The organism is Paraburkholderia sp. BL25I1N1 (genome assembly GCF_003002025.1).
GTDB lineage: Bacteria > Pseudomonadota > Gammaproteobacteria > Burkholderiales > Burkholderiaceae > Paraburkholderia.
Window position 1 is genome coordinate 1 of sequence record NZ_PVZB01000027.1, and the last position, 57,671, is coordinate 57,671.

Here is a 57,671-nt window from a genome sequence, read left to right on the forward strand (position 1 = left end):
TCGAGCGCGACGAGCGACGCGTTGCCCCGCGCGAGCGCATCCTGATACGGACGCGGGTCGATACGGAACAACAGATCGCCCTGCTTCACCGCCTGATTGTCCCGTACGGCCAGTTCGACGATGCGCCCGTTGACCTCAGGCACGACGTCGATCGTATCTGCGTAGACGTAGGCGTCGTCGGTGCGCGGCGCGCGGTCGAGCAGCCTGATGACAAACAGTAACAACAACAGCGTCGCCACAACCAGGATGACGGCCGGCCATTTTCTCTTCGATGTCCTGCTGTCAGTAGTCGCCACCGCATCCACCTAAGGAGATTCAATGTTGGAACAGCAACAACCACGCAGCGAGCGAAAAAAAAGTGACTAACGCGGGATATACCACTGCTGAAGGTCCCGGCAGACGGTCGGCCTGCAAACGCTTGAGAATCAGATAGAGGGCGACCGTGAGCACAACGCCCGCGGCGATACAGAACAGCCAGTCAGGGAAGTACGCACCGAGCACCCCGATAGACGGCGCCTTGGCACACCCGCCCACCAGGGGAACCGCCGCCACGGCAACGACGACGGAACGCGGCACACGTTTTGTTGTGAAGACCGGCATGTGATCGCTCCAAGGTCGCTCGCGTCATCAGGATTTGTATCACCAACCTGAGCCTTTCGCGATCGCTTCTACCCAATCGCAAAGAATTGTGGAGAGTTGGGCATTGCGGTATGCCTGATGGACGGTGAGCATGTCGGAGATCTTCGTGTGCCCCATCACTTCGGGTGTGCCCAAGGCCGCCAGCGTGATCCCGGCAATGATGTCGTGCGGCAGTTGCGCGAGATTGGCGTGCAGAAGTCGCTGCAGGAAGGGCATGCGATGCAGACGGGAACGCGGAATCCGCTGGTTTCATGGCGCCTCTTCCACCCGCGCTGTGAGCTTGCCGACCAGCGCATTCGCCACGATCTCATCGACGATAACCACGCCGGATGCCCCCGCGCTCTCCAACAGCCCCTTTCTCAAGGGATTTTCGCCAGGGACGACAATCGTAAGCGAGGCGTTCAGCGTATGCGCCAACAGGGTGATCGCCAGATTGTTATTGCTGTCGGGCGTCGTCACGACCAACGCTTTGGCGCTGTCCAGTCGCGCGCCCTTGAGCACGTCGTCGAACGCGCCCGGCGAACCGAGCACGACCATATGGCCGCGATCCGCAGCCCGATTGGCCTGATCCTGATCGCCCACGAGGATGAGCACCGTCTGTCCCGCTTGGCGCAAGCTGTTTGCCACCAATTCCCCGAGCGAATGAAATCCAACCACCACGACATGATTGGCGAGATGTGCGAGCTTGCCTTCCATGACCCTGTTCTCCCGATAAGCCATTACATCGTCGCCCGATAGCATGCCGGTGAGCCTCGACACCGCGAATCCGCCGATCAGCAGCGTCGCGAACATGGCCAGCAGCATGAAGATCTTTTGAGGCTGATTGAACTCGGTAAAGTCACCGAGTGTCGAGACGAGGTTGACCCCATCCCAAAGGGCCGCGAACACTTTGGTGGGAAAAGAGGCATTGGTCTGATCGAGCAAGACCAGTCCGGTGGCGGCGCCGCCCAGCAGCAGAAAGAGCAGGCCGACCGTGTGACGCGCACGGCGGTGCCATTCACGAATGCGGATGCCCCCGAGACGAGGCTCATCGACACGGAATATCCACATCGTTACCCCGGGTACATATTCTGAAGGAAACCAGAGCCAACCCAATGCCAGACAATCACGCTCGTCTTCTGGATCAGTGGCCAATAGTCAAGCGTCCCTGGACACGCCGCACCTGTGGCAGAAAGCGTCATTCCTTTCCTCGCAGACGCAGCAGGCCCATCAGAACCTCGTCGCGATACGTCGCAAGATCCTGCTGTAAGGAGCGTGACTGGATCTCATCATGTACCCCCTTGATAATGGTCGCGCGAACGTCAGGCGTCAGTTCCGGCGTACCTAGCACATGCCACCATGCCGTCAACGGGCCGGTGAACTGTTCAAAGAAATGTTCGATGCCACCCTGACCGCCGCCGAGGTGATACAGAAGACTCGGCCCCATGATCCCCCAGCGCAAGCCCGGACCCCACGAAACGGCGGCATCGGCGTCGGCCACGCTGACAACGCCCTCCGCGATCAGGTGGACCACCTCGCGAAAAAGCGCTGCCTGCAGACGATTCGCAACGTGGCCCGGCACCTCCTTGTGCAGGCGTATCGTCCGCTTGCCCAGACCGCGATAGAACGCGCTGACGCGCTCTATCGTCTCTTCCGACGTCTTTGCGCCGCCGACAATTTCGACAAGCGGAATGAGATGGGGTGGATTGAATGGATGGCCGATCACGCACCGCTCAGGGTGGTTCGGGCAAGCCGATTGAATCTCGCTCACCGTCAAGCCGGACGAACTCGATGCAATGATCACGTCCGGCGCCAACGCCTCGTCGAGACGACGGTAGAGATCCTTCTTGAAGTCGATTCGCTCAGGGCCGTTTTCCTGAACCAGATCGACGCCGGCTATGGCCGCATCCAGGTTGTCAGTGAATTCGAGCTTCGACGGCGCAGCTCCCGGCGCGAGACCCAGATGCTCCAGTGCAGGCCAGGCGGCCGCGACGAAATCGTCGAGCTTTTTCTTTGCGTCGGGGGCGATGTCGGTGGCGACCACCTCCAGGCCTTTCGCAAGGAACAGCGCAGCCCAGCTCGCGCCGATAACACCCGTCCCAATGATCGCGATGCGTTTGATTGGCTTGGCCATGAAAAATGAGCTCCGTTAATTTTAAACAAAGGCACTGAAGCCGGTGACCGCCTTGCCGACGATCAGCGAATTCATCTCGCGCGAGCCTTCGTAGGAGTACAGCGCTTCGGAATCGGCAAAGAAGCGGGCAACGTTGTAGTCAAGCACAATACCGTTGCCGCCCAGAATCTCGCGAGCCGACGCCACCGTTTCGCGCATGCGCACCGTGCAGAAGGCCTTGGCAAGCGATGCATGCTGGTCCTTAAGCTTGCCCTGGTCCTGCAACTGCGCCAGCCGCACGACCAGGCACTGCGACGCGGTGATGTTTCCCAGCATCTTCGCGAGGTGATCCTGGATCATCTGGAAAGACGCAATCGGTCTGCCGAACTGCTCGCGCGTCTGCGCATACTTCAGCGCATGTTCGTACGCACCCATGCTGCATCCGACGGCTTCCCACGCAACGTACTGCCGGGTCAAGCGGAGCACGCGCGCGGTGTCGCGGAACGACAGATCGCCCTGCAGGCGGTTTTCTTCGGGCACGCGGCAGTTATCCATTGTGATGACGCCGTTCTGCACCACACGCAGTGCGACCTTGCGCTCGATCTTCTCGACGGAAAATCCCGGCGTGGTCTTATTCTCGACAATAAAACCCTTCACCTGATTGTCCGCGACGTCGCGCGCCCAGATGATCGAGACGTCGCACCACGGCGCGTTGCCGATCCAGCGCTTCTGGCCGTTGAGGGTCCATGTATCGCCTTCGCGTTTGGCCGTCGTCAGCAGGCCCCCGCCGGCACCGGAACCGACGAGCGGCTCGGTCAACCCAAAGCAGCCGATCTTCTCCATCCGCGCCATCGGTGGCAGCCACTTCTGTTTCTGCTCTTCCGATCCGCCCAGATAGATCGAGCCCATCGCGAGGCCGCTATGCACGCCATAGAACGTCGCGATCGATGCATCGACCCGCGCGATCTCCATTGCAATGAAGCCGTCGAGCAAGGTGCTGCCTCCGGGGCAGTCGTAGCCCTCGAAGCCGATACCGGCGATGTTCAGCTCGCGGATACCGGGAATCAGATCGAACGGAAACCGGTCCTCGGCCCAGTACTGGTTGATGACCGGGGCGACGCTCGTTTCCATGAAATGGCGCACCTTCTTGAGGATGGCCTGCTCCTTCTCGCTCAGAATGTCGTGGATCTGATAGAAGTCGCTGTCGGGTACGGGCAGCGACGGTGGGGAGGTCTTCGTCTCGGGCATGGCGATCTCGCACAGTGAGTCAGATAACGTTACGCAAGGTAGTTGTAGACAACCTCGGCGTTCCCGAGAGACAGATCCGTCAGGATATGGACGGCTGACAGCACCTCGAGAACAGGAAGCTTCGCGACGGGCGCAAAGCAGTGTGGGTGCAGCTCCAGGGACGCGGGCCCCGACCAGGCGCCCTTCACTGTCAGATCGTCGACGTGGTATTTGACGATCTCGCAGACCCGTGCGGTGCCGTTCACATTCGGCAGGATTTTCAGCAAAAAGCCTGGCGCTTCGAGCGACTTCCTGACGCCGGCGAGATCGAGCTCGGCGTATTTGTAGGCCATTGTCGCGGTGGCGACGCGTACGCCGTTATAGTCGAGCGTGCCGACCAGGGCGTCCTTGCGCACCTCGAGCTTCGGTTGCGCCAACACCTTCGGAAAACCCAGCAATTCGCGGCCGGAGGCAATGCCCGCTTCGCTGTCGAGATACATCGCATGCGTGAACCCGCCCGCCACGCCGTTGAACGTCACGGGAATGACCTGGCCGGATTCGGTATACGAGCCGAGTCCGCTCGAGTCGGGCATGTTGATGAACTCGTATTTGACAATCGGCTCGGTCGGCTTCAGCGGCGCCGGCACCACGCGGGCAAGCGCCTCCGGATCGGTGCGATACGTGATGATTACGAATTCGCGGTTGACGAACCGGAACGGCCCCTTAGGATAGGCGGGACTCGTCAACGGCATGGTGTAGGCGGTCGAGCGTACTTCGTCTTCAGTCATGTGCATCTCCGTGTGTGCTGCTGCGCGACGTATGCGAAGCCGGGGCGGCCGTTTGCCTGGTCCGGCGCCTGGATGCGCTACCTCATGATTTGTCTTCGAACCGGGCGACTGCGCCGCCATCATTCAGCCTCGCAATATCGGCATCGTCGAATCCCAGTTCCTTCAGGATGACCGCACCATGCTCGCCGAGCCGGGGCGCGACCGAGGGCTTGACCTTCGGTGCGCCGTGGATCTGAATGGGGCTGCTGACGGTACGGGCGCCTGCTCTGCCGGGAACTTCCAGCGGCACGACGATGCCGTTGGCCGACAGTTGAGGATCGTTGATGATTTCTTGCGCGATCTGCACGACGCCGAAAATCACGCGGCCCGCCGTCAGCACTTCCTTCCAGTGGGAAAGCGGCTGGCTCGCAAACAGCGGATCAAGAATCTCAACAAGCTGGGCAGCATTGGCCGTGCGCTTGTCGTCGGCGAAACGCGGATCTTCGAGTAGCTCGGGCCTGCCGATCGTCGTCACGAAGCCGGGCCAGTCCTTGCGCTGCGCGGCAACAAGCAGAATCCAGCGATTGTCCGACGTCTGGTACGGATTGAGCAGCGCATTGGGTGGAGACTTACGGTTATGTTGCGCGAAGAAATGGCCGCCATTGAGGCCGCCTTCGACCCACGCTGCCGCGGCCCAGATACCGTTTGCGATCAGCGAAGTCGAGACATGGCTGCCCTTGCCCGTCGTCGCGCGCACATAAAGCGCTGTGACGATCGCCGCATAGAGCGTTGTCGCAGTCGCGTGATCGCCGATGCCGGGTATCGGAAGCGTCGGCGGGCTTCCGGCATCGTGCGTCACTTCCATCAGGCCCGAGCGTGCCCAATAGGCGGTCACGTCGAACCCCGGTGTATCGGCCTCCGGCCCCTCGGAACCGTACCCTGTGATATCCGCATAGATCATCTTCTCGTTCAGTGGCGAGAGATCTTCATAAGTGACGCCCAAAGAAGCCTTCACGCGAGGCGGAAAATTGACGACGACAACATCGGCCCAGCGTGCGAGGCGCTGCACCACTTCTTTCGCATGGGGAGACTTCAGATCGATGGCAATGCTGCGCTTGTTGCGGTTCGTCAGTTGCCACGCATAGTTGACATCGCTGGTCGGATTCGGTGGCATGGCCGAGAAGAATCGATAGGCGTCACCCATACCGGGTGGTTCCACCTTGATGACATCGGCGCCGAAATCGGCAAGGATCGTCGTCGCGGCTGGGCCTGCAATATAGCTTGCCAGATCGAGTACCTTCAGACCCGAGAAGACGTGATTGCCGGTAGTCATCTAATCATCTCCATGAGGTGGGACTAACGTCGTCGCGTTCGTTATGCGCCGTATTTCGGGCAGCGACGACGGTCGTATCGACAGTCGCTATTCATCGGCCGGTGAACTTTGGTGGCCGTTTCTCGAGGAATGCTTTCGTGCCTTCCGTCTTGTCCTCAGTGGATGCGCACAGCGCAAACAGGGCTCCTTCGAGGGCGAGCCCCTCGGACAGCGAACCGTCGAGTCCGCGGTTGACGGCAGCAATGGCGTAACGCACCGCGAGGGGTGCATTCACGGCGATCTGCGCGAGAAGCTCCTCTGCACGCGCGAGAAGCTTCGACGGCTCGACGATTTCATTAACTAGGCCAATGCGGAGTGCTTCTTCGGCGGAGATCATCTCGCCGGTGAGAATAAGCTGCAGCGCGATTCCTTTGCCGACAAGGCGTGCAAGGCGCTGTGTTCCGCCAAAGCCCGGAATGAGGCCGAGTTTGATTTCGGGTTGCCCGAATTTCGCGGTTGATGCTGCGAGCCGAATCGTGCACGCCAATGCAGTCTCGCATCCGCCGCCAAGCGCGAGACCGTTGACCGCTGCAATGACAGGCTTGCCGAGGCTTTCGACCAGATTAAGCAAAGCCTGCCCGTCACGAGTGTGCTGCTCGGCCTCGACGGGTGTCGCGCTCGCAAGTTCGCCAATATCCGCTCCCGCAATAAATGCGCGATCACCCGCGCCCGTGACGATGACGCCGCTGACCTGAGAATCATCCCGAGCGGCTTCGAACGCCGTTTTCAATTCGCTGATGGCTCTCTGGTTCAATGCATTGAGAACCTTGGGGCGATTCAGCGTGATGTATGCGACAGCACCTGTCCTTTCATAGACAATCGTTTCAAACGATTTCGGGGTAAGTGACGGCACCATGAATCTCAACACTCCACATGAACGTTACTAATCATCTGCGACCAGCATCCCAAGCCCGTATTTGCGCAAAATCCCTCTTCGCTCTTGCTGGGTTTCAGTCCTGGTTATCTCACGCGCATGCCGTTGAGCCTGCCGCAGACCATTGAGGACTTTTCGGGGATGCGCGGGCGGGTCCGTGAGACTAGGTTAGAAAATCCTGGTACATAAAGCCATGCTACGAACGGCTAGCTTTACTAGCGAATTGGCATTGGCTTCTCATACACTTGTATACGTACCCCACCAGGAATAACGGTCCAACTGCGGCTTCGAACGGTCGAAGTTCGCCGATGCGGCATGGGATCGCGTAGAAGCGGTGCTCACCCTATACTCGTTGAACCCAGGAAATCCTGACGGAATGGTGTCGTTGACCCGGCGCGGCTTGCGATAGTCTCCACCTTTAGCAATCACGGAAAGTTCCGGCGGGACGGCCGCCTGGCCGCATATCCGATTACGGCGGCGACTGCTCACCGGCCGCGCGCAGAGGCGCATTCTCGGTGTGGCCGCCTGGAACGGCGAATTGAAAGATGGCCCCATGAGGCAGGTTCGCGGATGCCCATAATCGTCCGCCAAGTGCTTCCACGATCGATCGGCAGATCGACAGTCCCATCCCCATGCCCCCTGGTTTGGTCGTGTAAAAGGCCTCGAAGAGTTGGTCGAGGTTCGCAAGTGCGAGTCCCGGGCCCGAATCCCGAACTGCCACAACCACGCCGGCGGAGGTCGCCGGCTCGGTGCTAATCACCAATTCCCGCGCTCTCTCACCGGTGCCGCTCATCGCTTCGATAGCGTTGATGATCAGGTTGAGGATCACCTGCTGCAACTGGATCCGGTCTCCCGAAATGAGCGGCAAGCCCTCCGCGAAATGGGTCAGCACGGAGACGCAGTTTTTCGCGGCTTCGCCGCGAGTCAGCTCAATGACCTCGCGAACCGTGTCGTTGATCTCCAACCGGTCCTTGCGCGACGGAGCCTTCTTGATGAGGGCGCGGATGCGGCCGATCACGTCGCTGGCTCGCCTCGCGTCCCTGACAATGCGATCGAGCGCCTGCCGGACCTCCTCCGGATCGGGTGGCCGGGCACGCAACCAAAGCAGGGCGGCCTCCGCATTGGTGACTGCCGCCGCGATCGGCTGTCTGATCTCGTGGGCAATCGACGCGGTGAGCTGACCCATGGTGGCGACGCGATTCGCGTGCGCCAATTCCATCTGCATCTCGCGGTACCGGCGCTCGTTTTCCGCCGCTGCCGTCTCCGCGCGCTTGCGCTCGGTCAAGTCGAGCACAAAGGCGAGGCCGTTTTGCCGCGAACCTTCCATCAACGCTGAGCCCACCAGTACCGGGACGCGCCGGCCATCCTTGCGGATATATTCTTTCTCGTAGGGTTGGCAACTGCCGGTCCGCCTCAGCGTTTCGACGTGCCGTAAGTCTGCTTCGCGATATTGCGGCGGCGTCATGTCCACCCAACTGATGTTGCCGGAAAGCAGATCTTGCCGGGTGTAGCCGACGATCTGCAGAAATGCGTCGTTGGCCTCGGTGGCATTGCCGGAAAGGTCTCCAAAGAAGATTCCAATGATATTGGCATCAAAAAGGCGGCGGATGCGTGACTCCCGCTCTCGCAGTGCGGCGTAAAGCATTGCGTTCTCCAACGAGATCGCAGCCTGGGCGGCAAGCAGTTCCAGGACCGCCAGACGTTCGGGCGTAAAGGCATGCGTGGCGAGGTTGTTCTCCACGTAGAGCAGCCCGATCATGACGGATTGGCGCATGATCGGCAGGCAAAACACTGATTTCGGTTGCCGGCGGGCGAAATAGTCGTCCGTCGAAAACGGATTCGATTGCATCGCATCGGTCAGCAGCACCGGTTCCTGGCAGCGCCGGACGTAGTTGACGATCGATACCGGCAACACCGACTCGGATTCGGCCTGATCCATCCGCCATTGCACGCGAATCGCCTGCTGCTCGACGCTTGCCTCAACCGCGATGACCAGCCTTTCGTCTCGCACGAGCAGCAGGTAGCCTCGCTGGGCGCCGGCATTTTCGAGCATGAGGCGCATCAGCGTGCTGCCCAGGTCCTCCAGCACAATCTGGCCAGAGATGGCCTGCGAGGCTTTGGTGACCGCCAGCAGATCCAGTTGCGCAACGTTGCCCGGCGAAATGGTGGACGCAGAGGTTGCCTGCACGCGCAGTTGCGGCGGAGCCTGTTCGTCGAGTTGCCGAACCTTGCCAGCGGCACTCCAGCGGACATAGCAACGGCGCGCCTGTTCCAGATAGGCGCAGCCCGCAACGGTCAAACCGCGGGCAAGACAGAACCGCCCGGCAAGTTCATGCGCCATACCTTCGTTCTGGACAAATCCGTTCTCGCGCGCCGATTGAATGGCCACTTCGTAGAGGCGCATAGCCTCGGGGGCGCGCCCTTCAATGCGGGCAATTTCGCCCGAGACCAGCGCATGCTTGTCGCGGAACGTGGGTGGATTGGTATCGGCCCATTCGCGGAGTTGGGCCTCATGCTCTGTGAGAAGGTCGCGCCACGCGCGCTGCTTTTCGGCAGACGCGTTTTCATAAAGCGCGGTGACCGTCAGCGCCGCGTAGAGGAAATAGTCGATCGTCTCGATACGGCCAGCCTGCGCCCAAAGCAACGCCCTTGCCTTGCTGCTTGCCACCAGCGCCTCAGCGTAGTCTCCGGATAGGAACCGGGCCTTCAGCTTGAGGATCCAGTACCAGCAGATCATCATAGGCATGCGGTCTTCCGTCAGTTGCGCCTCGAACGCAGCTTCGCTGAACTGCGCGTCGTTGAAGGTGGACAAGCTCGCGGTGCGGCCCTGCATGGTCGCGATGAAGCGTTGCTGGCTTACGATGATGTCGACGACGTCGCCGAACCCGGCCTTCCGGACGAAATCCAGGGCGATTTCCGACTCGCGCCATACGACGTCGAGCGGATCGTTCCGTAGGAGAAGGTCCGTGCTAGCCTGGATCATGCTGTAGCAAGCTGTCGAGAGGTTTCCCATCTCAGTCGCGGTGCGAAATGCCGCCCGATGAAAATCGATCCCCTTTCCGATCGGCTGGGTCCAGAAGGCGACATTTCCCATCGCGTACCAGACGTTTGCCTTGAAGGTCAGATACCCATGCTTCTCGACCAGATCGCATGCGAGCCTGCTGAAGCAATATCCATCCCTGTAGCGGTGAAAGATCGATCCGAGGATCTGTCCGACCCAGCCATAGGCCTGCGCCGACGCGTCGCTTATCCCATGGTTCATACTGATGTTCACCATGCGGAACATGTGCAGGCAAAATAGATTGAGGTCGGTGAAGTAGGCCGCATCGAAGATTGCCGAAAGTACGCGAACTGAAGCCTGTCGTTCCGGATCGGACATCAGCGGCAGTTCGATCAGACTCTCAATCGTGCGTCCCTCCAGATTGCGCCAGAGGGTCTCGTACTCGTCCTGAACCTGTTCCCAGCTGGGATGCGCTGGGATGTCGATGCCGAACAGGCGCAGGCATCTTAGTCCGCAGTCGATCGCCAGTGGATTCTCCGACTTTACGACGTGCAACTGAATCTTGAGGATGAAGGCCGCCGCCAGGTTGACTTTCGACCTTCCATGCTGCAACAGCTGCCCGATCAGCTGCTCGGCCATGTCGAAGTGACCACTCAGAAATTCGCACTCCGCCCGCTCGAGCCATAGGCCGAACATGAGCTCATACCGGTCGCCCCAGTTCTTCTCTTCGAGCAAGGCCATGCCCGCCGACAAGTAAGTGCATGCCGACGTGTAGGCCGCCGACGCTTTGGCCTTTCGCCCTGCTCGCAGGTTAACCGTGGCCACCTGCGCTTTCTCCTCGTCGACCAGCAACGCGGAACCACGATTGAACTGGCTCGCGACTTCAAACAGATGCTCAGCAAGCTGGTCCGTTGTCATGCTCGCCAGCAACAACCGGCCAATGCGCAAATGAACTTCTGCGCGGGATGCTTCAGCGATCAACGAGTAAGCCGCCTGCTGGATCCGGTCGTGCAGGAACTTGCCGTCAAAGCGGCTGCACGATATCAGATGTTCACGCGTCGCAGCCGCAAGGCGCTCTCCAGCCTGGCTCTCCGATTCCTGACTAACGAGCGCGAGATGATGCAAATCGAACCTGTTGCCGAGACAGGCGGCCACTTGCAGGGCTTCCTGGGTCGAGACCGGCAATTGCCTCAGCTTTTCCACCATCAGGTCGACCACGTTATCTGCGAGATCCTTCGCCTTGATCTGGTCAAGGTCTCCGTGCCATCTGTTGTGCTTCGCATCGTGCACGAGTAAGCCTTCCTTGTTGAGCGCGTTCAGGAATTGGCTAAAAAAGAGAGGGTTTCCCTTGGTGCGTTCATGGAGGAGGCGCGTCAGCGGCTCGCACACCACCGGCTCGGCACGAAGTGTATCGGCCATCAATTGGTTCAGATGCACGATCTGCAATGGCGCGAGCCGGATCTCCGTCACAGTTGCGTCAGCATGCCGGATCGCTTCGAGCGTGCGGATCAGCGGATGTCCCGTGCTGACTTCATTGTCGCGGTACGCTCCGATCAGCAGCAGGTTGCGCACCTCAGGCTGAGTCATCAAGTGTTCGATGAACGCCAGACTGGCGGCGTCGATCCACTGCAGGTCGTCCAGGAACAGGACGAGCGGATGCTGCGCTTTCGCAAACACGCAAATGAATTGCCGCAGTACCGTCCGAAACCGGATCTTCGCCTCGGTGGGCGGCAAGTTCGGTACTGGCGCCTGATTGCCGATGAGGACCTTGACGAGAGGCAGCACGTCGACGATAAGCTGCCCGTTCGCACCGACGGCCGCCTTCACCTGCTCTCGCCAGTCGGCGATCCGCGTCTCGCTTTCGGCAAGAAGTTGCTGCACCAGTTCGCGGAACGCCTGCACGATGGTGGCGTAGGGGACGTCGCGTTGGTACTGATCGAACTTGCCGGAAACGAAGTAGCCGCGTCTCCCGACGATCGGCTTGCGCAATGCGTCGACCAGCGACGATTTGCCGATGCCCGAATATCCGGAAACAGTCGCCAGCGCCGACCGGCCGGTCGCAGCCACGTCCTCGAACGTGGTGAGAAGCATGGTTTCTTCCTCGTCGCGCCCATATAGCTTGTGCGGAATCTGGAAGCGTTCCGACAGGTCCTCCGAGCCGAGCGCAAACGCCTCGACGCAAGCCTCTGCCTGCCATTGCGCCAGGCAGTGGTCCAGGTCGAATCGCAGACCATGCATGCTCTGATACCGGTCCTCCGGCAGCTTGGCCAGCAGTTTCATGACAATGTCCGATACTGTCCGCGGAACCGCAGGAGCGATGTCGCACGGTGCAGGCGGGACACGGGCAATATGGCAATGCGACCATTCCAGAGCGTCCTGTGCCTGAAACGGCAACTGGCCGGTAAGCATGCGATAGAGCATTACGCCGAGCGAATAAAAGTCGCTTCGGTAGTCAATCGGGCGGTTCAGACGGCCGGTTTGCTCGGGGGAGACGTAAGCCCAATCCGCCGCGGAAACGACGCCATCCTCCGGCGAGACGCTAAACGCTTCATGAGCCGCCGCGTTGCTCAAGTCCACCAGCAGAATCTGCCCGGTGTCCGGCGAGACCAGGATATTGGCGGGGTGGACGTTACGATGAACGAATTGAGCCGCGTCGATGCCTGCCAGCACGCCGGCTAACTGACGGGCGATCAGAAGGCAGGCCGCGAAGTCGAGACGCATTCGAGCCAGAACGGATTCAAGCGAATCACCCTGGAAGTCCTCCAGTATCAGCACCAGCGATCCACCATCGTCGACCAGAGCGAGCGGCTTCGCAATTCCTGCTGCATCTAACGACTGAAGCAGATGATATTCTCGCCTGAGGCGAGCGAATTGGGCTGCGTCCGCCGTTTCCGAACGAAGCAGTTTAAGCAGCACCGGCATCCCGTCATTCGTGCGGCGGCCACGGTAGAGGTCTGAGCCCGCCGTGCTACAGATGCGCTCGAGGATCTGGAGATTTGCGATGGTCATTTCCTTTGTCCTGCAACGGTCCATGCCTCATGTGTCTACAAATCTATAGCCGCGTGACCAGGAAGAGGAGCAACTGCGTTGCTACCGCTCGGTCGTGGAAACAATCCCGGCTGACTTACATGGTGTTTTGTTCAAACGGGTAAATGGCGGCACGAAACTGTGACGATTGTTTGCTTTCTAATCCTACTCAATCAGACTTGAATAAGTGTCAGCGACCTCACCGCATCCAATACGTATGTATAGATCAGCCAGACCATTGACGAGGAAACTGCACGCGTTCGTAGAATGGCGTCTCGCGTTTTTCCAGGTTAAGTTGGCTTCATGGCGCACGGACGGAATCGGGCGCCGCTGAACCGAACTGCGAACGCGATGACCGCGACGGCACCTATCTGGCATCGGGGGCTCGGGCACTGGAAATGAAATACCTCATACGGTTTTCTGTCGCGCTGGTTGCACTCGCGGCGTGCTGCGTTATCGGTCTTTCGGTACGGAATCACGGGTCTTTTGAGCGCCTTGTCAGCGCACAGTGGGACGCGCGCGACTATGTCGTAGAAACGTGCTATTCCAGCAGTGATCTCAATGGCTTACCTGAACGGCGGAATGCGGAACAGCCCACGCCAGCACGCATATATCATGCAGATGACACACGAAACATTGCAACTGCCGCGCCCCACGCTGTCAAACCGATCCTGCCGAATGCGGCTTAACCCCGAGCACTTCTGCCTTTCTGACGAGATCCGCTACCGAGCGGGCGGCCATTTTTTTCATCGCTTGTCCACGATGAACCTTTACCGTAATTTCGCTGAGATTCATTTCCGCAGCAATCTGCTTATTCAGCAGGCCGGCCACGACGAATTCCATGACCTGCTTTTCTCGCGGCGTCAATGAATCGTGGGAAATGCGGAGGGTAGCAATTGATTGTTCGGCCAGGAGGCGCTCACGGTCACGGGTCAACGCATGAGTGACTGCATCCAGCATGTCCTGGTCGCGAAAAGGTTTGGCAAAAAAATCGAGAGCGCCGGCTTTCATGGCCTTGACCGACATGGCAATGTCACCGTGCCCGGTCATGAAAACGATCGGCATGCGAAGCGCGCTCTTTGCAACCTCCTCCTGAAATGCAAGACCGCTCTCGCCTCGCAGCCTGACATCGAGAACCAGGCAACTCGGTGCGTCATACTTCGGAAACGCCAGAAATTCGCGAGAAGAAGCGAACGTTTCAACGCGCAGCCCAACGGAACGCAGCAGCGCGCCTAGCGCGAGCCTTATCGCTTCGTCGTCGTCGACAATGTAAACTACCGGTGGCACGCCTTCGTCAGTACCTTTGATCGAAGTCGAATCTTGTCCCGAACTCATCAGAATCTCCCTGGCGGCAGAATGCGCGGCGAGGCTCGGCATACCGACACCGGTTCCATACCTCATGCCGCAGCGAACGCTTCTTGCTCAATCTGTTTTCCTTCTGGACACGGCAAAATCGGCTGGCGCACCTCACTCGTGAGCAGGACGAAGATTTCTTGAGGTCGAGTCGTTCTGCTGGTCTGTGCTTGACGTCTGCCGTTGAGCGCACGCAATCGATGAAGATAATTCTAGGCTCCGGAATCAAAAGCTGACAGTGCCGTGCGAATGTGGTCAAGATGCTGTGGCGCACCTATTGCACTGCAACTTTGCGCAACTCCCTGGAATTCGCTTTGTGCCCGTGCGTCATCCGAGCGCTCGATGATCGCAGGCAGGCCGAACTGGAATGTCGCGCCGTGGCCCGGCCTGCTGGCTGCCGACATCCGTCCTCCGTGAGCTTCGACAATCGATTGACAGATCGACAATCCCATACCGAGTCCATTGGGTTTCGTCGTGAAGAAGGCATCGAATAGTCGGTCGGCGTTTTCTGGATCAATTCCCGGTCCTGAGTCCTGAACCGCGACGACCAGATTTCCACCCTGGTCCATGTACGACTCGATGAGCAGATCACGGGGCCGGCCATGAATGCCGTCCATGGACTGGATTCCGTTCATCATAAGATTGATGATCACTTGCTGAAGCTGAACCCGATCGCCCAGCAACGGGGGCAGCTCAGACGCCAGTCGAAGGCAGAGCGATACCTTGTGGCTCAAAACTTCGCGCTGCGTCAGGCCGACAACGTCATGGATCACGTCGTTGAGGTCCAGTCGCGTTTTCTGCAGAAAGTCCTTTTTGGCCAGCGTGCGGATATGGTGAACAATATCGCTCGCGCGCCGGCCTTCGCCAATCATGCGCGTCACGCAGTTCTGCACCTCCGCCAGTTCCGGGCTCGGGTGCCCCAGCCATCGCAGACAAGCTTCGCCGTTTGTGACAATTGCAGCGAGCGGCTGGCTGACCTCGTGAGCGATCGAAGCGCTTAGCTCTCCCAGCGTTGTCACTCGCGTAACACGCGCGAGTTCGGTCTGCGCCTCGTGCAACTTTTGCGCCGCCAGTTTCGCCGCGGTCACGTCCATTATCGCGCCCACAAATCGCCGCTTGCCAGGCTCATCGGTCACGACATGGGCAACGACGTGAAGATGCTTGATCGACTTGTCCGGCATCAGCAGACGATATTCACAATCAAATTCCTGTTCGCCGCTCGTCGCCTTGTCGATCACCTGCCTGAAAAGAGCAACGTCGTCGGAATACACGCGTTGGAGCGTTAGCTCGACCGTGGGCGTGACGTCGAGGTCGTAGCCAAAGATCCTGAAACTTTGCTCGGACCAGAAAATTTCCCCGCTCGCCGGGTCCCAGCCGAAACTGCCGGTGAGACTCAGCTTCTGGGCTTCAGCCAGGTAGGCCGCCTGATTTCGGCGCAGCGCGTCTTCGGCGCGCTTGCGCAGCGTGATGTCATTGTTGGTTTCGAGCGCCGAGATTGGGCGTCCGTTCGCGCTGCGTTGTAATGACCAGCGGCTGAGTACCACGACTTGCGAACCGTCCCGCGTGGTATGAATGAGTTCGCCTTCCCAGCGCCCGGTCGTGAGCAACGTGTTCATGGTGTCGTCAAGAGAAACAGGAAAGCGCGTTTGCAAGAGTTGATGGGAAGTCTTGCCGAGTGCCTCCGCCTTTTTCCATCCATAGAGCTCCTCCGCACCGTGATTCCAGTACGTGATTACGGCGTTCATGTCGCGAACAAAGACGGTGTCGTGAGACAGATCGAGGAGCCTGGCCTGCTCGCGCGCTGCTTTGCCGAGCCAACGTACGCGTCTCACCAGTGTCGTGATGATGAGTGACGTAGTTAGAAAAGCAATCAGCGCTGCAAGATCGCGTAACTCGCCTACCCGAAAGGTGAAGATCGGCTGCGTAAAGAAAAAAGCAAGGCAGCCAACGGCGGTTATCGAAAAAACCGCAGAAGTAACGAAGCTGTCCATTAATGACAGCAGCGCAATGATAATCAGATAGACAAATCCCGCTGTGCCAAGGCGAGCCCCGAGGTGAAAGCAGACCTTGGTGGCAATCGCCATGGCAACGCCACCCGCTAACCAAAGCCAAGCCAGATAACGTAGTCGGGCAATCTGCTCGACCCGGGTCTCTGATCGAAACAGCCGACGAGTTGGAAGGTAACGGAGCCGCTCCGACTGCTCGACCAATTCCGCGAAGAAATTCATGGGGTATCGTGATATCAACCGGGCTAACTGATCTTTGTTGATGGCTTGAGCCGTTGTGCCCGTGAGTTGTGAGTCATCCGCAGACGGAGGGCCGCCACTCCCAGGTATTTGGCACGCCACACGACGCGCGTAGATGCGCGTTGCTGCAGCCCCTTCCGAGAGGCAACGAGACGTCTCCTTCGCCAATAACCTCGACGATCAAGGCAGCGGCGGGTTGTTCCGCTTTTGTCTTCTGGTAGATCGAGGCGAGGCCCGGCTTTCAAGCGGCGCACAACCTTTCTGATTTCGCTTCCCTGCCGGGCTTCGCTCCGGCATTGCGACTGGACAAGCGCTCGCCGCGCCACAACGATCGGTACTATGTGAAGAAAGCCTTCTTCACTTACCCAATTCCCCGGCTATGCTCCTTACGGTCAGCAGTTTAGATGCGGCCTCGCGCTCCGGATTGACTGATCGTGCCATTCATACGAGAAATATGGTCTGTAAGTGCCACGGCCGGCCGTGGCCAGCGTGACAGCCGAAACGCGGTGCGTGCCTTCACTGATGTGCGTCCTGCCTCGGATAAGATCGTCTCCGCGCTAAAACGCCCGGCGAAGGGCATCCATCACGGGCCCAATGACTCACAAAGGTTCGCACCTCAAGTTCGGATCCCTACACTTCCACGAGCCCTGATTGACCTGGCAATCTCAGCGTCCTATCCTTTGTTTCCTGACCATAAGGAGGGCGAGAATATGTCCAGTGTCGAGCCACCTTCGATTGCGCGGTTGTCGACGCAAGATGTGCCACGAGTGCAGCGGCTCGACTATTGGGCCGACGTTCTGGCCTCTGCCCTCGTGCCGATGGCGATCCGTTGCCAGTTGCCACGCCAGTTCGAGGCGAACCTGTTGAGCGCCCCACTCGGCAGGATTACGGTAACCGCTATTTGTGGATCGGCACACGATGCCCTGACCACGCAACGCCAGATTGCGCGGAGTCGAGGCCGTTCGTTTCACCTGGTTATGAGCCGTAACCTCGCGTGGACAATGACGCACCGCGGTCAGGCGCGGATTCTGCCTGGCGAGTTGGTACTTGTTGATTCGCAACTTGAGTTCGAGATGAATTGCCCGGACACCTATGACTTCCTGAATTTGACGCTCCCGCCAGAATGGCTGGCCAGTTGGGGCTCGAACGTGGAAGGACTGACGGGCCGGGTAATTTCAGCAGACTCTGGATGGGGCCGGGTGCTGTCAAGCTATGTAAGCCAACTCTCGCCGGAGTTTGCCCTGCGCGCGCCGCTGGCTGAATCCGTTCTCGCCGATCAGCTCGGTGCATTGCTTGCGCTTACGGCCCACGAGCGTTCGGGCGAATCGCTCAAGGCATCGCCTGCGGAGCGGTCACTGCTTGAACGGATTCACGAGTGCATCATGCAGCGTCGTACTGAGTCGCAGTTGACTGCAAGCGACATTGCTGCAGCGTTGAATGTGTCGCGTCGCACTTTGCACAGGGTTCTGGCAGCCGGCAGCGAGACGTTCGGTCAACAGTTGCTGAAAGCCAGGACGGAAGCGGCCGTGCGTATGCTCCAGTCACGGGCATTTGACCACGTAACGACCGCGGAGATCGGCCGGCGCGCCGGATTCTCGGATGCGTCGCATTTCGTCCGCGTGATTCGCCAGAGGACCGGCCGGACTCCCCGCCAGCTTCGCCAAGGCCGAAAGGTCGCCGAAGGCGCAGGCTAGCGCACGCGGCTTCATCACCGCGTCAGGTTTGCGTAGTACGAAGCGGCAGCGGCGATCTCATCCGGCGTCATATTGCGTGCAATGTTGCGCATCTGCTCCGAGATATCGTTATGCCGTTCACCCGAAGCGAACGCCTGAAGTTGCACCCGCGTATAGGCCGCCGGCAAGCCGTCGAGCCAGGGGCTGCCCGCCTTGTTGTCGATCCCGCCGTGGCACGTCGCGCACGCCGGAATATTGCGCAGCGGCGCACCGTGCATGACGATCCCCGGGGCGCCCGCCGCATTGAGGCCCTGTGCCAGCCTCGGCCGCGGCAGCGAGCCGTAGTAGGCGGCCAGATCGCGCATGTCCGGATCGCTCAGGTTCGCCGCCATCGGCGACATCACCGCGTTCGTGCGCGCGCCGCTCTGGAAGTCCTGCAACTGCTTGTAGATCGCGATCGCGTACTGACCTGCCAGATTCGGAGAATTCGCCCCGCTCATGCCACGCTCGCCGTGGCACATCGTGCAGCGCAGCGCGAGGGTGGCGCCGCGTCCGATCGATAGCTGCGTCGCCCCCGCGAGCAATTGGGGGGTCACTTCCACCTTGCTCACCTGCACTTGCGGCGCCACCGGCGCCTCGTTGCCGAGCCACCGCTGCGGCACCCCCGCCGCGCTGCAGATCGCATTCCAGAGGCCTTGGAACTGCGCATCGCGCTGCACCGACGGCAGCCACACGAAACCCACCGCCACACCGAACACGAACACCGCGGCCGTGACGCCGACGCTCGCCCTGAACCAGCGATTGCTCCACGAGAACAGGCGCTCTTCGCTCATCGCCGGGCTCCAATCGGAATGACCGGGACGGTGTCGCCTCTTGCCATCAACTGGGCGATCGGATAGCCGTAGTTGAGCACCGTCAGCGCAACCATCAGCGTAAGCCACAGCGCGAAGCCGTTGAGCGCCACCGGCACCGTACGCGGCTCGTGCACCGCGGTACTGAAGCGGTATTCCTCGGGCGCGGCGGCTTCGCTGCGATGCCCTTGAATCAGAACGACGAAGAACACGATCGCCGAGAGCACGAGTATGAAGCCGCCGATCGCCGACATCACCACCCAGATCGCCTGCGCCGCAATCTCCGGATCGGTGTAGTCGTAGTACGCCATGCGGCGCGGCATGCCCAGAATGCCGACCCAGTGCCACGGGAGCGTCAGCACGATCATGCCGATGAACCACAGCCACAGCTGCAGGCGCATGAGCCGCCAGTTCGTCATGACGCGGCCCGTGATCTGCGGCCACAAGTCGTAGGCGATCGCGAAGTACATGATGACGATCGCGCCCGCGTAGATCAGGTGGAAGTGTCCCGTGATCCACTGCGTGTTGTGGATCGTCAAGTCGAGCTGGTAGCTCATGTTGATGAGGCCGCCCGCGCCGCCGAAGCCCAGCATCACGAACGAGAGCGCGAGCGCCAGCATCTGCGGGTTGTCCCACGGCAACGCGCGAAGCCAGCCGAACGCGCCCTTGCCGCCTCGCAAGCGCGCGGCGATCTCCACCGACGCGCAGATCGTGAACACCGTCAGAAGCGTGGGCACTGCCACCAGCGCCGTGAACACCGACTGCAGGAACTTGAAGCCCGAGCCCACTTGCGGATCGGCGAACAGGTGGTGAATGCCAATCGGCATCGCCACCACGAGAAACAGGATGAACGCAATGCGTCCCATCGTATCGCTGTAGAGCCGCCCGCCGATCGCGCGCGGCACGATCGTGTAAAACGCGATGTAGGCCGGCATCAGCCAGAAATAGACGATCGCGTGCAGCGTCCACGAGAAGAACACGCGCGCGAGGCCCGCATCGATGGTCGTCTTCCAGCCGAAGGCGACCGGCAGGATCTGGAAGATGATTTCGAGCGCTGCGCCCACGGCGGTCCAACCCCACAGATAAGCACCCGCCACGCTCGCGAACATCGGCAGAGGCACTGGCATGCCGGGGTTGTCGCGCTTCCACGCCGCGAGGTTCACCGACATCAGCGCCACCCATATCCACGAACCCACCACCACCAGCACTACGCCGAGGTAATAGAACACGTTGCCGATCATCGGCGGATAGAACGTGTAGAGCACCGAGGCCAGACCGAGCGCGACCGTGATCGAGGCCATGACCGCGCCCGCCGCCACCAGCATGAACCCGGCCCACGCCCAGCGCGCGCCGATGAGCGCGCGCTTGAGGGAAAGCTCGGTGACCGCATAGCCGAAGCCCATCGCCACGAGCGTCGGGAACACGTAGCCCATCACGGTGCCGTGCTCGGTCACCGAGCGGTAGTAGATTTCGGAGTCCTGCAGCCACGCGTGCAGCGGGCTGCGCACATACATCTGCCAGGCGCCGAGCAATAGCGCCGCGCCGAAGACGCCGAAAGCCAGTCAGAAATGCGCGAGCACGAGTCGCTTGTTATTTAACACAGCTGAGTCTCCGCGAATTGGCGGTCATCTGCATGAACGCGTTTTTGTCGATGACTTTCACGTGCGCCCACATCCCCTGGTGGCCCGTGCCGCAATACTCATGGCATGGCATCAGATGGTCGCCCGGCTGCGCAAAGGTGGTCCTGAACGTGGAGATATAGCCGGGCTCGACCATCGAGTTGATGTTGGTATGGGTAACGAGAAAGCCGTGCACGACGTCCGCGCTCGTTGCGCGAAACGTAATCGGCACGCCGGCGGGCACCAGCAGGCACTGCGGCGTGAAGGAGTATTGTTGCGCGATGATGCGCACCGTCACCGAACCGTCGGGCCCCACCGCGCTGCCGAGGTTGCTCTCGACGAACTCACCCGACACGTTGAGCGTCTCGGGGCGAATGGTCTCGACGCGCGAGGGCGGCATCCACGACCAATGCAGGCCGGTGAAGATCACCATCGCGACGGTGCTCGCGACGAGCAGCACCGCGAGGATCGCCCAACGCCGCTCGACGGTTTCGGCGACTCTAGCGGATACATGCGGATCGGGAACGATAGGGTTCGACATAGCGCCGTCTGGTTCGATGAGGGATTCGCTTGAGTGATTCGCTTATTGGATGACGCCGCGCGGCAGGAACACCAGGAAGTAGAACGCGTACCACATGCCAATCACAATGGCCGTCGCGATGCCGGCCACCGCGATCGCGCCGCGCGGGCCGCTGCCGACGATCTGCTCGACGCGTTCTGCTTCGTCGTGGTAAGCGGCGTTGCCGTCGTCCGAAGGGAGGGGGGATTGGATCATCGCTGCCTCAAAAGATCGGCGCCGAGCGCAACTCGTTGACTTCCTTCACGGTCACGGGTGTGCCGTGATTGCCCCATGCCGTGCGGATGTAGGTCACCACGGCGGCTACTTCTTCGTCCGACAGGGTCTGGGCGAACGGCGGCATGCCGTACGGCATGGGATTCTTGCTGGTGCCCGGCGCATAGCCGCCGTTCAGGACCATGCGGATCGGATTGACCGACGAGGTCATCTGGATCGACTGGTTGTCGGCGAGCGGCGGGAAATTCGGCAACTTCCCTTGCCCCTGCGCGGCGTGGCAGATCGCGCACTGGGCATCGTAGATTTTCTTGCCGAGCGGCGTCAGGCGATTCTGTTCCTCGGTCACCGCGACGCTAGGCGGCCTCTGCTGCGCTTCGCCGGAGCGCGCTGGCAGCGCCTTGAGGTAGACCGCAACCGCGCGCACGTCGTCTTCGGAGAGGTACTGGAAGCTGTCGTAGACGACTTCGGCCATCGGCCCGTACACCGCGCCGCGCCGCGACACACCCGAGTGCAGCAGGTCGACGATGTCGTCGATGCTCCAGTCGCCGAGCCCGGCTTCCTTGTTCGAGGTCAGCGACGGCGCATACCAGTTCTGCATGGGAATCAGGCCGCCTTCGAACTGCTTCGAGGGGGAGTTGCCGCCCAGCGCATTGATCGCCGTGTGGCACATCGTGCAGTGGCCAAGCCCTTCGACAAGGTAGGCGCCGCGGTTCCATTCGACCGACTGCGTCGGGTCCGGCTGATACTCACCCTCGTGCATATACAGCGAGCGCCAGCCGCGCAGCAACTGGCGCTGGTTGAACGGGAAGCTCAGTTCGTGCGGGCGGTTCGGCTGATGGATCGGCGGCACCGATTGCAGATATGCGTAGATCGCATCCGAGTCGGCCCGAGTAATCTTCGTATAGGAGGCAAACGGCATGGCCGGATAGAGCAGCAAGCCGTCGCGCGACTTGCCGGTATGCATCATCCGGTAAAACTCGCGGGCACTCCATTTGCCGATGCCCGTGTCCTTGTCCGACGAGATATTGGGCGAGTAGAGCGTGCCGAACGGCGTCTCCATCGGACGGCCGCCGCCGAACAGCTTACCGGCGGGCATGGTGTGGCAGGCGATGCAATCGCCGGCACGGGCAAGATATTCGCCGCGCGCGATGGTGTCCGCGTGGCTGTCCGCGAGTGTGCCGGCCTGTGCGGAGGAGACGCCCACCAGCGTCGCGGCGCGAAGCAGCAGCGTGGCAAGTGCGGTGACGGCGGTGGGCTTTCGGAAACTGGGCACTTCGCAGCCTCGGCTAGTGAGAAACGCTGCCGCAAGCAAGCGGCATCTTCAAGGTGCCCGCAGCGGCGGGTTGCGGATCGGCAGGCGCGGGCTGCACGGCGAGCCACGCCGCGATCGCAGTGATGTCGCTGTCGCTCAAATGCGTGGCGATCGTGTGCATGCAGTCGGGTGCGACGGTGCGGCGCGTGCCGTAGCGGAACGCGCCCAACTGCGCGCTGATGTAGTCGGCGTGCAACCCCAGCAGCCCTGGAATCGTCGGCTCCATGCCGTTCAACGCCGCGCCGTGACAACTGGCGCAGGCGGGCACGCCGCGGGCCGGGTCGCCGTCGCTCACGAGCGCCTTGCCGAGCGCGAGCGCCTGCGCGCCAACGCCCGCGGTGGCAGGCACGGGATAAGGCGGACGCTCGGCAGCGAAGTAGTCGGCGATCTGGCGCAAATAGGCGTCGGGCAAATAGGCCAGCAGATAATTCATCGGCGGGTACTTGCGGCGGCCATCGCGAAACGCCAGCAACTGGTTGTACAGATAGCCGGCCGGCTTGCCGGCCAGGCGCGGGAAATAGTCGTTGTCGGTGCCTTCACCGTGCGCGCCGTGACAGGCCGCGCAGCCCATGACACGGGCCTGCATAGTGTCGGGCGCCGCCTCGGCGCCGGGCCCCGAGACGAGCGTCGGTTCAGCGGACAACGCGCACGCCGAATAGAGCGCGACGATGAACAATGCAATGCGATTCGTCACCGGTTTCCTCGTACGGATTGCCACAGCCGAAGCGAAGGTGGCCTCGCTGCGTTTGCTTGCCCGCCTTTCTTCGAGCTTGACCGTCTTTCTTCTAGCGTCGCCCCACTACACTTGCATCGCCCCCACCGCGAGCATTGCACGGCCTATGGTTGGCCTAGCGCGACATTGAGCCAATGAGCCATGGCAGCGGCGTCGACCGGCTTCTCGAGCAAAACCAGCGCGCCGTTCGCCTGAATTTCCGACTGCAGCGAAGCGGTCGGAAACGCAGTGATGAAGATGATCGGCGGCGCAGTTCCTAGTCCGAGAAGGTAAGTGTGCATGCCGACCCCCGACATGCCGGGCATCCGCACATCCGAAATCAGGCATGACGTGTCAGCGACGTGGCCGGACTGCAGGAATTCCTCCGCCGACGCAAAAGTGCGCACACTCCAGCCCAGGGAACGCACGAGGCTTGAAGTCGCCAGACGAACCGCCTCATCGTCATCGACTATCGTAACTATCTGGGACGTATTCAAGCGGAGGACCCCGGTTTTTCAGAAAACGGGACACAAAAGCGCGATCAATCACGAGCACGTCCATTACAGCAAGGGTAGCTCGGAGCAAACCAAACGAGAATCATACGAACGTATAGCGCACCGACAATTTGACCGTTACCCAAAAAAACAGGCACGCTCACTGATCGATAGGTTTGGTCCGCTCATACTTTAGTGCGGGTGCTCAACCGATCACCCAGATCGCTACGTAATAATCGAGCATCCGATCTCATCGTCATGTCCCTAGCTATTGAATGCAGACGCGGCTGAGATCGACTGTCCTTCGATAGACGTTCTTTTTCAGCCATGGCACGAACGTGTACTCGTCGTATGCGTTGCTGCCGATAAAAATCCAGTTATGCAGAGCGTTCAACATGACGGCATCCTCGAATCAACCCATCCCGGCGTGACTAACCGCGTATGCGACCGATGAGATGAGCACAACCAAAGCTGGATCTCTGAACCTAATCGCAACACCGGCTCGATGGCTAACACACTCGTACCACGTAGGACGACGAAGATTACCCGTGCAAGCGGACATCCATGACAGCGCCCCAAACCTTCCACGATAACGATCAGTCTTGCCACGACGGCAGCAGGCAGCATGGCGTTATCGTTTCCCATGCCGAACTCCAATGGCACTTCGATCAATGAATACCAGCAAACAAAAATAATCAGGGATGTGACCGGCTTTTCAAAAAACAGTCGCTGCATGCCCGAAGCTAACGGACTCAACACACGCTTTGAAAAAAATTGGTCACCATCGGCATCGCCCCACTCGCACCCTATGTCTTGCCCGATCATCAGTTCACCTTCTTCTGAAGTCGTTTGGCCTTCCCGAAAAGCGGTTTATAAAAATTGAACCGGGCAACCGTACCGGCCATGCAATCAGGTTAGGCAAACGGGGCAGGAAAAACTATTCTACGAACGGTTGACATAGTTCCCGCATTGGCGTCGGCGACTCATACGTGGGTATATCCCACGGGCTGGGAGACGCAGTGGAGGGCAACCGACAACCTGCAATCGAATAAGGACTCAAGCGCGCTCACAGGTGGGACGAACGGGCAAGCTGGTCGTCGATAGGCATGGCGAAATGGGCATGCTGCGTCATGAGCACAGGTGTGTATATCCTCGGACTACATACGAGAATATAGGTATCTAAAACCATCGCGTGAAATCGCCATCCTCTTGCAGGTTTGCAACCGTCCCGTTACTGGAGTACTTTGGAAACGCAGCCATTCGTATGCGAGCGTTTTCTGCGCGGACACAGCTTTCGGCTGTTTTCGTCAAGGAAAACAACCGCTGCCAATTCTCTGAAGGATAGCGAAAGAATGCGTTCAAGTGCCTGTCCGAGCGATCCCTGGATGAAGACGATCGGGTTGTTGAAACTGCTATCGGGGCTCGACTCTGAGCGAAACGAGGAGCTCGCCTCACTTGGCCAAAACGCGTGTCGGCGCGCGCCCTCCTCATGCGTATTAACCAAACGAGTGACATTTGCGGTCAAGGTCATAGAACGACCTGATCCGAATACCCTGATGATCGCTTGGTGTGATCCAACATCATGCCACTATGGCGACCAGATCTGGGGGGCATGTGTAGCGAGAAATTCCGGTGTCTGTGCGATAAGCGGCATGCGTATCAGGCGGGGGGATGCGATATACAGACCAAGAACATCCCGCCTGGTGCACCCGGTCAACGCTGACGCGATGATACTTTTTTCGGTGATCGACCATGCTGCTTCTTGCTCAACGAGCTTGCCATAGCCTTTGTCTTGACGGCCGCCCGACACACAGGCGGGTCTTGCCGTCGACCCCACATACGTCGATACGCGGCGATTCTGACTGCCATCGGTTAGGCCGCATTTTCGTTTCTCACAACAGCGCTTCAAATTGAGTTCCGTTGGCAGCGCGGGGGACTAAAGGTGGCACGTTTTGGGGAAGTGAAACTGCAAAGTCGTGTAAACGTCAAAATCGATGAGCAATTCGAAGGGCGAGCCAGCGCAGAAAATGACGCAGAGAACATGAAGATTGCGTCGATCCGAATGTGTAGCAGAGCAGCTCGGTCAGACGGGTTGACAGAGGCGTCGGAGATGCAGTTGACGACGATATGTCAGCCTGGCGACATCGTTTCGTGAAGCAACACGTGGGGCGGAACCTTGGGGACTGCGTTTTGGAAACGATAACAATCACCCTCGAACTGCTCGCGTGCGTCATTGCCAGCAGTTTCGTTAAACGTGTCGCCCGGATTCCGCTTCCCCTTGCTCTTGTTCAGATTGCGATAGGCGCCCTGGTTGCCCAGGTGTTCGGCTTCCGGGTTTCGCTCGCGCCAGACGTCTTTTTGCTGTTGTTCGTCGCGCCCTTACTTTTTCTTGATGGTTGGCGCATTTCAAAGGAAGGGCTCTTTCGCGACAAGTGGACGATCGGCGCGTTCGCGCTCGGTCTGGTCCTGTTCACGGTGCTGGGAACAGGTTTCTTCATTCATTGGCTGATTCCGATGATGCCGCTGCCCGTCGCTTTTGCGTTAGCGGCAACGCTTTCTCCGACTGATGCTGTCGCGGTGTCGGCAATCGCCGAACGTGTACCTATTCCGAAGCGGCTAATGCACGTGCTGGAAGGGGAGGCTCTGCTGAACGACGCCTCGGGGCTCGTCTGCCTTCGCTTTGCGATTGCGGCTGCCGTGACCGGCTCATTTTCACTTGTCGATGCCGGGAGTACTTTCCTGTGGTTATTGGTCGGCGGTGTTACCGTCGGCGCAGCGGTGACGTTTTTGGCGAGCGCGGCGAAGGACTGGACGGCGAGACTTTTTGGCGAAGAGACTGGCACACAGATTCTTATCAGCTTGGTGCTGCCGTTTGGCTCGTATATTGTGGCAGACAGGCTCGCCGCATCGGGTATTCTGGCGGCCGCGACGGCGGGCATCGTGATGAGCTACGAGGAGTTCTCGGGACGGGCGTTGGCAGGCACGCGTATCCGCCGGGCCGCCGTGTGGGATGCACTTCAATTTTCCGGCAATGGCGTGATTTTTGTTCTTCTTGGCCAGCAGCTTACGAGCGTCGCTGCTCAAGCCGGACAAGCGATTCGCCAAACTGGGAGGGAGGAGGAAGGATGGCTGCTCTTCTATGTCATCGTAATCAGTTGCGCGCTGCTTGTTGTACGGTCTCTATGGACCTGGGTTGCCCTGCGCCTGATCTTGTTTCGCGGCGGTCGCAGCGCCCGGACGATCAACTCGGCAGACTGGCGTTTGATCGCGGCGACGTCGTTGGCGGGGGTACGCGGCGCAGTTTCGCTCTCCGGCGTGATGACCCTGCCGTTGTTTCTCGAAGACGGCTCGTCGTTCCCTGCGCGAGACCTCGCCATATTGCTCGCCGCCGGCGTGATTGTCGTTACCCTTGTCGCTGCAAACGTCGGGCTGCCCTATGTGTTGAGCGGCATCAGGGTCCCTCCCGGCACGCTGGAGCAGCTGCAAGAGGATGAGGCTCGATCCGCTGCGGCTCGGGCGGCGATTATTGCCGTTGAGCGTGCCCTTCATAAGACAGGGAAGGCGGCGGAGGACGCCGACCTTTTCTCGCAGGCCGGCGCGCGTCTCATCGCACACTATCGCGAGCAGATCGAATCGCGCTGCCATATCGGGGCGCACGCAAGGCACGGCATGCAGATCGACCAGATCGAACGCAAGATGCGCCTCCTTGCCCTCAGTGCCGAACGGGAAGAGCTTTATCGTATTGCTCAGTCGGGCAAGCTGACGGACGAAATGGTTCGAGACCTGGTTCGCGAGGTCGATCTGCAGGAGTCGCGGTTTAGTGTCCGCGGTTCCCGAACCTGAGGCCCCGTTACTGGATGACTGTTGTTTCGAAGAAAAACCATCCAGTTTCAATCGGTATCAAGCCAACACGGCAGCGACACGAAAACCTCCGACCGGCTCGCCGTGGAACCACATGGCGAGCTGGATGGTCGCGCTACCGATCTCCGCCACTTCTCGCCAGTTCGGACGAGCAACCGTAGTCTGATGAGGTCTGGTCATCGGCGACCGTCTCTACCGGCGTTCTGTCGAGAATCTCGGCGACAGGGGGGCGACAAACGCGGTGCGGGCATCCTGCTCGACCGCACCTTGTCCCTCGATCTGTATCGACACAAGCAGGTAGTCGTCCGCAGTGCGCTGAACTTCGTCCCACTCATGAGCCGCAACGTGATCGACCGCCGAGATCCGGGACACGCACACTCCGTCCGTGTTCACACTAGAGATCTCGCCACGAAATCCCTGATCCGACTCGGTCCTGAAAACCATGGGGATGCAGCTGGCCCGGACCTGATCCGCCCACGCCGAAAGCCTGTCGTCGCGATGGTAATGATCCGTTGTAGTCACTGTATTCATGGCACAAGATTCCGACCGCATATACGCGGGATAGTTATCCCGAAGAATTGCGCATCCAGAATCTGGCGTCAATGCGCAACCGATGATCTATGACGGTCGCCTCGATATGTAGCTGCGATCGAGCTCACTGACCGAGCGACAACCGATGAGGGCGAGCGTCCGGTCTGTTTCCTGCTTGATCATCTCGATGACGTCGCTCACGCCGATTTCCCCTCTGGCAGCCAGCCCGTATAGGGTGGCGCGCCCCAGCATCACGGCATTTGCCCCCAACGCGATCCCCTTGACGACATCAGCCCCCGTCCGTATGCCGCTATCGAGAATGACCGTCGTTCCCGAGGTGCTCTCGACAATATCCGGCAGCACGTCGGCTGTCGCGGGCAGGTCGGCGAGTTGCCTGCCGCCGTGGTTTGAAACGATGACGCCGTCCGCGCCGAACTCGACGCATCGCACGGCATCATCGGCCGTCACGATGCCCTTGACAAGGAGTTTGCCTGGCCATTCGTCCCGCAAGCGTCGCAGGTCATCCCAACTGAAGCTCGCATCCATCTGTCTGCGAAGAACCGCTGCCTGGGCGGCCGTGTCCGATGCATCGTCCGTAGCGAAATTTTTCAACTCCGGCATGCCGTTCCTGAGATACGACCAAAGCCAACGTGGGTGTAATAGTCCGTCGACAGCCGCACGTGCACTTGCCTTGAACGGCATGGCAAAGCCATTGCGAAGATCGCGTTGGCGAAAGCCGTTGACTGCTACATCGGTGGTGAGGATCAAGGTCGAATAGCGAGCCGAGCGGGCACGATTGACCAGGCTATTCGCGAGGTTGCGATGAACGACGTACAGCTGAAACCACAGTTCTCCGTCGGCCCCTTTTGCCACCTCCTCGATGGACATGTTGGAAGCCGTCGATAGTGCAAAGGGAATACCGGCTTTGCCCGCCGCACGTGCAAGTGCGAGGTCACCCTTGGGCCAGAATGCGCTATTGAGGCCCGTCGGTGCGATCACCAGCGGTGACGGCATGCACTGGCCTAAAAGCTCCACGGACTGCTCTCGCGTGCTGACATCCGACAGTCGACGTGGCAATAACTGCCATTTATCGAACGCCGAGCGGTTATGCCTTAGTCCCGATTCATCGTCCGCCGCGCCTTCCAGATAGTCGAACACCATTCTTGGCAACCGCCGTCTGGCTTCGTCACGATAGTCGCTGACGCTGAAAATGCCGGGAAATCCTGTAGTCATGATTTGCGTGAAATCTCCAACAGAAGGCACTATCAGGTGCTTTCTCTGATTCAATCCGAGATGAATGAAGTCGTTATCTACTCTGCGCAAGGCCCGTAGCAAACGCCACCCTCAAGACTGAGATCAGGCGCGATTGACGGGCGGAATGTGATGACGCACGATCATCAGGCAGATAAAGACCATCAACATCGCTCCACCAAGCATGCCCAGGTACGCCGACGCTCCTCCCTGCGTGATCACGAATGCCCCCGCGAACGCGCTGAGAATCGCTCCGAGTCGCCCGAATGCGAGTGCGGATGCGGTCCCGGTCGCGCGTATCTCGGTCGGGTAGACGTAGGCGCAAAGGGCGTACATGGTCGACTGAACTGCGTTCACAAAGAGGCCGTGCAAACCAATTCCGAACACAAGCAACGTCGTGTGGGCGGAGACGTCAAGACCGCGCAGGAAAAGTGCGCTCGCGGATGCCATCAGGCAGCACACGAGCAAAGGCCAGCGCGACCCGAACCGACCGATTGCCACTGCGCAGCCCAGTGCGCCCAAGACACCGCCCAGGTTGTAGGCGGTAAGACCTGAACCTGCCACCGAAGGGCTGAGACCCTCACCAGCAAGCATCGTCGGCAGCCAGCTGAATGCGCTGTAGACCGCGATCAGGTTCATGAAGAAAGCGATCCAGATTGCAATCGTGTCACGACCTTGATGGTCTGCGAACAGAGCACGAAAGCCCGGACGCTGTCCCGCCTTCTGCTCCTTCTGATCAGCGAACACAGCATCCGATTGAATCGAGCGGGACATGCGGGTCAGCAGGTGACGCAGTTCGTTCCAACGTTCGTTATGGCGGGCAAGATAACGCGGCGACTCCGGCATGACGAAAAACAGCAGGACCGCCAGTGCTACGGGAAGCGTGCCTCCAATTAGAAAAAGTCCCCGCCAGCCATAGTGAGGAAGCACAACGCTCGCGAACAGTCCGGCAAGCATGCCCCCCAGCGGTACGCAAACGATGGTTGCAGTCACCGCGAGCGTCCGCCGGCGAGCAGGCGTAAATTCCGCCGTCATGGTCGTCGAGCTTGGCAGCGCACCGCCGATACCCAGTCCCGCGAAGAAGCGCAGCGTTGCAATGGTCATGACGTCCGGCGATAGCGCAATCGAACTCGTCGCCACGCCAAATACCAGCACGCTCCCGATGATTGCCCAGCGCCGACCGAACCTGTCCGCGAAAAGCCCGGCGAACGCGCTGCCTATACCCATGCCGACGAGGCCGGCAGCAACGGCGGGCGCAAATGCGTTGCGCGTGATGCCCCATTCCTTGATCAAGCTGGGAATGGCGAAGCCGATGAGTTGTCCATCGAATCCATCCATCACGATCGCAAGCGCGGCGAGAAAGACGACCGTTCGCTGAAAAGTTGAGAATGGTCCATCATCAAGGGTGCGGCCGATGTCTACGGTCGGCAGAGCGGAATTACGATCGTTCATTTCGCCCCCCGAGCCAGACCAGCGAAGTCTGAATCGCAGTCCTGGCTAACCTGTTCCCTGACAGGATGGTCAAACTCGAACTGAGTGCGACAGAGTGACAACTCAAAATCGACAACAGGCATTGCGGTCTCCTTACTTTGATCGCTCATCTTTCCCGGAGCGAATGTTTCTCACCGGTATATCGTTGTTATTCTGTTCGCGCCCATGAACCAGAGGCCCGTCTCTTTCACCGTGATAAAGAGGGGCCTCGCGACCGTAGCAACCGTTAGAACGGATAGTGACGAGGCGTTGTTTGCACGGTGATCCAGCGCAAATCGGTAAATTCCGCGATCCCGGCTTTGCCACCGAAATGCCCAAAACCACTGGACTTCATCCCACCAAAGGGCATTTGCGCCTCGTCGTGAACCGTCGGCCCATTAACGTGGCAAAGCCCTGACTCAATACGCTTCGCTACCGTCAAGGCACGCGCAACATCACGGCTGAAGACTGCCGACGACAAACCATATTCATTGTCATTTGCGCATGCGACGGCCTCTTCGTCTCCATTGACGCGGACGATCGCCTTGACGGGCCCGAACGACTCCTCCCGGTAGATACGCATGTCCGCCGTGACGTGATCGAGCAACGTGGCTGGCATGAGCGTGGTTTCGGACTTTCCTCCGCACACTAACGTCGCCCCCTTCGCCAGCGCGTCGTCGATCAGGTCGTTGCATCGCCTGACGGTTGCCATGTCTACAACGGAGCCAAGTACGGCCGGGCCCTTTCTCGGATCGCCGAGCGGCAGGCTCTTTACCTTTTCGGCCAGTCGCGCGACGAATTCATCGGAGATCTTCGAGTCGACGACGATGCGTTCGGTGGACATGCAGATCTGACCGGAATTGGCAAACGCCCCGAATGCTGCGCCTTGAACTGCAGCTTCAATGTCGGCATCGTGAAGAACGAGAAACGGAGCCTTTCCGCCAAGTTCAAGTACCGAGGGCTTCAGGTATTTCGCGCACTGTGCAGCGACGATGCGGCCGATGCGCGTCGAACCCGTGAAGTTCACACGTCTGACCGCCGGCTCGGCAATCATCGCCTCGACAGTATCGCCCGCATTCGCCGGCGCATTCGTTACGAAGTTCACGACGCCACGTGGCAGTCCGGCGTCCTGTAACGCCTCGATGATGAGGCCGTGGGTCGCAGGGCAAATTTCGGAACCCTTGAGCACGACGGTATTGCCGCACGCCAGCGGCAACGCGATAGCACGCACGCCAAGGATGACAGGAGCGTTCCACGGTGCGATTCCGAGCACGACGCCGGCAGCCTGCCGAACCCCCAACGCGAGACTGCCAGGCACGTCCGACGGAATCACTTCGCCCGAAATCTGCGTGGTCATTGCAGCGGCTTCGCGCAACCCGTCCGCTGCAAGTTTGACGTTGAAATCCGCCCACAGGCGTGACGCGCCTGTTTCGGTTGCCATTGCCAGCGCGAAAGCGTCGCCCGTTGCTTCGAGTGCATCTGCCGCTCGACTTAGCAATGCGCGTCGCTCGCCGGGCCCCATCGCCGACCATGCCGGCAACGCGGCGGCCGCAGCGTGCACCGCGGCTTGTGCATCGGCGACCGTTGCGGCCGGTGCCGTCGATGCAACCGTGTTATCGAGCGGGTTACGGCGCTCAAACGTCGCCCCATCGCGCGCCATCGTGCGCTCGCCGTTGATCAACATCGGTACCTGATTCATTACCGTCTCCTGGAATATGTTTAAAAATTCGGCCTGCCGAACCACCGACTCGCTGTTAGGCCACGACAATTTCTACAAGGCGCGTTTTACTCGAAGACAACGCGTCTTCCAGCGCGGACTTCAGCAACAGCGCGTCGCTCACTCGAACCCCTTTGCAACCCATGCTGTTGGCTAGAGAGACGAAATCCAGCCCAGGGAGGTCGGTGCCCTGTACCGGGTCCGATGCGGAAAATCCAAATACGGGTGCAAATTCCTGCAAGGCGGCGTAGCGAGAGTTATTCAGAATGACAAATGTGACCGGAAGATCGAGTTGGACCGCGCTATAGATCGCTTGCGGCGAATACATGGTCGAGCCGTCACCGATGAGGCCGATCACGCGGCTGCCGGGTTTGCCCAGAGCCACGCCCACTGCCGCGGGCATGCCGTAGCCCAGACCGCCGCTTGCCATCGTGTAAAACGTCTGACTGCGCGTGAACGGCAGATAACGTTGCATGACGGGGCGCGAGCTAGGCGCCTCCTCGACCACGATATCCGCTGCGTTGCGGACCTCGGACAGCGTCTGCAACGCATACGCGACTGACATGATTGCCGTCGGCTCGGCCCGCTCAACTACCTCGCGAGGAGCCGGTAGCGGCCGGCTATGCGGCGCCGGACGGGCGAGCAAGTCCGCAAGCCCCAGGCGAATGTTCGCCACCACCGACATGCCAACCGGTGTCCACGCCGCGGTAGCCGGATCGTCGATGATCTGGTACAACGCCGCGCCATCGGGCACATGCGGCCCACTGCCTTCGACGTGATACGCGAAAGCCGGCGCCCCGACGGCGAAGATCAGGTCATGCCCATTCAGAATCCGAACGATTTGTTCGCGCATCGCCGGAAGGAATCCGGCGAAAAGTCGATGATCTTCAGGGAAGCTGCAGCGCGACGACATTGGCGCAACATAAACCCGCGCATTGTGGCGCTCTGCTAGCTGGATTGCCTCGCTCCAGGCATCGGCACGATCGAGTTCCGCTCCCACGACGATGGCCGGCCGTTTGCAGTTGTCCAGCGCGTCACCGATCTCCGCAATCCGTACCGGATCGGGGCGGAACCGGGTGCTGACCCGTGTCACCTCGACGAGGTCGGCCGGCTGATCCCAGTCGTCGACCGGAATGGAAACAAACACCGGGCCACGCGGCTCCTGCATCCCCACGTGGTAAGCACGGGCGAGCGCAAGCGGAACATCCGCGGCACGAGCCGGTTCAATGCTCCACTTCACATAGGGCCGCGGCAACTCTGTTGCTTGCGATGCCGACAGAAACGGATCGAACGGCAGAATCGAACGGGCCTGCTGGCCAGCAGTAATAACCAACGGCGTCCGATTCTTGAAAGCCGTGAATATGTTGCCCATCGCGTTGCCGACACCGGCCGCCGAATGCAGATTGACCAGAGCGGCATTGCCGGTCGCTTGGGCATACCCATCTGCCATACCGACAACGACAGCTTCCTGCAATCCGAGCACGTACCGGAAGTCCAGCGGGAAGTCGCGGAACATGGGTAGCTCGGTTGAGCCGGGATTGGCAAACACGGACGTCATTCCGAGGCGCCGCATCAGGTCCACGACGGCATCGCGAACGGTCGGCTGCCCACTTGTGTTTCGTTGCATCTAGAGTCCTCTGCTGTTCGTCACTCAAGCTTGCGGTGATCGGATGAGCCGCAGTATGGGATTCGGTACATTGTTTGAAAATTGTCAAAAGCGCTCAAAGTCATTACATTTAGGCATGGTCTGATCGGATTGCCGGATGGGTCCATTCCGCGCGGAAGCCTTGCCAGTCAAGGCTGTCCGCCGTCATCACCGGCTCTCCAGCAGCCGCAATGAGCGGGAACGGCGATCCCTGTCAGGGAAGATACCTAGCGCCGGACAACCCGGGATCTTGTTCGATCCCTTAACCCCTTTCAATCTGGTTCGCCGCGATGAGTTTCAATCTGCAGCAGTTGATGATGTTCACCACGATCGTCTCAGCCGGTAGCCTGGGTCGAGCAGCGACCATGCTGAACATGACCCAGCCAGCGCTGAGCAGATCGATCAAGCGACTTGAGGAGTCAGTAGGGGCTCCGCTTTTTGAGCGGCACACTAAAGGGATGCAACTGACCGCGCTTGGTGAAGCATTGATGCCGCATGCCATGTCCCTGCAAAGGGAAGCCGACCAGGCGCGCGAGGAATTGGACGCAATGCGCGGCCTGGCGAAAGGGGTCATCAAGGTTGGCGCCGTCGGCAGCATAGCGAGCCTCGTCTTGCCGATGGCTATCGCATGTGTGCTTGAGAAATGGCCCAATCTGCGCGTTGAGGTGATTGAAGGCGTGTGGGATCGTCTGGTCGAAGGATTGCTTGCTCACGAAATCGACCTGGCGCTGTGCACTTCGGGAATCGAAACGGAGGACGTCGCTGCAATCACCGATTGTTCATGGACCGACAGAAGTTTTGTAGTTGCGGCGACCGATCATCCTTTGCGCTCGAAGCGCAGTCTTCGACTCGATGACACGTTGACGCAACGGTGGGCACTCACACCCAAGGGAACCGGACCTTATGCCCACGTGAAAGAGACCTTCGAAGCACAGGGTCTCCAGATGCCTTCCATCGCGGTCGAAACCCGTTCAGTGACGGTGCTCAAAAGCCTTGTAGCGCGCTGCGGCTTTGTCTCCTGGATGGCCGAACCCATGTACGACACCGAAAGCAGAGCCGGCGTCATTGACGCTCTGGATATCGAAGGTCTCGATGCTCAACGGACTCTGACTGCGTTCCGTCGTCGGCAAGGCACCCTGCCGACGCCAGCTGTGAAACTGCTCGACGAATTGCGTCACCTGACGGGCTCTCTACGTAAAGGCAAGCCAAATCTGTCCTGATCATGATCGCAATGGCCGCGGTTCAACGTTCCCTCGCCGCGCGGCTCAGGAAGCATCGCAGGTTGCCTCATCGGTATCGAGCCCCGCCTAGGAAGAACATGAGCTGGAAGAACCAGGCCGATGTTTGATCGGCCTGCTTCTGTTCCAATCCTCGTTCCTGTTGCAAGCAAACGTGGACCGCAAGACTCGGTGATTGCGGACGTTGTCCGCTGCTCCTGGGCAAGCAGTTCGTCAGCACTTTGCTCCGGCACCAGCAGCAGAGAGTCTTTGCACTCCTGATTCATCAAGGCCGATAGACAGTTAGCGCGATGGCATGTCTTGTGCTCTCTACTCTTCACGACTGGAGCAGAAATCGGTCTGCCTCATTCCACACATTGACCTTAGAGCAGGCGCATGACAGCACGAAACCAATACGAAACATCGCCACTTTCACGCGGCGTCGATTATGAACAGTTAGCCGGCAGGTTCCGACCCATCTTCAGCCGGATCGCGGAAGGCGCACTTGAACGCGAACGCACCCGCGCGCTGCCGTATGAACAGATTGTCTGGCTCAAGGAAGCCGGCTTCGGCGCCGTCAGAGTACCCCGCGAATACGGCGGCGCCGGTGCATCGCTTTCACAACTCGTACAGCTCCTGATCGAACTCGCCGAGGCCGATTCGAGTTTACCGCAAGCGTTGCGCGGCCATTTCGCCTTCGTCGAAGACAGAATCAACGCAGCACCCGGCGCCGCACGGGAAAAATGGCTGCAACGCTTCGTGGCCGGCGAGATCGTCGGCAATGCGTGGACCGAAGTCGGTGCGGTCAAGATCGGCGACGTGACCACGCGAGTCTCGCGCCACGGCAACCAGTGGGTCGTCAATGGAACCAAGTACTACAGCACGGGCAGCATCTTTGCCGACTGGATCGACGTCTATGCGCAGCGCGACGATAACGGCACCGACGTCATCGCGGCAGTGAGCACGCACCAGTCCGGCGTCAAACAAAGCGACGACTGGGATGGCTTCGGTCAGCGCACCACCGGAAGCGGGACATCTGTATTCGAAAACGCCGTGGTCGACGAAGAGAACATCATCGACTTCTCCACGCGCTTCAAATACCAGACGGCGTTCTATCAACTCGTGCTGATCGCCGTGATTGCAGGTACGGGACGCGCCGCCTTGCGTGACATCTCGCATGAAGTACGCAAACGCACGCGGGTTTACAGTCACGGCAATGCGCCACGCGTCAGCGAGGATGCCCAGGTGCAGCAGGTGGTGGGGCAAATCGCGGCACGCGTGTATGCGGCGGAAGCTGCGGCTGTGCGAGCAGCGGAGCCTTCACAGAGAGCGTACGAAACGCGCTTCGGTGCGGATCGTGATGCAGAACATGCGGCGAACGTGGCGGCCGAAATCGAATCGGCAAAAGCCCAGGTCGCCGTGGCCAGTTTGATCTTGCAGGCGACCACGGACCTGTTCAATGCACTCGGTGCTTCGGGCACTAGCGAAAACAAACTATTAGACCGCCACTGGCGAAATGCGCGAACCGCTGCGTCACACAATCCCCTGATCTATAAGGAGCGGATCGTGGGAGACTGGGAAATCAACGGCAAGGAGCCGCCCTTCGTCTGGCAGATCGGTAATAGCAAAACCGCGGCGTAGCCTGCGAACGCGGCGACATCAACAACAACGCAGCAACAACGCAGCAACATGCGGACCGGTCTCACGGCCGGTCAGCTTCGACCTGCATCCGCCATCACTCACATGAGCCTACTTCTGCGCGGAAATCTGCTTCGCCCTAATCAAGCGCGCCCGCAACACATTGCGGCTGATACCCAACAGCCTCGCCGCCTGAATCTGATTCCGGTAGCAGAAGTCGAACGCCACGCGCATCACCGTGTCTTCGATCTGTTCGAACAGGTTGCCTTCCGCGTGATCGAACAGATTGCGCAACGCCCCCTCCAGTCCTTCCAACGGTGTAGCCGCGACAGGTTCAGCGACAGCTCGTCGCGCGGCGTGGATCCCGAACGACGACATCTGCAAATCGCCCTCGCCTAGCGAATCGCTGCGGCACACCAGCAACGCATAGTGGATGACGTTCTCAAGCTCACGAATATTGCCGGGCCAACTGTGTTCCAGCAGCTTTCGCTCCGCGCGCGGCTCGATGTCGACGGGACCGTAGCCCAGCCGGTTCCGGTACTCGTCAATGAAGTAGCGAGCCAACGGCAATATATCGCCGGGCCGATCGCGCAGCGTCGGCACAGCCAGATGCACGACGTTCAGGCGATAAAACAGGTCCTCGCGGAAATGGCCTGCCGCCACTGCATCCTGCAGATGCACATTGGTAGCCGCCAGCACGCGGACGTCGATAGGAATGCTCCGGCGCGAGCCGAGCCGCACGATCTCACGTTCCTGCAATACGCGCAGCAGCTTGACCTGCATCGAGAGCGGCAAATCGCCTATCTCGTCGAGAAACAGCGTCCCGCCATTGGCCGCTTCGAACCACCCGGGCTTGGCGCAGAACGCACCGGTAAACGCACCCTTCTCGTGGCCGAACAATTCGCTCTCCACCAGCGACTCTGAGAACGCCCCGCAATTGACCGCCACAAACGGACCGTCCTTGCGAGCACTCAGGTTATGCACATGACGTGCGACCAGTTCCTTGCCCGTCCCTGTCTCGCCGATCACGAGCACGTTCGCGTCACTCGGCGCCACCATGCGAATACGTTCGAGCAAGGCCAGCGATTGCGGGTCCGAGAAGACCTGCGCGGTTGCGCGAATCGAGGTGGTCAGCGTGCGCTTGTCGGGCATCGTCAACAAAGGCGGCACTTCCGTTCGCGCGACGGCAGGCCGGTCTGGCAACACGTGATTGAGTAAATAGTTCATGAGTAGAAGCTCGGCGTAGGATATCGTTGCGTCAGGGCCCATTCGCCGATTTCTCGAAGCTTATAGGCAAGCGGATCGTGAAGCGTATGCGTGCGCAAATTCCGCCAGTGACGGTCCAGTCTCAGCGCGCCATGCGTCGCACGCGCGCCGGCCACGTCAAACATACGGGTACAGATGGTGAGCCCGATTTCTGTTGCGGCAACTTTCGCCGTTGCCACTGCCAACGCCACGTCGCCGCGCTCGGCGTCGGTCAGCGGATCCGCTCGCGTCCAGGCCGCATCGAAACGATCGGCCGCGCGGTCGGTCAACAGCCGCGCCGCCTCGAGGCCCGCCCAGAACTCGCCGTACTGGCCGAGAATATAAGGATCCGCCGCGGTGGTCTGCACGCCGGACGTATGCCACGGGCGCGCTTCATGAAGCGTGTAATGGCGGGCGTCGTTGAACGCGCTTTCGCCGATGCTGAGGTACACATTCGTCAGGATCAGTTGAGCGAGCAAGGGCCTCAGGCACGCAAAAGGCGTCGACAGCGGCCCCGGGTCGGTCAGAATCTCGTGGTTCTCCACCCGCACCTTTTCCAGCGTCACAGTGCCGCTATCCGTTTGACGCTGGCCGATGTTGTTCCAATCCTCCGCGACGGAGATGCCCGTGCGCCCGGTGGGTACTGCCGCGATGAGCAACGCCCCCGTATCGGCGTCTCGCGCGGACGCGATCAGCATTTCGGAATCGAGCGCGCCGGAACAGAAGCTCTTTTGCCCACTGAACTCGCGCCAATCCGCGTGCGAGTGGCTCACGGCCCGTTCATCGAGCGGGTTTAACGCATTGCCCCAGAACCACTGACGGCGGGCAGTCTGCTCGAACCAGGCGCGCCATTGCGCCGACGAACCAAACAGCCGCACCGTCGCCAGCATCAGATGATGAAAGCCGAATACATGTCCGAGCGAACTGTCGGCCCGGCCAAGCGTGCGCACGACATCCAGCGTCTGCCGCCAGTTCGCCCCGAGACCGCCGTGCGCCTCGGGAATACTCATCGCAAGCAGGCCGCTGGCGCGCAATGCGTCCCGCTCGGCTTTCGGCGTCCCGCCTCGCGCATCGCGTTCGGCGGCGGTTAGCGCAAATGTGGTCGCGAGCCGCTGGGCGATCTGCAGCGGCGTTTCACTGACGGATGCTGTCTCCGCGCTCGGTAGCAGACAAGCCGACGCGTCTTGAAGTACGTAGGTCGAATTCATATGGGCAAGGACACTCACTCCGCTAAGCGCGGGCGTGAACCGTCTCATCTGTTGCTGACGGGCGTTGAACGGCACCGATCAGGATTGCTTCCTCAGAAGCGTATTCTGAACATCTACCGCGACTTCCGATGCATTTTGTTGTGGTATCCAAAGACGAATTGCTGCTTACGCAGCAGCGTCGGTATGGATGCTGTCTCTGCACCAGCACCGCCCTTACACATTGCCTCCCAGGCAGCAAGCCTGTTGGAATACTGAAAGCCCTCGCGTCCCTCTCCGACACCCGCCGCTGCTTCTCCAGCAGCAGCGCCGAGACCATCTTGCTTCGCTAGCTTCATACGTCAGCCTGCAATGGTTCCATGCCACCGCGATATGCGAGGAAGCCGAAACCGCAAACGGTTATGTCATTTGACCTGGCGCGCGATCGCCGCTAGCCCGCGCATTCGTCGTCAGCCCGTCTTGTTCCCACAAATCCGGATGGCACGGTATTCGCTAAACAAGCGGCACTCCCGATTAATTTGCTTTCGCCTGAAAGGATCGTTCGAATGAGTGAGAGATTGAAAGTGGTCGCCGTCTCCGGTGGATTGCAACGGCCGTCGCGCACCCTCGTGGTGGTCGAACGCCTGCTTGCCGTGCTCGGCGACGCGCTGCCGATCGACGCGCATCTCGTCGAACTGGGGCAGATCGCCTCCAGCCTCGCCGGTGCGGTTCAGCGCTCGCAGGTCCCCGCCGACGTGGCCGCGCACATCGGGGCCATTGAATCGGCGGACCTGCTGGTTGTTGCGAGCCCGGTTTATCGCGGGTCGTATACCGGACTCTTCAAGCATCTGTTCGATCTTGTGCATCAGGAGGCGCTCATCGACGTGCCGGTTCTGCTCGCCGCGACGGGCGGCAGTGATCGGCACGCGCTCGTCATCGATCATCAATTGCGTCCGCTGTTCAGCTTCTTTCAGACTCGCACGCTACCGATCGGCGTATATGCGTCTGAAGCGGATTTCAACGGCTATGCGATCTCTAACCCGGCGCTGGAGGAACGCGTTGCATTGGCGGTAACACGCGCGCTCCCATGGCTGCATGCCGGACGCCTACCCGCCTCTTTCCCGCAAGCCGCAACGCTGGCTGCCTAAATCTCTTCATTCAATCATCAGGAATACCATGAGCCAGAACCATTCTCACGACGACGCCGTCAAGTTCGCCTACTGGGTGCCCAATGTCAGCGGCGGTTTGGTTGTCAGCACGATCGAGCAGCGTACGGACTGGAGTCTCGAGTACAACCAGAAACTCGCACTCACCGCGGAAAAGGCAGGTTTCGAATACGCGCTGAGCCAGATCCGCTTTACCGCCGGATATGGTGCGGAATATCAGCATGAGTCGGTGTCGTTCAGTCAGGCCCTGTTGCACGCCACAACCAAACTCAAGGTGCTGGCGGCGATTCTGCCAGGTCCGTGGCACCCCGCCGTTGTCGCCAAACAGATTGCCACCATCGACCATATTTCCAACGGTCGTATCGGGATCAACGTGGTGAGTGGCTGGTTCAAGGGCGAATTCACCGCGCTCGGCGAACCGTGGCTCGAACACGACGAACGCTATCGCCGCTCGCACGAATTCATCGAGGCACTCAAGGGCATCTGGACACAGGACAATTTCACCTTCAAGGGTGACTTCTACCGCTTCAACAATTACACGCTGAGTCCCAAGCCCGTGCAGAAGCCGCATCCGGAGATCTTCCAGGGCGGCAGTTCACGCGCCGCACGCGACAACGCTGCGAGTGTCTCCGACTGGTATTTCACCAACGGCAACACGCCAGAGAACCTGAAAACACAAATCGACGATATTCAGGCCAAGGCAGCAAAGAACAATCACAAGGTGCGCATCGGTGTGAATGCCTTCGTGATCGCCCGCGATACCGAAGAAGAAGCCAAGGCCGTGCTCGCCGACATCATCAAACATGCGCACGTCGAAGCCGTGCATGCGTTCGGCGACGCCGTCAAACAGGCCGGCAAGGCTTCGCCGGAAGGCGAAGGCAACTGGGCCAAGTCGAGTTTCGAAGACCTCGTGCAATACAACGACGGCTTCCGCACCAATCTCATCGGTACACCGCAGCAGATTGCCGAGCGCATCGTCGAACTGAAATCGATCGGCGTGGACCTCGTGCTGACCGGCTTTCTCCATTTCATCGAAGAGGTGGAGTATTTCGGCAAGCGGGTCCTGCCGCTGGTGCGTGAGCTCGAACTCAAGCAGCAGGCCAAGGCCGCCTGATCATGACAAACGCACAGCCATCGACGCTGCCGGACTGGCTGCGCCATCAGGCGCAGCAACGGCCGCACGCTATCGCATTGCGCCACAAGCGGCTGGGCGCGTGGCACGCGTTGTCGTGGCAAGACGTCGCCACGGCGGTCGAGCAGTTGGCCGCCGGTCTCGCGCAACATGGCTTCGCGGCGGGTGACGCGCTGCTGCTCGTCAGTCATCCGCGAGCGGAGGCGCTGCTACTGTCACTCGCCGCGCAATGGAACGGTGGCATCGCGATACCGCTCGACCCGCATCTCGCCGACGACGCGTTGCGCTCGGTGCTCACGCATATCGCGCCGCGCTTCGTGTTCGTCGAAGACGACGGTCAGATCGATCGCCTGCTGACGCATGAAGGTTTGCGCGTGATCGACGCCAACCCACGCAATCTGGCGTCGCATCCGCATGCCGCTGTCACCGACTATCGCGCGTTGTCGTTGTCGATCCACAACGAGGGCGGCTTTTCCTCCGCAGCTCGCGCCCATGACGACGCATTCGCCTTCGTGCGCCTCGATGCCGATGGGCAGCTCGTCGAACAGCGTTTCCCGCATGCGACGCTGGTGCGTGAAGCACAGCAACTCGTCGCCACCGAGAAACTGAACGCGGACGACGAAGCGTTTGCCGCACGCGCATTCGCCGCCGCCTCCCAGGCGCGTTACCTGATTGCACCGTGGGTAGTGAGCGGCTTTCGTCTGAATTTTCCGGAGTCGCTCGCAACCCGCGACAACGATCGCCGCGAACTTGCGCCCACGCTCGTAGCAGGCACGCGTGAAACCTACGCCCGGGTGACACAACTCGTCGATGACCGTTTGCCCGGTGCACGCTCATGGCGGCGCCGTCTGATCAACCGTGCACAGCGCAAACAGGGCGGCCAGGTTGCTCGTGCGCTGACCTGGTGGTTCATTACCGGTCCGTTACGCGAAGTGATCGGTTTTTCACGCACGCATGCCGCACTCGTCATCGGGCCGCCGCTCGACGAAAAAACTGCTGCGCTGTTCGAAGCAATACGCGTCGATGTGCGCGCCTGGCCCGATACCGGAGACTGGCGACGTGTCGAATCTAAACGTCACGCCATGCCGCCTCAGCGCTATGCAACAGACGGCGCGTCAGAACAGCCGGCCTATTGACGCATGACTCAACGTCCAATGACTCCATCCTCAAACGCCTTGCTCTCGCTCGACCACGTCTCGCTGTCGTTCAAAGGCGTGAAAGCGGTCACCGATATCAGCTTCGCTGTGCGCACGGGTGAGATCTGCGCACTGATCGGCCCGAACGGCGCGGGAAAAAGCTCGCTACTCAACGTGATCAACGGCGTCTATCAACCGCAGCAAGGCAGCGTGAATTTCGACGGTCGCGTCTATCGGCGCATGAATCCGTATCACGCGGCGCACAGCGGCATAGCCCGCACGTTTCAGAACATCGCGCTGTTTCGCCGGATGAGCGTGCTGGACAACGTGCTCACCGGCCGCAATCTACATCGGCGCAGCACATGGTTTGAACAGACTTTCAGCATTGGCCGCGCGCGCCGCGATGAGACGGTGCAACGTCGCCATGCCGAAGTCGTGATCGAAGCGCTCGACTTGCAGCGCTACCGGCATACCACCGTCGGCACCCTGCCGTACGGCGTGCAAAAGCGTGTCGAACTGGCCCGCGCGCTCGCCGCCGAGCCACGTCTCTTACTGCTCGACGAACCGATGGCCGGCATGAATGCTGACGAAAAATGTGCCATGGCCGGTTATGTGCTCGACGCCAACACGCAATTCGGTGTGACTGTCGTGCTGATCGAGCACGACATCGGCGTCGTGATGGACCTGTCGGATCATGTGGTGGTGCTCGATTACGGCAAGAAGATCGCCGACGGCGCCCCCGCCGACGTGCGCACCAACCCGGATGTACTGGCCGCCTATCTCGGCACCCGTCACTGAGAGATTGAACGACATGGGATTTTTCCTCGAAGTACTCGCCGGCGGACTGCTGGCGGGCGTGATGTATTCGATGGTCGCGATCGGCTTCGTGCTGATTTACAAAGCATCCGGCGTGTTCAATTTCGCGCAGGGTTCGATGGTGCTGTTCGGCGCGCTTACGTACGTGAGTCTCGTCGAGCGGCATATGCACCCCGTGCTGGCCTTCGCGATCACGCTAGCGGCCCTGGTGCTGATTGCCTTGCTGATCGGCCGGCTCGTTTTGCGGCCGCTGGTGAATCGACCGCCCATTGTGCTGTTCATGGCCACACTCGGCTTGAGCTTCATTCTCGAAGGCGCGGCGCAATTATTCTGGGGCGCCCAGGTGCACGGCCTGGATCTCGGCATCGACGACAAACCGCTGAACGTGGCCGGCGTCATGATCAGCCAGTTCGACGTCTTTGCCGCGGCGACCGCAGGCGTGCTGGTGATCGGCCTGTCGCTTCTGACCCAGCGCACCCGGCTCGGGCTGTCGCTGCGCGCAGTCGCGGACGATCCGCTCGCCGCTCTTGCCATCGGCATACGGCTGCCGCGCGTGTGGGCGATCGTATGGGCTCTGGCTGGCTTTGTCAGCCTTGTAGCGGGGCTCCTGTGGGGCGCGCGGCTCGGTGTGCAGTTCTCGCTGTCGCTGGTGGTGCTGAAGGCGCTGCCGGTGCTGATCATCGGCGGGTTTTCGTCGATCGGCGGGGCGATTGTCGGCGGCCTGCTGATTGGCGCGTCGGAGAAGCTTGCTGAAGTCTACGTCGGCAGCCTGCTCGGCGGCGGGATCGAAAACTGGTTTCCCTATCTGCTCGCGATGCTGTTTCTGCTCGCCCGGCCCGTCGGTCTGTTCGGCGAACCCGCCGTTGAACGCGTGTGAGGCTCGCTATGTCATCTACTCACACCACGCTGAACGCGCCACGTCGGTTCAAACCGTACTCGCTGCAATTGCCGGGGCTGAAGTTATGGCTCGCGACGATTCTCTCGCTGATCGCGTTCATCGCCGTGCCGCTCCTCGGTAACGACTACTGGCTCAATGCCATTCTGATTCCGTTCCTCGTGCTGTCGCTCGCGGGACTCGGGCTGAACCTCGTCACGGGCTATGCGGGCCAGCTGTCGCTCGGCTCCGCGGCGTTCATGTCGGTCGGCGCCTATGCCACCTACAACCTGATGGTGCGGGTGCCAGGATTGCCGCTGGTCGTCGATCTATTGTTCGGGGGATTGATCACTGCCGCAGTAGGCGCCGTGTTCGGTTTGCCGAGTCTGCGTATCAAAGGTTTCTATCTGATCGTCTCGACACTGGCTGCGCAGTTCTTTGTCGAATGGATCTTCACGCGAGTCAGCTGGTTTTCCAACAACGACACCTCGGGCGTACTCAGCGCACCACGCCTCACGGCGTTCGGCTGGAAAATCGACACGCCGGCCGCACGCTATCTGCTCGTACTCGGTGTCACCACCGTCCTGTTCATTCTTTCAGCTCGCCTCGTACGCAGCGAACTCGGCCGCCGCTGGATGGCCGTGCGCGATATGGACACGGCCGCGCGCGTGATCGGCATCCCGACCGGCCGCGCCAAGTTGCTCGCCTTTGCGCTGAGTTCATTCGTGATCGGTATTGCCGGCGCGTTGTGGGCATTTGCTTATCTAGGCACGGTCGAGCCGCATGGCTTCGATCTCAATCTGTCGTTTCAGGTGCTGTTCATTATCATCATTGGCGGCATGGGGAGCATCGGTGGCAATTTTCTCGGCGCGGCCTTCATCGTGCTGCTGCCCATTCTTCTCTCGAATGCGGCAGGTGCGCTTGCAAGCATCGGCATTGAAGCCGGTCAATTGCAGAACCTGCAGAAGATCCTGTTCGGCACGCTGATCATCGCTTTTCTCATCAAGGAACCGGACGGGCTCGCAAGACTGGTTCAGACCGCGCGGAATCGTCTGCGTGACTGGCCGCTGCGCGCATGACTTCGCTCTCACGCATCGCTCTTTAATCTATCGCTTATCCATTCAAGGTCCATCCAGTATGAATTTCATCGACTCCTTCAAAAGGCGCGGGGCGGTCTCGTGCGTCGCCGCTGCCGCGAGCCTGGCGCTTGCACTGGGCGCCGCGTTTTCGCCCACCGCTCACGCCGCGGGCGAAGAATACTTCCCACTGCAAAGCTACCGGGTCGGGCCGTATGCGGCGGGCGGCAGCGGTTTCTTCGGCGGCTTTATCGATTATATGAACCTCATCAATAAGCGCGACGGCGGCGTCAATGGGGTCAAGCTGACGTGGAGCGAATGCGAAACCGAATACGTCGTGGAAAAAGGCGTGGAATGCTACGAGCGGCTCAAGAGCGGCCTGAACGGCGCGCCGGCGGCAGCGACCAATCCGCTCTCGGTCGGGATCGCCTATGCGACGCTCGACCGTTCGACCGCCGACAAGATCCCGCTGGTCACGATCAATCACGGCCGCACGGATTCCACGGACGGCGCAGTATTTCCGTACGTGTTCCCGCTTCAACTCAATCCGTATAGCGAAGTCTCGGCGATCGTCAATTACATAGGCCAGCAGTCAGGCGGAGCGAATCAGTTGAAGGGAAAGAAGATCGTGGTGCTCTACCATGGTTCTCCTTATGGCCGCGAGACAATTCCGGTGCTCGATGCACTCGCTAAAAAGTACGGCTTCGAACTCACGCAGATCGAAGTCCCGCACCCGGGTAACGAGCAGGGCTCGCAGTGGCTCACCATCCACCGGATCAATCCGGACTGGGTGATTCTGCGCGGCTGGGGCGTGATGAATCCGGTCGCGTTGAAGTCGGCGCAGAAGGTGGGCTTTCCGGCGAATCACATCATCGGGAACATCTGGAGTAATTCGGAGGAGGATGCGCGTCCGGCAGGCGACGCCGCGAAGGGATTCATTTCGATTACCACCCATCCGTCCGGAACCGACTTTCCGGTACTTCAGGCGATCAATCAAGATGTGATCAAGCCCGGTAACGGCAACCTGAAGGACCCCGCGCGCTTCGGCACGGTGTATTACAACTTGGGCGTCGTCAACGGCATTCTCAATGTCGAAGCGTTGCGCGTGGCTCAGGCCAGGTTCGGCGATAAGCCGCTTACGGGCGAACAGGTGCGCTGGGGGTTCGAGCATTTGAATCTCGACGACGCGCGTCTTAAACAACTGGGCGCGTACGGTCTGGTTCAACCGCTGAAACTCTCCTGCTCCGATCACGAAGGCGGTGGCGCCGTCCGCTTCCAGCAATGGGACGGCCAGCAATGGAAAGTGATTAGCGGCTGGGTTCAGGCGGATCGCGCACTGTTGCGCCCGATCATCGAGAAATCGGCGAACGCGTATGCCAGGGAAAAGGGCATTACGCCGCGCGATTGCAGCAAGGACCTCTGAGCATGAGCGCCGCCCCGATCCTGCAGGTCGAAGACATCGCCGTGACCTATAGCCAGCTCATTCCGGCATTGCGTGGCGTTTCGCTGACCGTGCCGTCCGGCTCCATCGTCGCTCTGCTGGGCGGCAATGGCGCGGGCAAGACGACCACGCTGAAGGCCGTCTCGAATCTTATTCGCGCCGAGCGAGGCGAGCTTACGGCGGGCCGCATCGTGTATCGCGGCGATGCGACTACCGATGTGGAACCGTGGACGCTTGCCGAACGTGGACTCGTCCAGGTGCTGGAGGGACGGCGTTGCTTTGCGCGTTTGTCGGTCGAAGACAATCTGCGGCTCGGCGCGTTCGTGCGACGGCCTGACCGCGCCGATCTTGAAGCAGATCTCGAACGCATCTACCGGATCTTCCCGCGGCTCAAGGAGCGTCGTAAAACGCTTGCAGGCTATGCGTCCGGCGGAGAACAGCAGATGGTTGCGATCGGCCGCGCGCTGATGGCGCGGCCTTCGCTCGTGTTGCTCGACGAACCTTCAATGGGACTGGCCCCGCAAGTCGTCGAAGAGATCTTCGAGACCGTGGCTGCACTCAATCGCGACGACGGCGTCAGCTTCCTGCTAGCGGAGCAGAATGCGGCGATCACGTTGCGGTATGCGCAGTTCGGGTATGTACTCGAAGGCGGCCGGGTGGTCGGGAAAGGCAACGCACAAACGTTGCTGCAGCTCGACACCCTGCGGGATGCATATCTGGGAAGTGGCAAGGCTGGTATTGACGGACGGACGCGAAAGTCACATCGTTCGCGAGGTCAGCGTGAGCATAGGAAACTCACCGGAACCGCTTTCCGATAGCCAGATGTGCAGGAACTAGTCCTTGTCGTGGAACTGCTGCATCCAGTACGGATACGGAAGTTGCGGCTGCGAAACCTGATCCAGCCTTTCGATCTGCGGGGAAGTCAATGCGATTCGCTGAGCGTCGAGATTGGCAGTCAATTGTGCGGACGTGCGCGCGTCGATAATCACGGAACAGACTTCGCGGCGCTGGAGAATCCGGGCTAGCGCGACCTGGGCCACGCGAAATTCTGGGCGCGTGGCCTGGTGCGCCGGCTTTACTGCGCTTGTGAGACGAGCGTCCGCAGAACGGTCTCCAGTTCCACTTCGCCCTTCACAATGTCAGCCTCTTCGCCTTCGAAGGCGATCCAGCCTTCGTTGAACCCGTCGAGCATGCGAATGCGCGGCATGGGTTCTTTCATGCCCTGGGAGCGGAACAGCGCCTCCCACGTGTCACGCTCGACAACTTCCGCGACGACGGCACGGCCGAGAATCCGGGCAAACGTGTCGGCGATTTCGCTTGGCGTGACACGCTGCGGTCCTTCCAGTTCGACGACACGCACGCCGCTCCACGACTGCGGAAGGAGTTGCGCGGCGACCCGGCCGACGTCCGCGGTCGCAACCATCGGCACGGCTTTATCGAGCGGTTGCAGAAAGCTGGCGATCATCCCCTGGTTCTGCGCCGTGGCCACGTCCCATGCCGCGTTTTCCATGAACCAGCCCGGGCGCAGAAATGTCACGGGCATCGGCAGGACGCGAAGTGCCTGCTCCATGAGCGTGCGCTGCGTCAGTAGATTGGTCTCGCGAGCCTGCGCGCCGATCGTCGACAGACAGACGACTTTCTCCGGCCGCGCGGCCTGCAGCGCGGTGCTCACGGCATCGATAACCACGCGCGCCTCGGGAAAGCCCGGCATCGGATCGAACTCGGACGGCGGCAGAATGAACACGCCCTGCGCACCATTGAACGCCGCAGTCAGCGACGCCGCGTCGTCCATATCGGCTTTCACGATTTCACAGCCTCGCGCGGCCCATTCATTTGCCCGCGCGGGATCGCGTACCACGGCGCGTACTGTCTGGCCTGCGGCGAGTAGCGTGCGTGCTACTGCGCCGCCAACTTTTCCTGTTATTCCTGTGATTGCGTACATTGCTGTGCTCCTTGCTTGAATAGGTGTGTGACGCGCCGTGAGTGGCGCTCAGGCGTGTTGCAGGCCGTGATACAGCCCTTGCTCGAACTGTCCGTATAGATCCACCACACGCGCGTCGTAGAACGGCAGGACCTGTGTGAACAGCGAACCGGCCACCTTCCTGACCGGATCGACCCAGAAATAGCTGTTCAACAGTCCCGCCCAACTGATGCTTCCGGCGCTGCGGCCATGAGGACCCGGTTGCGTGTTGATGTCGAAAGAGAGTCCCCACTTGTGAGGCATTCCGGGAAACTGGTCGAAGCTGTTGGACCATGCCGGCTGCGCCGTTTTCATCTCGGTTACCTGAAGATCTCCGATGTGGTTCTGGAACATTGCCGCCACGGTGTCGGCACGCAGAATCCGCTCGCCGCGATAGGTCCCGCCGTTGACCAGCATCTGCAGCAACGCCATGTAATCGCGTGGCGTGCTGAATGCACCGCCGCCGCCCATGAAGAACTCGGGCCGCTGATTGATCTCGAACGGTGCGGGCTTGAGCGATCCGTCGGCTTGCCGGTTGTGCATCGTAGCCACGCGCTGTTTCTGCGCTCCGCTAATCAGAAAACCCGAATTGCTCATACCGAGCGGTGCAAAAATGTGCTCACGGAAATAGACCTCCAGCGACTGATCGCTCACAGCCTCGACCAGCTTGCCCACCCAGTCCATGCTGATACCGTACTGCCAACGCTCACCCGGTTCGAATTCCAGCGGCGCCTTGAACGCACCGTTCATCGAGTAGCCGATATCCGGCATGCCCGTCACCTTTTCGTACCGGCTAAGGTTCTCGCTCCAGATGCTGTATGTGAAGCCCGACGTGTGAGTCAGCAGATGACGCACAGTTAGCGTGTTTTTTGCCGGACGTAATTTGGGTTGTCCGGCTGCATCGAAACCGTCCAGCACGTGCGGCGATTTCAGTTCCGGAAGGATGTCGCCGGCCGGCTGGTCGAGCCGGATCTTGCCCTGCTCAATGAGCTGCATGCAGGCTGTTGCCGTGATCGCCTTGGTCATGGATAGCAGCCAGAACACCGTGTCGGGTGTCATCGCCGTACCGGCCTGGGGATTGGCATGGCCCGACGCGCCCTCGTAAATAAGACCGCGCTGCGTGGCGCCGATTGCCACTACACCGGCTACGGTGCCGTTGTCCACAGCCTGCCGCAGGGCAAGGTCGAGCGAGGCAAAAGCCGGGTTGTGGGCCACCACGCGACTACGCGCCTGAGGGGCTTCCGCGGCCTCTGCCTGGATGCCGGTCAATCCGCCTACCGCGGTGACGGCCAACAGGCCGGATGCTCGCTTCAACAGATCGCGGCGGGTAAATTGAACGGTCATCTCCTACTCCTGGAAACTGGCTTGAACAATGATGGATATGACGCTCAGAAGCACGTCATGCATGGGTCACCAGGCTGGGAACCTGCTGTGGGTTGCATTGTGGATAGAAGCGATGGGAAACTAAATGACATGAGTGGCACTTATAAAGTGACTAATAGTTACTAATAGCTGTAGCGCGACTTCTGGCGCACCAAGCAAAGGCGATCCGTTCATCGCCATGGCGCGTGCTGAATCAGATGCTAAGATCGCAACGTGGCCTTTGATCGCGGGTGCCGGACCGAAGTCGTCTTGCGTGCCATGTTGGCATTCGACCGAATGACTTCCGACCATTAAATGATCAGGATGCAGCCCCCATGAGTCCGCCCACCGAGAATCTCTCCAGTGGTATCAGCGTATTTGCCGCCGTGGTCGATGCGGGGACATTCGCCGCCGCCGCGGAACTGATCGACATGTCACCGCCCGGCGTGAGCCGCGCAATCGCCAGACTCGAAAAACGCCTGAAAATACGGCTCTTCAATCGAACCACCCGCGCTGTTTCGCTGACTGAAGAGGGCCGGCGGTTCTATGAGCAGGTCATGCCGCACTTGAGAGGAATGGAGGAAGCGGCGGCGGCCGCGGCGGGAGACGGCGCGATAGTACGCGGGAAGCTGCGTATCAATCTCGATCCGGTTTTTTCGCACATCCTTCTCGGCGCGAAACTCGACGCGTTTATGGACTCGCATCCAGAAATCGAACTCGAATTCATTGCGAGAGATCAGCTTGGCGATCTGATCGTGGACGGCTTCGATCTGGCTTTACGATTCGGCGAGCCGCGCTCATCGAGCCTGATTGCGCGAAAGCTGCTTGATACCGCGGTTGTCACCGTCGCATCGCCCGCGTACCTCGCGAGCCGGGGGCGGCCCACAGAACCGCAGGAACTGGGCCGCGGCGTGCACAGGTGCCTCGAATTCCGCAACCCGGAGACAGGGAAACCCTATCGGTGGGAGTTTCATCGCAAGCGCAAAAAGCTGATTGTCGAGACGAACGGGCGGCTTACGGTGAATGATCCGAGCGCGCTGCTCAATGCGTGTCTGGCTGGTTCCGGCGTCGCGCAGATGCTGCTGCTCGGCGCTGAGCATCTGATCCGCGAGGGGCGGCTCGTCAACCTGTTTCCCGACTGGCCGGACGAGCGCTTCTCGCTGTATGCGTATCATCCATCAAGGCATCATGTACCGGCCCGGACGCGCGCTTTCCTTGACTTCATCATCGCTTTGACGAGTACGGGCTAGGAAATCGAGATTCCGTCTATAGTGACTGCAGCTTCTGACTACAAAGTCACGCCAGTTTCACCTTCACAATGTGTGAGATATCGAAGTCGCCAAGGCCTTCATCAACTGCTTGTTGGAGCCACTCCCGCACGCGGCGAGCAATCGGCAGCGCTACACCGCTTTCGCATGCGAGCGACTCCACAGCATTAAGGTCTTTCAACATCGTCCGGATAGATCCGGACGGCGTCTGTGGCGGGACAACCATACGTGGCTGCAAAGTTTGCAGAAGAATGGAATCGGCCCAACCTCCCGCAAGTGCCGCGGGTAGGCGAAACGCATCGACGCCCGCATGCTCTGCGAGCCGGGTTGCCTCGGCAATAGCAGCAATGGTTGTCATGACGATAACCTGGTTAGCAAGCTTGGTTGCCTGGCCGGCACCCAATTCACCCATGCGCGTCAGGTTAGCTGAATAAACCGCAATGAGCGGCGCCACGTGGTCGACTAAAGTCGAGCGCCCTCCTGCAGTTACAGCAAGCGTGCCCGCTATGGCACCCGCCGTGCCGCCAGATACTGGCGCGTCGACCCAGTGCCCCCCAGTAGCCTCATGCCATCGCGCCGCGAACGAGCGCGTCTGCGCCGGTGTAATGGTCGAATGGTCTACTACAACAATGCCATTCTTGCCGGCACCTTCGATCAGCCCTTCCGGTCCGAATACGACCTTTTCAACCGCATGACCGTCCACGAGGCACAACATTACGACATTGGCTTGCCCGGCGAGCTCCGCCGGCGACGCAAAGGCTTTGCATTGCCCCGGCTGCGCGATTTCTAGCCCTTGCGCTTTCTGCATGGAACGATTCCACACCGCAACCTGCCGTCCGCTATCGAGCAAGCGTTGTGTCATAGGCAAGCCCATCTTCCCGAGACCACAAAATCCAACACGTGGCGATTCCAACTCCCACATACCCGTACTCCCTTCTGTTTCTCAACGTTAGCTTTGGCACGCTTAGTCACCAAGCCTATTTGTTTTGCCGCGAACCCGTCGTTATATCGATCTGGTTGGGCATCGGCAGGCCCTTGTCGAATGCGGTCAGGTTGTCGAAAAGAATGCGAAGCGTGAGGGTGTTGTAACTCAAGGGGTCATCCGCTGACACATGTGGCGTGACAACAAGGTTTGGTGTGCGCCAGACGCGTGAATCTTCCGATAATGGCTCGTGTTCAAAAACATCCAGCACCGCGCCCCCTACTTTCCCACAATCGAGAAGATCGCATAGCGCGTCTTCATCCAGTACTGAGCCGCGACCGATATTTACTATGCCAGCACCGCGCGGAAGTAGTTCAAGACGCCGCCTGTCGAGCAGATGTCGGGTCGAATTGCCTCCGGGGAGTGACAGTACCAAATAGTCGCTGTGCGGCAGAACCCTATCGATCTGCTCAACGCCGACGACCTCCACACATGCCGGATGAGCCCCAGGCCGCGAGCGCACACCGGTAACGTGCATGCCAAGTGCCGATGCAATTTCCGCACACCGCGCACCAATCGCGCCCAGTCCCACAACCGTGAGCCGATTGTTCGCCAGTGTTCTAACCGACGCGGGCCGCCATTGACCAAGACTCTGTGCAGCGAAGAACTGTGGCATCCGGTTCGCCAGCATCAATAGCCCCATCAAAGCGAACTCACTCGCCTTCACTGAATGAGCGCCGCTGTTATTGAGCAGCACGACGCCCGGTGGCAGCCAGTCAAAAGGAGCAAGCATGTCGACGCCCGCAGAGGAGACGGAAACAATTTTCAACTTTGGTGCATTGATGGGAAGCAGTGCGCGTAACCCACGGGTCGCGACGAGCAGCCCTTCGATTTCCGACTCTATCGCCCGCAGGTCGTCCGACGTACAACCAAAGCTAACGTCGTGACCGCTGTTCTGTCCAAACACGGCATTCCATTGCTCACGCGTAAACGGCCCCGCAGGGTCGGCCGGGAAGCTTTGTACATGCACCCGCATCAAATTTTCTCCTTACACGAAACCTGCGGCTCGAACGAGTTGTCTGATGCACTCGCTCGCGCTACGCTCGACAGCGAGTCCGATGTCAGTGCGGAAAGGCTCTGCACGCCGAGCTGCGCGAGTCCCACACGAATTTCTTCCTTCAGCATGTCCACAGCCGCACGCACTCCGCGTTCTCCGTACGCTGCAACTGGAAGTGCGAAGGAGCGGGCCGAGAAACAAAGGTCTGCTCCAAGCGCGCATGCTTTCAAGACGTCTTCGCCGGTACGCACACCGCCATCGAGAAAGACGGCAGTGTCGCGCCCTACCGCGCGCCGGATTGCCGGCAGTGCATCGAGAGAGGCAATGGCTCCTTCGAGTTGACGGCCTCCATGGTTCGATACCCAGATTCCGTCGGCGCCGAGCGCGACACTCCGCGCCGCATCATCGGGATGAAGGATTCCCTTGATGACAAGTTTTCCCGGCCACATGGCACGTACTTTTTCCAGGTCGTCCCATTCGAGTCCCACCTTCATCACCGAGGCAATGTGTCGGCTCGCTGCACCGACGTCATCCGATCCGGCATGCGGTGCGTAGTTCTCAAGCTTCGGTACGCCGTGACACAGCATTCCGAGAGCCCATTGAGGATGACGCATTACATCGGTCAGAAGCGCCGACGTCCAACGTAACGGTAGAGTGACACCATCTCGGATAGCACTGTTGCGCCGTCCGGCAACCGGAACATCTACGGTCAGTACAAGGACCGCCACGCCACAGCCCGCGACGCGGCTGAGAACTTCTGCGTTCCGACGGTTATCACGCAACAGGTAAAGTTGATACCAGCTCACGTCGGGCGCCACTTTCGTGATTCGCTCAATGGACGTCGATGCCGCAGTACTCAGAACGAAGGGGAAGTTTCCTGCCTGCGCGGCTTGCGCAAGCAAAAGGTCCGTCCCGGGATAGAAGAGATTCGCCAGCCCCATCGGAGCGACGCCGAAAGGTGATGCATACGAATGCCCGAAGACAGTGGCGGTCTGATCAGTCGATGCGGGGGCAAATCGCCGGGATACGAAAAATCTGCGACGGAACGCGGCTTCGTTCTCGGCTACACCGGAATCATTGCCCGCACCGCCGGCAAGTGTGTTGAAAGCGAATGCAGGCAAGCGCTTTCTGGCTGGCTCCACGAAGTCCCCGATGGTGGCCTTCCCCGGAATGATCGTGTGGCCATATGTCACTTCGCCGCTGGTTTTCATTTTTCGATGACCCGGTGAATGGAATATCTGGCCAAGGCGGCCGAGACGATCGAATTGGCACGGATCAGTGGTTGTCCCTCGGAATACCGTGCACTTCGGCAACGCGCTGGTACTTCACCGAAAAATCCAGGCAGGCGCCATCTTCAAGCTGCCCAACATAGCGACGGTGAAGTTCTTGCCACGGCGTTTGGTTGACGAACTCACAGGCTTTCCATTCCCGACGGCGCCGGTCAAGCTCTTCTTCCGGAACCAGCATGTCGGCACGCCGGCGAGTCAAGTCGAAGCGAACGCGATCGCCCGTCTGCAGAATAGCCAGCCCGCCGCCAATTGCCGACTCGGGAGACGCATTCAGGATGGACGGACTTGCGGAAGTACCCGACTGCCTTCCGTCTCCCACACACGGGAGCAGCGTCACGCCTCGCTTGATGAGCTCGGACGGGGGAATCATGTTCACTACCTCCGCAGCACCCGGGTAACCGACGGGCCCCGCGCCACGGATAAACAGGATGCAATTTTCATCGATTTCCAGTGCCGGGTCGTCAATCCGGTCGTGGTAATCCTCCGGCCCCTCGAACACGATGGCCCGCCCCTCGAATGCGCCGGGGTCGGCGGGATTCTCGAGATATTTGCGGCGGAAGTCGTCCGAAATGACCGACGTCTTCATTACTGCGGAATCGAAGAGATTGCCGCCAAGCACAGCAAACCCTGCTTCGCTTTTCAATGGCGACGTATAGGGCCGGATAACGTCAGCGTCGGTAGCAGGGCTGCCTCCATAGCACTGCGCGAGGGTCATGCCCGAGACAGTTCGAACGTCTCCATGCAGCTTTTCGGCTTTAAGTAACTCGTGTACTACCGCTGCCACACCACCTGCACGGTGGAATTCCTCGCCCAGGTATTTGCCTGCAGGCATGCAGTTAACCAGGAGCGGGATCTCATATCCGAGCCGGTCCCAATCGCGAATGTCGAGATCGACGCCGATGTGACGCGCAATTGCATTGATGTGCGGTGGACAGTTGGTTGATGCACCAATGGCGCTCGCGACCACAATCGCGTTCTCGAACGCTTCCCGAGTGAGAAGCGACGAGGGCCGCACATCATCATGAACCAGTTGGACAATCTGGCGCCCCGTCTGGTACGCCATCTGCCCTCGTTCCCGATATGGCGCGGGAATGGTCCCGCAGCCGGGGAGAGACATGCCCAGTGCTTCCGCGAGGCTATTCATCGAGAGCGCCGTCCCCATGGAATTGCAGTGCCCGATGGAAGGCGCCGAGTTCGCCACACAGGAGAGAAATTCGTCGTAGTTCATACGGCCTGCCGCAAGCTCGCTGCGGGCATGCCAGATAATCGTGCCGGAGCCGGCTCGTTCGCCGTTGTACCAGGCATTGAGCATCGGGCCGCCAGAGAGCACGATCGAGGGGATGTCTACCGTCGCCGCGCCCATAAGCATCGCAGGGGTCGTCTTGTCGCAACCGGTGGTTAGCACCACACCGTCGAACGGATATCCGTACAACGCCTCAACGAGTCCAAGGTACGCAAGGTTGCGGTCGAGGGATGCTGTCGGTCGCCTTACCGTCTCCTGGATAGGATGGACCGGAAATTCAATCGGAATGCCGCCCGCGTCGCCGATGCCGTCCTTGACCCGCTGAGCCAGCTCCATGTGATGGCGATTGCAAGGCGAAAGATCACTCCCGGTCTGCGCGATACCGATAACGGGACGCTCGCTTTTCAGCTCATCCAGGGTCAGCCCATAGTTCATGAAGCGTTCGAGATACAACGCAGTCATGGTCGGGTTGTCGTTATTGTTAAACCAGGCTCTTGAACGAAGGGGCTTCCTGTCTCGATGCTTGCTCATTGAAGGTCAGACCGTTTTGGTGATGTGGGTTCCGCCGCTGTGAACTGCGCAACCGCAAATCCGCAGACAACCAGGCGCTACAGAATTTCTACCCCATTCGAAATAATTGTTCATCGAACTATAAAATATCAAATGTAACCAGCACATCGCGTTCGTTTGATGGGGCACCTAAAAACATCCGAAGGCCGAAAATTTCGGACTTCGCTGGAACAGAATAAGGACTTCGGCGCTTGATATCGAATTACTTTTTCCTCCGAAAACATTACCGCTCCCTCATGTTCATCCCCGTCCTCTGACGCTCTTTCCTCGCTGCGGGCCGCTGGCGTCCCCTTCAGCCAGCGGCAGACATGCACACCGCTCACACTTCGCGCTTGGTCTACAAATTCGCGCAACACCTGTCCGTATTTGTTCCGGGTTGCATTGCTTAATTTGTCACCGTATAACCGCCAATTGTACGGTGATCAATATTTAAACGATCTCCGTACAACGTTTATAAACCATCGGCATCGTTTGCCAGAACATCTACGGAGAGGTTCATGCGATTGAAGTTGAGCGGTGCGGGATTGATCCTGGCGTACGCGGGCGTC

51 protein-coding genes (1 of these 51 running past the window's edge) are annotated in these 57,671 nt (G+C 60.0%); 15 read left to right on the forward strand and 36 right to left on the reverse strand.

The window, feature by feature from the left end; genetic code table 11:
• The 12 genes from B0G73_RS31465 to B0G73_RS31520 all read right to left on the reverse strand — a co-directional run.
• Positions 1-296 (reverse strand): biotin/lipoyl-binding protein (locus B0G73_RS31465; RefSeq protein WP_146144256.1); only part of this gene is annotated, 296 nt, incomplete at its 3' end.
• Between the two features lie 19 nt (positions 297-315).
• Positions 316-600: a YtcA family lipoprotein gene (locus tag B0G73_RS31470; RefSeq protein WP_106285050.1), complete on the reverse strand. Its 285-nt coding sequence runs from the start codon at positions 598-600 to the stop codon at positions 316-318.
• 39 nt (positions 601-639) lie between these two features.
• Positions 640-855 (reverse strand): hypothetical protein, encoded by a 216-nt coding sequence (locus tag B0G73_RS31475; RefSeq protein WP_106285051.1) that lies wholly within the window; start codon positions 853-855, stop codon positions 640-642.
• Between the two features lie 33 nt (positions 856-888).
• Positions 889-1,689: an NAD(P)-binding protein gene (locus tag B0G73_RS31480; RefSeq protein WP_106285052.1), complete on the reverse strand. Its 801-nt coding sequence runs from the start codon at positions 1,687-1,689 to the stop codon at positions 889-891.
• Between the two features lie 127 nt (positions 1,690-1,816).
• Positions 1,817-2,752, reverse strand: coding sequence for a 3-hydroxyacyl-CoA dehydrogenase NAD-binding domain-containing protein (locus tag B0G73_RS31485; protein ID WP_106285053.1), 936 nt, complete (start codon positions 2,750-2,752; stop codon positions 1,817-1,819).
• Between the two features lie 21 nt (positions 2,753-2,773).
• Positions 2,774-3,979 (reverse strand): acyl-CoA dehydrogenase family protein, encoded by a 1,206-nt coding sequence (locus B0G73_RS31490; RefSeq protein WP_106285054.1) that lies wholly within the window; start codon positions 3,977-3,979, stop codon positions 2,774-2,776.
• A 29-nt stretch (positions 3,980-4,008) separates the two neighbouring features.
• On the reverse strand, positions 4,009-4,746 hold the full coding sequence (locus B0G73_RS31495; protein WP_106285055.1) for an acetoacetate decarboxylase: 738 nt from the start codon (positions 4,744-4,746) through the stop codon (positions 4,009-4,011).
• Positions 4,747-4,828: 82 nt separating this feature from the next.
• A complete protein-coding gene (locus tag B0G73_RS31500; RefSeq protein ID WP_106285056.1) occupies positions 4,829-6,058 on the reverse strand; it encodes a CaiB/BaiF CoA-transferase family protein in 1,230 nt (409 codons plus the stop codon).
• A gap of 91 nt (positions 6,059-6,149) precedes the next feature.
• Entirely contained in the window at positions 6,150-6,953 is an 804-nt protein-coding gene (locus B0G73_RS31505) for an enoyl-CoA hydratase-related protein (RefSeq protein WP_106285057.1), read from the reverse strand.
• Between the two features lie 487 nt (positions 6,954-7,440).
• Positions 7,441-12,981 carry an ATP-binding sensor histidine kinase gene (locus tag B0G73_RS31510; protein WP_181196681.1) on the reverse strand — a complete coding sequence of 1,847 codons (5,541 nt, stop codon included), beginning with the start codon at positions 12,979-12,981 and terminating at the stop codon, positions 7,441-7,443.
• A 678-nt stretch (positions 12,982-13,659) separates the two neighbouring features.
• Positions 13,660-14,334: a response regulator transcription factor gene (locus B0G73_RS31515; protein ID WP_106285143.1), complete on the reverse strand. Its 675-nt coding sequence runs from the start codon at positions 14,332-14,334 to the stop codon at positions 13,660-13,662.
• A gap of 230 nt (positions 14,335-14,564) precedes the next feature.
• Complete coding sequence (locus B0G73_RS31520; RefSeq protein WP_106285059.1) at positions 14,565-16,580, reverse strand: ATP-binding protein; 2,016 nt, start codon at positions 16,578-16,580, stop codon at positions 14,565-14,567.
• 728 nt (positions 16,581-17,308) lie between these two features.
• Between B0G73_RS31520 and B0G73_RS31525 the strand changes: the two genes are divergently transcribed.
• Positions 17,309-18,292: a helix-turn-helix domain-containing protein gene (locus B0G73_RS31525; RefSeq protein ID WP_106285060.1), complete on the forward strand. Its 984-nt coding sequence runs from the start codon at positions 17,309-17,311 to the stop codon at positions 18,290-18,292.
• 14 nt (positions 18,293-18,306) lie between these two features.
• Here B0G73_RS31525 and B0G73_RS31530 read toward each other — a convergent pair whose 3' ends face one another.
• From B0G73_RS31530 to B0G73_RS40195, 9 genes are all read right to left on the reverse strand, one after another.
• Positions 18,307-19,104 (reverse strand): c-type cytochrome, encoded by a 798-nt coding sequence (locus tag B0G73_RS31530; RefSeq protein WP_106285061.1) that lies wholly within the window; start codon positions 19,102-19,104, stop codon positions 18,307-18,309.
• On the reverse strand, positions 19,101-20,684 hold the full coding sequence (locus tag B0G73_RS31535) for a cbb3-type cytochrome c oxidase subunit I (RefSeq protein ID WP_258194033.1): 1,584 nt from the start codon (positions 20,682-20,684) through the stop codon (positions 19,101-19,103). The genes B0G73_RS31530 and B0G73_RS31535 overlap by 4 nt, the downstream gene beginning before the upstream one ends.
• A 28-nt stretch (positions 20,685-20,712) precedes the next feature.
• On the reverse strand, positions 20,713-21,282 hold the full coding sequence (locus B0G73_RS31540; RefSeq protein WP_106285062.1) for a cytochrome C oxidase subunit II: 570 nt from the start codon (positions 21,280-21,282) through the stop codon (positions 20,713-20,715).
• A gap of 42 nt (positions 21,283-21,324) precedes the next feature.
• Positions 21,325-21,516 carry a hypothetical protein gene (locus B0G73_RS31545; RefSeq protein WP_106285063.1) on the reverse strand — a complete coding sequence of 64 codons (192 nt, stop codon included), beginning with the start codon at positions 21,514-21,516 and terminating at the stop codon, positions 21,325-21,327.
• A 7-nt stretch (positions 21,517-21,523) separates the two neighbouring features.
• Positions 21,524-22,807 (reverse strand): cytochrome c, encoded by a 1,284-nt coding sequence (locus tag B0G73_RS31550; RefSeq protein ID WP_106285064.1) that lies wholly within the window; start codon positions 22,805-22,807, stop codon positions 21,524-21,526.
• Positions 22,808-22,820: 13 nt separating this feature from the next.
• A complete protein-coding gene (locus tag B0G73_RS31555; protein WP_106285144.1) occupies positions 22,821-23,432 on the reverse strand; it encodes a c-type cytochrome in 612 nt (203 codons plus the stop codon).
• Between the two features lie 251 nt (positions 23,433-23,683).
• Positions 23,684-24,055, reverse strand: a complete 372-nt coding sequence (locus B0G73_RS31560) for a response regulator transcription factor (RefSeq protein ID WP_106285065.1) — start codon at positions 24,053-24,055, stop codon at positions 23,684-23,686.
• Positions 24,056-24,320: 265 nt separating this feature from the next.
• Positions 24,321-24,449, reverse strand: a complete 129-nt coding sequence (locus B0G73_RS41450) for a hypothetical protein (protein ID WP_258194025.1) — start codon at positions 24,447-24,449, stop codon at positions 24,321-24,323.
• Positions 24,443-24,877 carry a hypothetical protein gene (locus B0G73_RS40195; RefSeq protein WP_146144253.1) on the reverse strand — a complete coding sequence of 145 codons (435 nt, stop codon included), beginning with the start codon at positions 24,875-24,877 and terminating at the stop codon, positions 24,443-24,445. Before B0G73_RS40195 ends, B0G73_RS41450 begins: the two co-directional genes overlap by 7 nt.
• 560 nt (positions 24,878-25,437) lie before the next feature.
• Between B0G73_RS40195 and B0G73_RS31565 the strand changes: the two genes are divergently transcribed.
• Positions 25,438-25,836 carry a DUF3331 domain-containing protein gene (locus B0G73_RS31565; RefSeq protein WP_258194026.1) on the forward strand — a complete coding sequence of 133 codons (399 nt, stop codon included), beginning with the start codon at positions 25,438-25,440 and terminating at the stop codon, positions 25,834-25,836.
• Positions 25,837-26,242: 406 nt separating this feature from the next.
• Positions 26,243-27,895 carry a Na+/H+ antiporter gene (locus tag B0G73_RS31570; RefSeq protein ID WP_106285145.1) on the forward strand — a complete coding sequence of 551 codons (1,653 nt, stop codon included), beginning with the start codon at positions 26,243-26,245 and terminating at the stop codon, positions 27,893-27,895.
• Between the two features lie 57 nt (positions 27,896-27,952).
• Here the strand turns inward: B0G73_RS31570 and B0G73_RS40715 are convergent, their stop codons facing one another.
• From B0G73_RS40715 to mdlC, 6 genes are all read right to left on the reverse strand, one after another.
• Positions 27,953-28,093, reverse strand: coding sequence for a hypothetical protein (locus B0G73_RS40715; protein ID WP_181196682.1), 141 nt, complete (start codon positions 28,091-28,093; stop codon positions 27,953-27,955).
• A gap of 12 nt (positions 28,094-28,105) precedes the next feature.
• On the reverse strand, positions 28,106-28,444 hold the full coding sequence (locus tag B0G73_RS31575) for a hypothetical protein (protein ID WP_181196683.1): 339 nt from the start codon (positions 28,442-28,444) through the stop codon (positions 28,106-28,108).
• Between the two features lie 87 nt (positions 28,445-28,531).
• Positions 28,532-29,677, reverse strand: coding sequence for an alpha-hydroxy-acid oxidizing protein (locus B0G73_RS31580; RefSeq protein ID WP_106285146.1), 1,146 nt, complete (start codon positions 29,675-29,677; stop codon positions 28,532-28,534).
• 123 nt (positions 29,678-29,800) lie between these two features.
• Complete coding sequence (locus B0G73_RS31585; RefSeq protein WP_106285068.1) at positions 29,801-31,147, reverse strand: MFS transporter; 1,347 nt, start codon at positions 31,145-31,147, stop codon at positions 29,801-29,803.
• 265 nt (positions 31,148-31,412) lie between these two features.
• The gene (locus B0G73_RS31590) at positions 31,413-32,864 is read right to left on the reverse strand and encodes an aldehyde dehydrogenase (RefSeq protein WP_106285069.1); all 1,452 of its coding nucleotides are present in this window, start codon (positions 32,862-32,864) and stop codon (positions 31,413-31,415) included.
• A gap of 55 nt (positions 32,865-32,919) precedes the next feature.
• Positions 32,920-34,509, reverse strand: coding sequence for a benzoylformate decarboxylase (gene mdlC, locus B0G73_RS31595; protein ID WP_106285070.1), 1,590 nt, complete (start codon positions 34,507-34,509; stop codon positions 32,920-32,922).
• Between the two features lie 308 nt (positions 34,510-34,817).
• Between mdlC and B0G73_RS31600 the strand changes: the two genes are divergently transcribed.
• Positions 34,818-35,747, forward strand: a complete 930-nt coding sequence (locus B0G73_RS31600) for a LysR family transcriptional regulator (RefSeq protein WP_106285071.1) — start codon at positions 34,818-34,820, stop codon at positions 35,745-35,747.
• A 393-nt stretch (positions 35,748-36,140) separates the two neighbouring features.
• Positions 36,141-37,385: an acyl-CoA dehydrogenase family protein gene (locus tag B0G73_RS31605; RefSeq protein WP_106285072.1), complete on the forward strand. Its 1,245-nt coding sequence runs from the start codon at positions 36,141-36,143 to the stop codon at positions 37,383-37,385.
• Positions 37,386-37,493: 108 nt separating this feature from the next.
• Here the strand turns inward: B0G73_RS31605 and B0G73_RS31610 are convergent, their stop codons facing one another.
• The gene (locus tag B0G73_RS31610; protein WP_258194037.1) at positions 37,494-38,534 is read right to left on the reverse strand and encodes a sigma-54-dependent Fis family transcriptional regulator; all 1,041 of its coding nucleotides are present in this window, start codon (positions 38,532-38,534) and stop codon (positions 37,494-37,496) included.
• A gap of 71 nt (positions 38,535-38,605) precedes the next feature.
• Positions 38,606-39,835, reverse strand: coding sequence for an acyl-CoA dehydrogenase family protein (locus tag B0G73_RS31615; protein WP_181196684.1), 1,230 nt, complete (start codon positions 39,833-39,835; stop codon positions 38,606-38,608).
• A 542-nt stretch (positions 39,836-40,377) separates the two neighbouring features.
• Between B0G73_RS31615 and msuE the strand changes: the two genes are divergently transcribed.
• The 8 genes from msuE to B0G73_RS31660 are packed head-to-tail and all read left to right on the forward strand — an operon-like array spanning position 40,378 to position 48,270.
• Positions 40,378-40,959, forward strand: coding sequence for an FMN reductase (gene msuE / locus B0G73_RS31625; RefSeq protein WP_106285075.1), 582 nt, complete (start codon positions 40,378-40,380; stop codon positions 40,957-40,959).
• 28 nt (positions 40,960-40,987) lie between these two features.
• Entirely contained in the window at positions 40,988-42,091 is a 1,104-nt protein-coding gene (gene sfnG, locus B0G73_RS31630) for a dimethylsulfone monooxygenase SfnG (protein WP_106285076.1), read from the forward strand.
• 2 nt (positions 42,092-42,093) lie between these two features.
• Entirely contained in the window at positions 42,094-43,245 is a 1,152-nt protein-coding gene (locus B0G73_RS31635; RefSeq protein ID WP_106285077.1) for an AMP-binding protein, read from the forward strand.
• Between the two features lie 18 nt (positions 43,246-43,263).
• Positions 43,264-44,043: an ABC transporter ATP-binding protein gene (locus B0G73_RS31640; protein ID WP_106285078.1), complete on the forward strand. Its 780-nt coding sequence runs from the start codon at positions 43,264-43,266 to the stop codon at positions 44,041-44,043.
• Positions 44,044-44,056: 13 nt separating this feature from the next.
• Complete coding sequence (locus tag B0G73_RS31645; RefSeq protein WP_106285079.1) at positions 44,057-44,938, forward strand: branched-chain amino acid ABC transporter permease; 882 nt, start codon at positions 44,057-44,059, stop codon at positions 44,936-44,938.
• A gap of 8 nt (positions 44,939-44,946) precedes the next feature.
• Positions 44,947-46,014: a branched-chain amino acid ABC transporter permease gene (locus B0G73_RS31650; RefSeq protein ID WP_106285080.1), complete on the forward strand. Its 1,068-nt coding sequence runs from the start codon at positions 44,947-44,949 to the stop codon at positions 46,012-46,014.
• A gap of 58 nt (positions 46,015-46,072) precedes the next feature.
• Positions 46,073-47,434, forward strand: coding sequence for an ABC transporter substrate-binding protein (locus tag B0G73_RS31655; RefSeq protein ID WP_106285081.1), 1,362 nt, complete (start codon positions 46,073-46,075; stop codon positions 47,432-47,434).
• Positions 47,435-47,436: 2 nt separating this feature from the next.
• Positions 47,437-48,270, forward strand: a complete 834-nt coding sequence (locus B0G73_RS31660; RefSeq protein WP_106285082.1) for an ABC transporter ATP-binding protein — start codon at positions 47,437-47,439, stop codon at positions 48,268-48,270.
• A 15-nt stretch (positions 48,271-48,285) separates the two neighbouring features.
• On the opposite strand, the gene B0G73_RS31665 is transcribed toward B0G73_RS31660, so the two are convergent.
• Genes B0G73_RS31665 through B0G73_RS31675 form a run of 3 tightly spaced genes read right to left on the reverse strand, consistent with a single transcriptional unit; the run spans position 48,286 to position 50,756 of the window.
• Positions 48,286-48,492, reverse strand: a complete 207-nt coding sequence (locus tag B0G73_RS31665; protein WP_106285083.1) for an aldo/keto reductase — start codon at positions 48,490-48,492, stop codon at positions 48,286-48,288.
• Positions 48,493-48,527: 35 nt separating this feature from the next.
• Positions 48,528-49,394: an NmrA family NAD(P)-binding protein gene (locus B0G73_RS31670; protein ID WP_106285084.1), complete on the reverse strand. Its 867-nt coding sequence runs from the start codon at positions 49,392-49,394 to the stop codon at positions 48,528-48,530.
• A gap of 48 nt (positions 49,395-49,442) precedes the next feature.
• A complete protein-coding gene (locus tag B0G73_RS31675; RefSeq protein ID WP_106285085.1) occupies positions 49,443-50,756 on the reverse strand; it encodes a serine hydrolase in 1,314 nt (437 codons plus the stop codon).
• Between the two features lie 353 nt (positions 50,757-51,109).
• On the opposite strand from B0G73_RS31675, the gene B0G73_RS31680 reads away from it, so the two are divergent.
• Positions 51,110-52,024 carry a LysR family transcriptional regulator gene (locus tag B0G73_RS31680; protein ID WP_106285086.1) on the forward strand — a complete coding sequence of 305 codons (915 nt, stop codon included), beginning with the start codon at positions 51,110-51,112 and terminating at the stop codon, positions 52,022-52,024.
• Between the two features lie 46 nt (positions 52,025-52,070).
• Here B0G73_RS31680 and B0G73_RS31685 read toward each other — a convergent pair whose 3' ends face one another.
• The 4 genes from B0G73_RS31685 to B0G73_RS31700 form a co-directional block, all read right to left on the reverse strand.
• Positions 52,071-52,964 carry an NAD(P)-dependent oxidoreductase gene (locus B0G73_RS31685; RefSeq protein ID WP_106285087.1) on the reverse strand — a complete coding sequence of 298 codons (894 nt, stop codon included), beginning with the start codon at positions 52,962-52,964 and terminating at the stop codon, positions 52,071-52,073.
• A gap of 55 nt (positions 52,965-53,019) precedes the next feature.
• Positions 53,020-54,000, reverse strand: coding sequence for a D-2-hydroxyacid dehydrogenase (locus tag B0G73_RS31690; RefSeq protein WP_106285088.1), 981 nt, complete (start codon positions 53,998-54,000; stop codon positions 53,020-53,022).
• Entirely contained in the window at positions 54,000-55,232 is a 1,233-nt protein-coding gene (locus B0G73_RS31695) for an alpha-hydroxy acid oxidase (RefSeq protein WP_106285089.1), read from the reverse strand. Before B0G73_RS31695 ends, B0G73_RS31690 begins: the two co-directional genes overlap by 1 nt.
• Positions 55,233-55,296: 64 nt before the next feature.
• Positions 55,297-57,084 carry an IlvD/Edd family dehydratase gene (locus B0G73_RS31700; RefSeq protein WP_106285090.1) on the reverse strand — a complete coding sequence of 596 codons (1,788 nt, stop codon included), beginning with the start codon at positions 57,082-57,084 and terminating at the stop codon, positions 55,297-55,299.
• A gap of 536 nt (positions 57,085-57,620) precedes the next feature.
• Between B0G73_RS31700 and B0G73_RS31705 the strand changes: the two genes are divergently transcribed.
• Positions 57,621-57,671, forward strand: the beginning of a protein-coding gene (locus B0G73_RS31705; RefSeq protein ID WP_106285091.1) for a porin. 1,029 nt of this gene lie beyond the right edge of the window; the window shows 51 of its 1,080 coding nt (coding positions 1-51); it begins with the start codon at positions 57,621-57,623; its stop codon lies beyond the right edge, outside the window.

Coding starts and splice junctions, on each gene's coding strand:
- B0G73_RS31645 (WP_106285079.1), top strand. CDS start 44,057: ATGGGATTTTTCCTCGAAGTACTCGCCGGCGGACTGCTGGCGGGCGTG.
- B0G73_RS31680 (WP_106285086.1), top strand. CDS start 51,110: ATGAGTCCGCCCACCGAGAATCTCTCCAGTGGTATCAGCGTATTTGCC.
- B0G73_RS31580 (WP_106285146.1), bottom strand. CDS start 29,677: ATGACTACAGGATTTCCCGGCATTTTCAGCGTCAGCGACTATCGTGAC.
- B0G73_RS31660 (WP_106285082.1), top strand. CDS start 47,437: ATGAGCGCCGCCCCGATCCTGCAGGTCGAAGACATCGCCGTGACCTAT.
- B0G73_RS31485 (WP_106285053.1), bottom strand. CDS start 2,752: ATGGCCAAGCCAATCAAACGCATCGCGATCATTGGGACGGGTGTTATC.
- B0G73_RS31530 (WP_106285061.1), bottom strand. CDS start 19,104: ATGAGCGAAGAGCGCCTGTTCTCGTGGAGCAATCGCTGGTTCAGGGCG.
- B0G73_RS31700 (WP_106285090.1), bottom strand. CDS start 57,084: ATGAGCAAGCATCGAGACAGGAAGCCCCTTCGTTCAAGAGCCTGGTTT.
- B0G73_RS31500 (WP_106285056.1), bottom strand. CDS start 6,058: ATGACTACCGGCAATCACGTCTTCTCGGGTCTGAAGGTACTCGATCTG.
- msuE (WP_106285075.1), top strand. CDS start 40,378: ATGAGTGAGAGATTGAAAGTGGTCGCCGTCTCCGGTGGATTGCAACGG.
- B0G73_RS31600 (WP_106285071.1), top strand. CDS start 34,818: ATGAGTTTCAATCTGCAGCAGTTGATGATGTTCACCACGATCGTCTCA.
- B0G73_RS31525 (WP_106285060.1), top strand. CDS start 17,309: ATGTCCAGTGTCGAGCCACCTTCGATTGCGCGGTTGTCGACGCAAGAT.
- B0G73_RS40195 (WP_146144253.1), bottom strand. CDS start 24,877: ATGATCGGGCAAGACATAGGGTGCGAGTGGGGCGATGCCGATGGTGAC.
- B0G73_RS31635 (WP_106285077.1), top strand. CDS start 42,094: ATGACAAACGCACAGCCATCGACGCTGCCGGACTGGCTGCGCCATCAG.
- B0G73_RS31575 (WP_181196683.1), bottom strand. CDS start 28,444: ATGAATACAGTGACTACAACGGATCATTACCATCGCGACGACAGGCTT.
- B0G73_RS31690 (WP_106285088.1), bottom strand. CDS start 54,000: ATGCGGGTGCATGTACAAAGCTTCCCGGCCGACCCTGCGGGGCCGTTT.
- sfnG (WP_106285076.1), top strand. CDS start 40,988: ATGAGCCAGAACCATTCTCACGACGACGCCGTCAAGTTCGCCTACTGG.
- B0G73_RS31495 (WP_106285055.1), bottom strand. CDS start 4,746: ATGACTGAAGACGAAGTACGCTCGACCGCCTACACCATGCCGTTGACG.
- B0G73_RS31585 (WP_106285068.1), bottom strand. CDS start 31,147: ATGAACGATCGTAATTCCGCTCTGCCGACCGTAGACATCGGCCGCACC.
- B0G73_RS31650 (WP_106285080.1), top strand. CDS start 44,947: ATGTCATCTACTCACACCACGCTGAACGCGCCACGTCGGTTCAAACCG.
- B0G73_RS31470 (WP_106285050.1), bottom strand. CDS start 600: ATGCCGGTCTTCACAACAAAACGTGTGCCGCGTTCCGTCGTCGTTGCC.
- B0G73_RS31520 (WP_106285059.1), bottom strand. CDS start 16,580: ATGAATTTCTTCGCGGAATTGGTCGAGCAGTCGGAGCGGCTCCGTTAC.
- B0G73_RS41450 (WP_258194025.1), bottom strand. CDS start 24,449: ATGTTGAACGCTCTGCATAACTGGATTTTTATCGGCAGCAACGCATAC.
- B0G73_RS31505 (WP_106285057.1), bottom strand. CDS start 6,953: ATGGTGCCGTCACTTACCCCGAAATCGTTTGAAACGATTGTCTATGAA.
- B0G73_RS31610 (WP_258194037.1), bottom strand. CDS start 38,534: ATGCCCGACAAGCGCACGCTGACCACCTCGATTCGCGCAACCGCGCAG.
- B0G73_RS31490 (WP_106285054.1), bottom strand. CDS start 3,979: ATGCCCGAGACGAAGACCTCCCCACCGTCGCTGCCCGTACCCGACAGC.
- B0G73_RS31640 (WP_106285078.1), top strand. CDS start 43,264: ATGACTCCATCCTCAAACGCCTTGCTCTCGCTCGACCACGTCTCGCTG.
- B0G73_RS31515 (WP_106285143.1), bottom strand. CDS start 14,334: ATGAGTTCGGGACAAGATTCGACTTCGATCAAAGGTACTGACGAAGGC.
- B0G73_RS31480 (WP_106285052.1), bottom strand. CDS start 1,689: ATGTGGATATTCCGTGTCGATGAGCCTCGTCTCGGGGGCATCCGCATT.
- B0G73_RS31670 (WP_106285084.1), bottom strand. CDS start 49,394: ATGTACGCAATCACAGGAATAACAGGAAAAGTTGGCGGCGCAGTAGCA.
- B0G73_RS31655 (WP_106285081.1), top strand. CDS start 46,073: ATGAATTTCATCGACTCCTTCAAAAGGCGCGGGGCGGTCTCGTGCGTC.
- B0G73_RS31605 (WP_106285072.1), top strand. CDS start 36,141: ATGACAGCACGAAACCAATACGAAACATCGCCACTTTCACGCGGCGTC.
- B0G73_RS31555 (WP_106285144.1), bottom strand. CDS start 23,432: ATGCAGGCCCGTGTCATGGGCTGCGCGGCCTGTCACGGCGCGCACGGT.
- B0G73_RS31545 (WP_106285063.1), bottom strand. CDS start 21,516: ATGATCCAATCCCCCCTCCCTTCGGACGACGGCAACGCCGCTTACCAC.
- B0G73_RS31675 (WP_106285085.1), bottom strand. CDS start 50,756: ATGACCGTTCAATTTACCCGCCGCGATCTGTTGAAGCGAGCATCCGGC.
- B0G73_RS31615 (WP_181196684.1), bottom strand. CDS start 39,835: ATGAATTCGACCTACGTACTTCAAGACGCGTCGGCTTGTCTGCTACCG.
- B0G73_RS40715 (WP_181196682.1), bottom strand. CDS start 28,093: ATGACCAGACCTCATCAGACTACGGTTGCTCGTCCGAACTGGCGAGAA.
- B0G73_RS31565 (WP_258194026.1), top strand. CDS start 25,438: ATGAAGACGATCGGGTTGTTGAAACTGCTATCGGGGCTCGACTCTGAG.
- B0G73_RS31510 (WP_181196681.1), bottom strand. CDS start 12,981: ATGACCATCGCAAATCTCCAGATCCTCGAGCGCATCTGTAGCACGGCG.
- B0G73_RS31695 (WP_106285089.1), bottom strand. CDS start 55,232: ATGAAAACCAGCGGCGAAGTGACATATGGCCACACGATCATTCCGGGG.
- mdlC (WP_106285070.1), bottom strand. CDS start 34,509: ATGCAACGAAACACAAGTGGGCAGCCGACCGTTCGCGATGCCGTCGTG.
- B0G73_RS31475 (WP_106285051.1), bottom strand. CDS start 855: ATGCCCTTCCTGCAGCGACTTCTGCACGCCAATCTCGCGCAACTGCCG.
- B0G73_RS31590 (WP_106285069.1), bottom strand. CDS start 32,864: ATGAATCAGGTACCGATGTTGATCAACGGCGAGCGCACGATGGCGCGC.
- B0G73_RS31540 (WP_106285062.1), bottom strand. CDS start 21,282: ATGTCGAACCCTATCGTTCCCGATCCGCATGTATCCGCTAGAGTCGCC.
- B0G73_RS31685 (WP_106285087.1), bottom strand. CDS start 52,964: ATGTGGGAGTTGGAATCGCCACGTGTTGGATTTTGTGGTCTCGGGAAG.